Origin of the sequence: Actinoplanes sp. GCM10030250 (assembly GCF_042666575.1) — a bacterium.
GTDB lineage: Bacteria > Actinomycetota > Actinomycetes > Mycobacteriales > Micromonosporaceae > Actinoplanes.
In genome coordinates this window covers 57,672-98,504 of record NZ_JBHTDO010000040.1, presented here as the reverse complement: position 1 = coordinate 98,504, position 40,833 = coordinate 57,672, and the positions used below count along the sequence as shown (strand labels likewise).

The 40,833-nt window shown below is 70.2% G+C and carries 28 protein-coding genes (1 of these 28 cut by a window edge); 14 read left to right on the top strand and 14 right to left on the bottom strand.

Going from position 1 to position 40,833, the window contains the following annotated elements; all coding sequences use genetic code 11:
* Nucleotides 1-163: 163 nt before the first annotated feature.
* On the top strand, nt 164-1,645 hold the full coding sequence (locus ACFQV6_RS36700) for a Dyp-type peroxidase (RefSeq protein WP_378032292.1): 1,482 nt from the start codon (nt 164-166) through the stop codon (nt 1,643-1,645).
* A gap of 6 nt (nt 1,646-1,651) precedes the next feature.
* Here the strand turns inward: ACFQV6_RS36700 and ACFQV6_RS36695 are convergent, their stop codons facing one another.
* Nucleotides 1,652-2,953: an MFS transporter gene (locus ACFQV6_RS36695; protein WP_378032291.1), complete on the bottom strand. Its 1,302-nt coding sequence runs from the start codon at nt 2,951-2,953 to the stop codon at nt 1,652-1,654.
* Nucleotides 2,954-3,147: 194 nt separating this feature from the next.
* Here ACFQV6_RS36695 and ACFQV6_RS36690 point away from each other — a divergent pair, with 194 nt between their 5' ends.
* The 3 genes from ACFQV6_RS36690 (at nt 3,148) to ACFQV6_RS36680 (ending at nt 5,936) form a co-directional block, all read left to right on the top strand.
* Nucleotides 3,148-4,644, top strand: coding sequence for a Dyp-type peroxidase (locus tag ACFQV6_RS36690; protein ID WP_378032290.1), 1,497 nt, complete (start codon nt 3,148-3,150; stop codon nt 4,642-4,644).
* A gap of 65 nt (nt 4,645-4,709) precedes the next feature.
* A complete protein-coding gene (locus tag ACFQV6_RS36685) occupies nt 4,710-5,303 on the top strand; it encodes a hypothetical protein (protein WP_378032289.1) in 594 nt (197 codons plus the stop codon).
* 72 nt (nt 5,304-5,375) lie between these two features.
* Nucleotides 5,376-5,936 (top strand): hypothetical protein, encoded by a 561-nt coding sequence (locus tag ACFQV6_RS36680; RefSeq protein ID WP_378032288.1) that lies wholly within the window; start codon nt 5,376-5,378, stop codon nt 5,934-5,936.
* Nucleotides 5,937-5,997: 61 nt separating this feature from the next.
* Here ACFQV6_RS36680 and ACFQV6_RS36675 read toward each other — a convergent pair whose 3' ends face one another.
* A complete protein-coding gene (locus tag ACFQV6_RS36675; RefSeq protein WP_378032287.1) occupies nt 5,998-10,029 on the bottom strand; it encodes a tetratricopeptide repeat protein in 4,032 nt (1,343 codons plus the stop codon).
* 38 nt (nt 10,030-10,067) lie between these two features.
* Between ACFQV6_RS36675 and ACFQV6_RS36670 the strand changes: the two genes are divergently transcribed.
* Nucleotides 10,068-10,682 carry a hypothetical protein gene (locus ACFQV6_RS36670; RefSeq protein ID WP_378032286.1) on the top strand — a complete coding sequence of 205 codons (615 nt, stop codon included), beginning with the start codon at nt 10,068-10,070 and terminating at the stop codon, nt 10,680-10,682.
* 3 nt (nt 10,683-10,685) lie between these two features.
* On the opposite strand, the gene ACFQV6_RS36665 is transcribed toward ACFQV6_RS36670, so the two are convergent.
* Complete coding sequence (locus ACFQV6_RS36665) at nt 10,686-11,699, bottom strand: zinc-binding dehydrogenase (protein ID WP_378032297.1); 1,014 nt, start codon at nt 11,697-11,699, stop codon at nt 10,686-10,688.
* A 154-nt stretch (nt 11,700-11,853) separates the two neighbouring features.
* On the opposite strand from ACFQV6_RS36665, the gene ACFQV6_RS36660 reads away from it, so the two are divergent.
* Together ACFQV6_RS36660 and ACFQV6_RS36655 are read left to right on the top strand one after the other, a co-directional pair.
* Nucleotides 11,854-12,831 (top strand): alpha/beta hydrolase, encoded by a 978-nt coding sequence (locus tag ACFQV6_RS36660; RefSeq protein WP_378032285.1) that lies wholly within the window; start codon nt 11,854-11,856, stop codon nt 12,829-12,831.
* A 90-nt stretch (nt 12,832-12,921) separates the two neighbouring features.
* Entirely contained in the window at nt 12,922-13,908 is a 987-nt protein-coding gene (locus ACFQV6_RS36655; RefSeq protein WP_378032284.1) for a helix-turn-helix domain-containing protein, read from the top strand.
* Between the two features lie 81 nt (nt 13,909-13,989).
* Here ACFQV6_RS36655 and ACFQV6_RS36650 read toward each other — a convergent pair whose 3' ends face one another.
* The 5 genes from ACFQV6_RS36650 to ACFQV6_RS36630 are packed head-to-tail and all read right to left on the bottom strand — an operon-like array spanning nt 13,990 to nt 20,736.
* Entirely contained in the window at nt 13,990-15,687 is a 1,698-nt protein-coding gene (locus ACFQV6_RS36650) for a hypothetical protein (RefSeq protein WP_378032283.1), read from the bottom strand.
* A 36-nt stretch (nt 15,688-15,723) separates the two neighbouring features.
* Nucleotides 15,724-17,628 (bottom strand): glycoside hydrolase family 127 protein, encoded by a 1,905-nt coding sequence (locus tag ACFQV6_RS36645; protein ID WP_378032282.1) that lies wholly within the window; start codon nt 17,626-17,628, stop codon nt 15,724-15,726.
* 8 nt (nt 17,629-17,636) lie between these two features.
* Entirely contained in the window at nt 17,637-18,455 is an 819-nt protein-coding gene (locus tag ACFQV6_RS36640) for a carbohydrate ABC transporter permease (RefSeq protein ID WP_378032296.1), read from the bottom strand.
* A 38-nt stretch (nt 18,456-18,493) separates the two neighbouring features.
* The gene (locus ACFQV6_RS36635) at nt 18,494-19,483 is read right to left on the bottom strand and encodes a carbohydrate ABC transporter permease (RefSeq protein ID WP_378032281.1); all 990 of its coding nucleotides are present in this window, start codon (nt 19,481-19,483) and stop codon (nt 18,494-18,496) included.
* Between the two features lie 2 nt (nt 19,484-19,485).
* Nucleotides 19,486-20,736, bottom strand: a complete 1,251-nt coding sequence (locus ACFQV6_RS36630; RefSeq protein ID WP_378032280.1) for an extracellular solute-binding protein — start codon at nt 20,734-20,736, stop codon at nt 19,486-19,488.
* Nucleotides 20,737-20,941: 205 nt separating this feature from the next.
* Here ACFQV6_RS36630 and ACFQV6_RS36625 point away from each other — a divergent pair, with 205 nt between their 5' ends.
* Both ACFQV6_RS36625 and ACFQV6_RS36620 read left to right on the top strand, forming a co-directional pair.
* The gene (locus tag ACFQV6_RS36625; protein ID WP_378032279.1) at nt 20,942-21,997 is read left to right on the top strand and encodes a LacI family DNA-binding transcriptional regulator; all 1,056 of its coding nucleotides are present in this window, start codon (nt 20,942-20,944) and stop codon (nt 21,995-21,997) included.
* Between the two features lie 171 nt (nt 21,998-22,168).
* Nucleotides 22,169-25,780 carry a LamG-like jellyroll fold domain-containing protein gene (locus ACFQV6_RS36620; protein WP_378032278.1) on the top strand — a complete coding sequence of 1,204 codons (3,612 nt, stop codon included), beginning with the start codon at nt 22,169-22,171 and terminating at the stop codon, nt 25,778-25,780.
* A gap of 49 nt (nt 25,781-25,829) precedes the next feature.
* Here ACFQV6_RS36620 and ACFQV6_RS36615 read toward each other — a convergent pair whose 3' ends face one another.
* Complete coding sequence (locus ACFQV6_RS36615) at nt 25,830-26,999, bottom strand: hypothetical protein (protein WP_378032277.1); 1,170 nt, start codon at nt 26,997-26,999, stop codon at nt 25,830-25,832.
* Nucleotides 27,000-27,158: 159 nt separating this feature from the next.
* Nucleotides 27,159-28,811 carry a cellulose binding domain-containing protein gene (locus ACFQV6_RS36610; RefSeq protein ID WP_378032276.1) on the bottom strand — a complete coding sequence of 551 codons (1,653 nt, stop codon included), beginning with the start codon at nt 28,809-28,811 and terminating at the stop codon, nt 27,159-27,161.
* Between the two features lie 220 nt (nt 28,812-29,031).
* Here ACFQV6_RS36610 and ACFQV6_RS36605 point away from each other — a divergent pair, with 220 nt between their 5' ends.
* Complete coding sequence (locus ACFQV6_RS36605; protein WP_378032275.1) at nt 29,032-30,039, top strand: S1 family peptidase; 1,008 nt, start codon at nt 29,032-29,034, stop codon at nt 30,037-30,039.
* 142 nt (nt 30,040-30,181) lie between these two features.
* Nucleotides 30,182-32,431 carry a DUF6055 domain-containing protein gene (locus ACFQV6_RS36600; protein ID WP_378032274.1) on the top strand — a complete coding sequence of 750 codons (2,250 nt, stop codon included), beginning with the start codon at nt 30,182-30,184 and terminating at the stop codon, nt 32,429-32,431.
* On the opposite strand, the gene ACFQV6_RS36595 is transcribed toward ACFQV6_RS36600, so the two are convergent.
* Nucleotides 32,428-34,113 carry an aminotransferase class V-fold PLP-dependent enzyme gene (locus ACFQV6_RS36595; protein WP_378032273.1) on the bottom strand — a complete coding sequence of 562 codons (1,686 nt, stop codon included), beginning with the start codon at nt 34,111-34,113 and terminating at the stop codon, nt 32,428-32,430. The two genes, ACFQV6_RS36600 and ACFQV6_RS36595, sit on opposite strands and share 4 nt — an antisense overlap.
* A 238-nt stretch (nt 34,114-34,351) precedes the next feature.
* Between ACFQV6_RS36595 and ACFQV6_RS36590 the strand changes: the two genes are divergently transcribed.
* The 3 genes from ACFQV6_RS36590 to ACFQV6_RS36580 all read left to right on the top strand — a co-directional run bounded on the left by ACFQV6_RS36590 (nt 34,352) and on the right by ACFQV6_RS36580 (nt 37,116).
* Nucleotides 34,352-35,254, top strand: a complete 903-nt coding sequence (locus tag ACFQV6_RS36590; protein WP_378032272.1) for a pentapeptide repeat-containing protein — start codon at nt 34,352-34,354, stop codon at nt 35,252-35,254.
* Nucleotides 35,251-35,985, top strand: coding sequence for a maleylpyruvate isomerase family mycothiol-dependent enzyme (locus ACFQV6_RS36585; RefSeq protein ID WP_378032271.1), 735 nt, complete (start codon nt 35,251-35,253; stop codon nt 35,983-35,985). The genes ACFQV6_RS36590 and ACFQV6_RS36585 overlap by 4 nt, the downstream gene beginning before the upstream one ends.
* Nucleotides 35,986-36,429: 444 nt before the next feature.
* Nucleotides 36,430-37,116, top strand: coding sequence for a lytic polysaccharide monooxygenase (locus ACFQV6_RS36580; protein WP_378032270.1), 687 nt, complete (start codon nt 36,430-36,432; stop codon nt 37,114-37,116).
* A gap of 119 nt (nt 37,117-37,235) precedes the next feature.
* On the opposite strand, the gene ACFQV6_RS36575 is transcribed toward ACFQV6_RS36580, so the two are convergent.
* The 3 genes from ACFQV6_RS36575 to ACFQV6_RS36565 all read right to left on the bottom strand — a co-directional run.
* Nucleotides 37,236-37,769, bottom strand: coding sequence for a DUF3558 family protein (locus tag ACFQV6_RS36575; RefSeq protein ID WP_378032269.1), 534 nt, complete (start codon nt 37,767-37,769; stop codon nt 37,236-37,238).
* 68 nt (nt 37,770-37,837) lie between these two features.
* Complete coding sequence (locus ACFQV6_RS36570; protein WP_378032268.1) at nt 37,838-40,537, bottom strand: BTAD domain-containing putative transcriptional regulator; 2,700 nt, start codon at nt 40,535-40,537, stop codon at nt 37,838-37,840.
* 208 nt (nt 40,538-40,745) lie between these two features.
* A protein-coding gene (locus ACFQV6_RS36565) for a methyl-accepting chemotaxis protein (protein ID WP_378032267.1) crosses the window boundary here: on the bottom strand, nt 40,746-40,833 show its end. It continues 1,628 nt past the right edge of the window; the window shows 88 of its 1,716 coding nt (coding positions 1,629-1,716); the start codon falls outside the window, past its right edge — the gene reads right to left on this strand; its stop codon occupies nt 40,746-40,748.

The following is a 40,833-nucleotide window of genomic DNA, read 5'->3' as shown; positions in this document are numbered from 1 at the left end:
CGGGGTGGGCGGGCGTGGGCTTACGCCGTACCGAAGGAGGAGGGTGAGTGAAAGTCGCAGCCGGACCGACGGATTGGCGACAGGAGGGGTGCCGGGCGGGCGCGGGGCGGGCATCGTCCAGAGGCACCGCCAGCAACGCTGCCGAACGGAGACGTCGAAGAGCATGACCACTGTAGTCGCGTCACCACTTGCCGATCTGGGGCAGATTCAGGGGAACATCCTGCGGGCGTTCCGGGAGGAGCATCAGGCGTTCCTGCCGATTTCGTTCCGCAGCCGGCGCGCCGGAGCCCGGACCTGGCTCGCGGCGGTCGCGGGCCGGGTGGCCGGCACCGATGACGTCACACCGAGTCGCGGCGCCCAGCGTGACGGTGATGTGCGACGCAACGGCGCCGCGCACCGGCACGGCGACGCGGCGCCGAACGGGTCGCGGCGGGCCCTGCTGAACCTGGGACTGACAGCGACCGGGCTGGTCATGCTGCATCCGGAGATCGCCGGTGACCTGGTGGGTCACGCGGCGTTCTGGCAGGGGCCGCTGGGCAACCGGCTCGACGACGAGGGGCGTCTCACGACGGCACCGGCGCTGCTCGGTGACGTCGGCGCGGGCGATCCGGAGCGGTGGGTGGTCGGCGGGCTGGGTACGCCGGTCGACGCGCTGCTGACCGTCGCGGCCGATGACGCGGAGTCGTTGCGCGTGGCCGTCGACAGGGAGGTGCGGGAAGCTGAGCAGGCGGGTCTCGAAGTCCTGCCGGTGCAGTGGGGTGAGGTGCTGCGCGACAGGCAGCAGGGCCACCGGATCGAGCATTTCGGGTTCGCCGACGGGATCTCGCAGCCGGGCATCCGCGGCTTCGCCGACTCGGCGCGGCTCCGGCCGGGTACGCCGATCATCGCCGCCGGTGAGTTCATCCTGGGCTGCGCGGGGGAGCGCCGCCCGCCCACGTGGACGCCGCGGCCGACGCCGGCGCCGTGGATGCGCGGCGGGTCGTTCCAGGTGTTCCGGCGGCTCAAGCAGGACGTGGCCGGCTGGTGGCAGCGCATGGACCGGCTGAGCGAGCAGGGTGGCACGCCCGAGGAGGCGGCGGCCCGCGCGCTGGGCCGGCACCTCGACGGCCGGCCTTTGGCCGAGCTGGACCAGGCGGGGGAGATCAACGCGTTCAGCTTCCGCGGCGATGACGACGGATCGCGTACGCCGAACTTCTCCCACATCCGCAAGGTGAACCCCCGTGAGGACGGGGTGTTCCGCGACCGCGGCCACAAGATGCTCCGCCGCGGCATCACGTTCGGGCCGAGGCTGGAACGCGGCGCTGCGGATGACGGGCGGGAGCGGGGGATGTTCTTCAACGCGTACATGGCGAGTATCGAGGACCAGTTCGAGTTCGTGCAGCGCAGGTGGGCACACGATCCGGGGTTCCCGGCGAGCATGCTGGCGCGGTACGGGCGGGGTGCGCAGCGGGTGGACGGCCTGGACCCGGTCCTCGGCGACGATCCGGAGAGTGCGGGGCGGCGGCTGGGTGCGGCGGTGGTGCGGGGGATTCCGGCGGCGGCGTTCGGTGGGTTCGTGACGACTACCGGGTCGGTGTATGCGTTCGCGCCGTCGCGGGCGGCGCTGCGCAGGCTGGCCGGGGACGATCATCTGGACGGTCGCTGACCGCTCTTACCGGTCTGGCACCTTGTCCCGCTCGGAGGCGTCTCCGGGCGGGGCCACCGATGGCACACGAACCGGGTTTCGCAGCAGCAGAAGGCTTGCCAGACCGGCCAGCATGACCGTGACGTAGAGCAGGTAGTCGGTCGAGCCGGTGGCTGCCGCTGCCGAGGTCAGCAACGGGCCGGCCGCCATGCCGATAGTGAGGGCCAGGCTCGACAGCGCGTTGTAACGCCCGCGCAGCTCGTCGGGCGCCATGCCGTTGATGAGCGTGGGCAGAGCACCGGCGAGTAGCAGTTCACCGAAACCGATCAGGACCGAGGCGACCGTGAGCGCCGCTCGAGTGCTCAGCCCGGCCCCGAAGACCGTCGGAATGCAGATCGCCCAGCCGAGCGCCCACAACGCTGCCGTACAGAGCAGCGCGGAACGCGCGGAGACACGCTCGGCCAGCCGCAGCGCGATCGGTGCTCCGGCGACGACGGCGACGGAGTTCGCGACGCCGGCCCAGCCCAGTGCGGCCGGGTCGTCCGCGGCCAGCGCCATCACCGAGGGAGCGGCACTGTAGACGCCGTAACCGATCGTGGCCAACAGCGCGGCAGCACCGAGGACGCGCAACAGGGTGCCGTCGCCGAGGGCACGCCGGTATCCCCCGCGCTGAACCTCGTCGGAGTCTGACTTTGGTGACAGCTGACGACCGGCAACAAGCGACAACACGATGGCCACCAGACAGGCCAGGGCCAGCGCTGCCCAGAGCAGCGGCAGGACCGCCTTGCCGGTGTCGGTCTCGGGCCGAGCCCGGGAGAAGGCGATTCCGCCCAGCGCGGCACCGACCGCCATCCCCACGTTGAACGTCACGTACTGAAGCGTGTAAACGCGCGACCGGAGTTTCTCCGGAGCCAGAATGGCCAGCCGCGTCGCCAGTGCGGGTAACGAGAACGACCAGCCCAGGCCGCCGACCATCACTCCGGCCACCGCAGAGGCCAGACCTGGGCCGTACGCCAGGGCCAGCCCGCCGGCCGCCACCATGACCAGACCGGCGGACATGACGAATCGCCCGCCGCGCCGGTCGATCAACGGTCCCGCGACGGCGTTGCCCACGATGGTTGTCAGAGGACCGAGCGCCCAAATCCCGGTCGCCACCGTCAGCGATATGCCGCGCACCTCGTGCAGCATCACCACGGCGTACGGCTGGGTCAGCCCGACACCCAGCGCGGTGATCAACTCACCCGTCAGCAGCAACCACACCGCAACGGGGAAGCGGGACGGTTTGGTCGTCTCTTCGGTGCTGTCCAGTTCGGTGGTCAGAACCCACACCCCACGGTCCGGGGATCCGCCGGTCGGTCCTCTGGCAGTGAACCGGTACGGATTCCATTCAGGATCGCCGATCGTATTGTGCGGCGTCGTCCGGGTTCAACCCCCGCGCAATGATCCGACCGAAGACTTCCACGGGCACACCGGTCTTTGTATGGTCCTCTTCGGACAGAACGTGGGTTCCTCAGGGAGGGTTCGTGGCGGACGGCCGGCGCAATCTCATCGGGCAGGTTGACGACCTCGATGGCGCGCTGGCGGATCCGCAGCAGATCCAGGGCAACATTCTGCAGCCCTTCGACGGCTGTCACCAGGCGTTCCTCTTCCTGTCCTTCGGCGGCAGGCGCACCGAGGCCCGAGTGTGGCTCGGTGAGGCGGCTACCCGGATCGACTGCACCGGCGACGTCACGGCCGCCCGGGACGGCACCCGGATCCCCGCCGGACGATGCCTGATGAGCGTCAGCCTCACCGCCACCGGCCTGATCACGATGCATCCCGAGGTTTCCGCCGACCTGGCGCGCTTCGAGGCGTTCCGGAAAGGCCCGCTGGGCAATCGGCTCGACGACAGCGGCCGGATCACGAGCACGCCGGCGCTGATGGGCGATGTCGGCAACAGCGATCCGACGTCGTGGCTGATCGGTGGCCCCCGCCGCCCACCGGTTGACGCGATGCTGATTATCGCTGCCGACGACGACGAGTCGCTCCATGAGCGGGTGCGCCAGGAACAGCTGTGGGCGACCGGCGCGGGCCTGCAAATCATGCCTATCGCCGGAATGGACGGCGCGGGACCGCTCGTGCAGTACGGCAGCGTCGTGAGGAACGCCGCGGGCAACCCCATCGAGCACTTCGGGTTCGTGGAGGGAATCTCGAATCCTGCCGTGCGGGGCGCCGACGGCGCCGCGGCCGGTTCACCGGCCATCGGGATCGGCGAGTTCGTGCTGGGCTTCGAGGGGGAGCGGCGGCCGCTGAGCCTCGGACATCGGCCGACTCCGGCGCCGTGGATGCGAGGGGGCTCGTTCCACGTGTTCCGCAGGCTGCGACAGGACGTGGCGGGCTGGTGGGACAAGATGGAGAAGCTCAGCGACGCGGACAGCACGGCCGAGGACATCGCCGCCAAGGCTGTCGGGCGCAGCCCCGACGGCGCACCGCTGGCGAAGGATGCCAACCCGGACGACCTCAACGACTTCACCTACGACGGTGACGAGCACGGCATCCACACGCCGCTGTATGCCCACATCCGCAAGATGAACCCGCGGCGCAACGACATGTTCCGCGAGCGTAGCCACAAACTCCTCCGGCGCGGGATTCCCTTCGGCCCGCCGATGGACCGGAGCAACCCCGACAACCACGACCGGGGCATGTTGTTCAACGCCTACATGGCCAGCATCGAGGACCAGTTCGAGTTCCTGCAGCGATGCTGGGCCAACGACCCCGAGTTCCCGTCCAGCACCATCGCCAAGTTCGACACGGACTCCGGCGCGGCAGCCGGCCGGGTCGACGGGATGGACCCGGTGATCGGATACAGCGCCGACGCGGCGCACCGGCGCCACGGCGCGGCCGTCCGGGGCGTGCCACCCCTGGCGTTCGGCGGTTTCGTCACCACCACCGGCTCGGTGTACGCGTTCGCACCGTCACGCGTCGCACTGTGCCTGCTGGCCAGTGACCTGCCGCTCGACGCTTTGAGATCCGTGTACTAGCCGGCGGTCTCGCTCCTCGGGCCGCCGCCTCTGATCGACGATAGGAGACCGAGATGGGCCAACCCGTGAGCGACGCGGTTTTCGAGTTGCACGGAGCGTGTGTTCATTCGTTGCGATTCTCGTTCGCGGCGCCGGTCGATTACCCCTATGCACCCGCCGAGGTGGCGGTTGACGGTCCGCCACCGGCGTTGTTCCGGCGGGTGCAGGCGGTGTCGCCGCCGCCCACCCGTGTGGGTGCGCCGTGGCAGAGCGGGATGACGCTGGACGGGAAGCCGTTCGATCCGTCCGGGCCTCTCGACCGGCTCGCCGAAGTCGAGAACACGGAGGGCACCGGGAACCTCGACACTCCTGAGCCGGAGACTGTTGTCCTGGACTGGATGTTCGACGTTCCGCGCGACGAGCAGCACCCGGTGAGCATTCCCGGTCACGACCAGGGCCGCTATCTGTTGTCGGTGCCCTATTGGAATCCTGCTGAGGTGGCCGGTCGCGCGGTGACCAAAACGGTCGACTATTTTGCCACCCATCGGGTCGACTGGAACGGGACACCCCAATCCGACTGGGTCGCCGTCAGTTTCGACGATTTCGCTCCCAAGGACCGTGACAGCGCCGATGTTCTGATCCCGCTCGGCGCCTGCGATGACCATTGCCCCAGCTCTTGACGATTGGAGTCCGAAGTGGGTGTTCCCCTGAGTGATGCGGTGTTCGAGTTGCATGGCGCGTGTGTTCATTCGTTGCGTTTCTCGTTCGCGGCGCCGGTCGACTATCCCTATGCGCCGGCCCAGGTGGCGGTTGACGACCCGCCGCCGGCGTTGTTCCGCCGGGTTCAAGCCGTCTCGCCGCCCCCCACACGCAAGGGTGCGCCGTGGCAGAGCGGGATGACCTTGGATGGCAAGCCGTTCGATCCGGCCGGTCCGCTCGACCGGCTCGCCGAGGTCCAGAACACCGAGGGCGCCGGAAACCTCGACACCCCCGCGCCGGACACCGTCGTCCTGGACTGGATGTTCGACGTTCCGCGCGACGAACAACACGAAGTGAGCATCCCCGGGCACGACGGGGACCGTTACCTTCTGTCGGTGCCGTACTGGAATCCCGCTACGGTGGCCGGCCGCGCGGTGACCAAGACCGTCGACTATTTCGCCACTCACCGTGTCGACTGGAGCCGGACACCCGAATCGGATTGGGTCGCGGTCAGCTTCGACGACTTCTTCCCCAAGGACCGGGACAGCGCCGACGTCCTCGTCCCCCTCGGCGGCTGCGACGAGCACTGCCCTGAACTCGTATCACGCGGTTAGTAGAACGGGTCTCGTCGTGGGGCTCACAGCAGGAACCGAGCACCACGACGAGGCTCCGGAGCTATATCCGTTCGAGCAGTTCTTCGAGGGTCGGGCCGTTCTCCTCGGCGATCCACTCGGGTAGTTCCGGCAGCGGCGGCCCGGGTGGCAGCATCACACCGGTGAGCCGCCGGTAGGCGTGCCGGTATTCAACGATCGGCGCCCGTTCATACAGCGTGCGGTATATGGCGGCGGCACTTGTGCGAGCGTCCTCGTCGCGGGGGTCAACCCGCCGGACGGCGTCCAGCAGCGCCGCCACCTCGTGCGGCTCGTTCCACTCGACGGTTGCCTCGCGCAGCAGCTTCGTGGCGCTGGTCACATCCACCCGGCCGGATGCCACGGCCAGGCGGACCGACAGCGCGTACGCGCTGACCCGCACGTTGCGCTCGTCGTGCTCCTCGGCGATACGCAGCGCCCCGGCATTCAACCGCTCGGCCGACTCAAGATTGTCCTGTCCGAAATGCAGGCGTGCCAGCCGGTGCAGCCAGTCGCAGAGTTGGTACGGTGCGTTCAGCCCGCGGGCGAGGTCGATCGCCCGCTCAAGCAGCGGTTGAGCGTCATCGGAACGGCCCTCCGTGGCGGCGATGGTGCCCAGGTTGGCGACCTGGTCTGCGACGCTCAGCCAGTCGCCGAGTTCGACGCTCACCCGCAAGGTGTGCAGGGCGCAGATCCGCGCTCGCTCGAACTCGCCCTGGTCACGGTAGATCTCGCTGAGGTTGCCGATGACGATGGTGGCGGTCTGCCGGGCGCCGATCTCCCGTGCCACTTCCAGCGCATGCCGGTAGGAGGCGATCGCCTGAACGTGGTCGGCGCCGCGTAGTGAGGCCCATCCAAGATTGCAGGCCGCGTTGAGCATGCGCTGTCGGTCGCCGGCTTGCTCAGCGGACTTCAACGCACGGCGCAGGTGTTCGAGCGCTGACTCGAGATGGCCGGTGTTCACGTACACGAGGCCGGTGTGTTCCAGCGCGGCGCTCATCGCGGCGGAGTCGCCAGCGGTGGAGGCCATGGCGAGATGCCGGCGCGCCATGTCGAGGGCCTCGGCGTAGGCACCCTGCCGATAGAGGGCGAAGGTCATCCGGTCCAAGGTTCGGGACTGTCCGGTTGCGTCGCCGAGGTGTTCGAACCCGGACAGGGCGCGCCGGAGCCAGGTGACCGACTCGGCGTCGGAGTGCGTGTACATAAGCAGGTCGCCGAATTGACGCTGAGCTGCGGCGAGGGTTTCTCGCCGTCCAGTTGTCTCCGCCAATCGCATGGCTTGCAGGTAATGGTCCTCGGCCTCGGTCCATTGCCCGGTGAGCTGGTGGATGGTGCCGATCTCAATGTGCAGTTCGGCTCGTTCCGCCTCGGGCAGCAGCGGCAGCAGCAACCCGTAGTAGTAGGTCGCCGCCTCATTGGCGTACATCTCCTTGGCGCGATCACCGGCCGCGCGGAACCAGGAGCGCTGCTTGTCGGTCCGTTCGGTACGCGCGTAGTGATGGGCCAGCACGTCGACATACTGGGTGAGCCGGTCGGGATAGGTCTCCTCGATGAGCTGGCCGACGCGCTCGTGCAGCGAGGCCCGGGTGTCGTAGGTGATGCTTTGGTACGCCGCCTCCTGCGTGACCGGGTGCTTGAACTCGAATTCCGGCTCGGTTTCACTGATCACCCGGGGCGTGAGGCCCAGCGCGTGGAGACGTCCGAGGTGGTCCGAGACCTGCGCAGTCGTCCCGGCGGCCGGATAGACAGAGGTGATCCAGGGCGGTTGGAACCGGCGGCCGATCACACTGGCCACCTTGATGGTCGCCTTCTCGTCGTCGGTCAGCTGATCGATACGGGCCATGACCAAGCGCTGCAGGTTGTCCGGCACCTGCACGCCGGCCAATGCGCGAGCATCTGCCGGGTCGACGCCGCGGCCATGCAGATAGCTGACCAGCTCCTCGATGTAGAACGCGTTGCCTCCGGCCTGGTCCCAAATCTGCTGGAGCAACTCCGGTGCCACGTCGGTGTCACGCCCGTATCTCTCGCGCAGCCGCAGGGCGGCGAGCTGGTCGGCCTCGGCCCGAGTTATCTGGTCAAGCCGCAGGTCGGCGATATGCGCTGGCCCGGCCAACTTCTCCGGCATCGGTTCCCGCGAGGTCGCCACCACCAGCACCGGCAGCTCCGCGATGTGGTGAAGCAGGTGTTCGAGCAGGGCTTGCGAGGCCGGGTCGATCCAGTGGCAATCCTCCAGAAGTAGCATCAGCGGCCCGTCGGTGGCCCGGTCACGCAGACAGGCCAGGAGAACGGAGCGGAGGAGTTCCTCCCGGCCGACGGGTTCCAGCTGGGCGGTGAACTCGTTGTCTGGCATCGGCAGGTTGATCAGGGCGGCCAGCAGCGGAGCGCGCTGTCCGGAGCCGTCATAACGGGCGATCCGCGCGGTCAATGCTGCCCGCTGTTCAGGGATCGGCAGGTTGGGATCGATCTCCAAGAGGTCACGCCAGATCGAGCGCCAGACCAGGTAGCTGGCGCTGGTACCGTGCGAGCGGCAACCGCCGCCATATTCGGCGAAGCCCAGCGAGCGGGTGATCCGGCAGGTTTCGGTGGCAAGTCGGGTCTTGCCGATACCGGCCTCACCGTGCAGCCAGACCATATGTCCCTGGCCAGCCCTCACCTGTCGGCCTAGAGCATCGAGCAGGTCCAGCTCCCCAGCGCGGCCGACAAGCGGTCCGTGCGCCGGGCCCGGCAGCGACGGCGGTGGGGCGGCATCCCGCGCTTCGCGGAGGATCCATACGGGTACGGGTTCCGCCTTGCCCTTGGCAGTGACCGCAGCCGGCCGCGCGTCCTGGATGAGGTCTCGGACCCGTTCGTGGGTGGCCCGATCGATTAGCAGGTGCCCGTCCGGCGCGGCCTGCATCAGGCGGGCCGCCAAGTTGACGGCGTCACCCACGACCGCGTACTCACGGCGGATGTCCGAGCCCACCTCACCGCAGTAGACGTGTCCGGTCGTGACGCCGCCCCGATACGGCCCGCCGGGCAGCCCCAGCAGTTCCAGGCAGCAGCGCAGCGCGCGTTCCTCGTCGTCCTCATGACTGACGGGGGTGCCGAATACTGCGACCAGTACGGTGCCCTTGTCATCCGCCATCAAATGTCGAAGGTGCCCACCGTACCGATCGATGACTGCGACGCCGGCCCGCAGATAGAGCTGGAGCGTTCTGACGGTTTGTAGATCGTCGACCGACAGGTCGGGCAGCCGGACGAAGGCGGTGGTCACCTTGCGGTGCTCGTTGACCAGCTCATGCCGCCCGGACCGGAGCCTGGCGCGGATAGCGGGGTGCAGGAACGGCGTCAGCAGCCCTTCTAAATCAGCGATCGGTGTCTCGGAGGTGGCGGCTGCCGGAGCCGGCTCAGCGTCAGCCGGGTCGGCGATCGCCTGCAACTCCTCGTCGACAACAATCTCGCCCCGTTCGGCGCGGTGCAGTGCCGCGACCGATCGGTCCAGCGCGGGTCCCGCGACCAGGTGCTGCAGCCGGATTTCTGGGTCGCCGAGGACCATGACTCGCAGCGAGCCGGAGGCCAGGCCGACCCGGATGGCCAAAGACCGCTGACCATCGGGAGTGGGCACCGGAGAGACCGAAGCGGTCGCCTCCCGGATGAGTTCAGCGCAGCGGATCGCCCGGCGTGCCACGGCGGAGCTGGACCCGGGTGTGTACCGGAACATGCCGACCAGTGCGTCACCGGCAAAGTCCACCACGCTGCCGCCCGCGCTGATGATCGCCTCCGCCGTCACTGCGAACCAGCGGTTGATTACCGACGTCAGCCGTTCGGTGCCGTAGTTCCCGGACCCGGCCAGGCTTTCGGCCATCGCTGTGAAGCCTGCGACGTCCGCGAAGAGCAGCACCGCGTCGACCCGCTCCGTCAGCGGCAGATTGCTGACACTTTCGGTCGTCCGAAGAAGATCGATGGCATGCTCGGGCAAGTACGACCGCCAGGTCGCGGCAAGTTCGTCGGCGATCTGTGACGCGGGACGGGTGAAGTCATCGGTCACGCCTGATGTGGCCACCCTCCGGGTCTTGGCGTCCGAATCAACCATTGTCATCCATAAATGGGAAAATCGGCCAGGGGGATTTCAGCGTCATGGGTCTACCAGTCAGCGACGCCGCCTTCGAACTCGTTGGCGCCTGCGTCCACGCTCTGCGGTTCGCCGTCGGAACCCCTCTCGACTATCCGTATGCCGCGGCCTCCATCGCCACGACCAATCCGCCCCCGGCCCTGTACCGGCGAGTGCTGGTCGCATCACCGCCGCCGAGCCGCGAAGGTAAGCCCTGGCACACCGGCCTGACCGTGAAGGAACAACCGTTCCAGCCGGACACTCATGCCGACCAGCTCGCCGAGGTGAGGCTCGAAGAGGGGATCGCCTCACTCGACCTGCCGGATCCGCAAGGGATCGTACTCGACCGATGGTTCAGCGTTCCCCGTCAGCAGGGCACGATGTCCTTCCCCGGGTCGGATTTCGGGCGGTGTCTGCTCTCCGTTCAGTATTGGAGCCCCGCCGAGCCCGGCGTCGAGAGCGTTACCAAGCAGGTCGACTACTACGGGACATACCGGATGGAGTTCGACCCCCCGCTCACCGAGGACTGGATCGCCGTCAGCATCGACAACTTCTGGCCGCCCGAGCGTGACAGCGCCGACCTGCTCATCCCCCTCTGCGAGAGCGACTGCGACGCCGACTGCCCGCCCCGCGAATCATAGAACTCACCGCCGCGGGTCGACCAGGATCTTCGGGCCGGGTCCGGCGCCGGCCGGGCGCCGGCCGGCCAGCACGCCCGCGACGTCGTCGAGGCCGACGGTTGCCGCGACCAGGGGCTGTGGGTCGACAGAGCCTTCGGCGTACGACCGGACGACTTCCTCCAGCCCGGAGGAGGCCCCCAGGATGCCGACGGCGGTCACGTCCTTGAGCACGATGTCGCGGGTGTCGACGGTGCTCGGCGTCCCGGACAGCCCGATGTAGACCACCCGCCGCCCAGGCTCGACGAGGTCGACGGCGAGGCCGGGCATCTCGGCGCCGTTCGTGGCGTCGACGACCGCGTCCCACGGCAGGTCGGGCAGGCTGTCGCGGGTCCACATGTTCGCGAAGCCCAGATCACGGGTGAACCGGGCGAACACCGGGTGCCGGCCGAGCAGGTGCACGTCGAGGCCGCGCGCCCGGCCGATCATGGCGGTGAGCAGGCCGATCGTGCCGGTACCGAGGACCAGCAGCCGTTCGCCGGGCTCCAGCGCGGCGGCGGTGACGCTGCGCTGGGCGTTGCCGCCGGGTTCGACCAGGGCGCCGAGGCCGGCGTCGACGGTGTCCGGCAGGGCGTGCAGGTACGCGGCCGGGAACGCCAGCTGTTCGGCGAGCGCTCCGGGCAGGCCGTCGGCGATGCCCAGCTCCCGCATCTCGGCGCAGACGTGGTGCCGGCCGCCCAGGCAGCGCCGGCAGTGACCGCAGGCGATCATCGTGTCCCCGGTGACCCGCCGGCCCGCCCAGCCCGGGTCGACGCCGGGCCCGCATCCGCTCACCACGCCCGACCACTCGTGACCGGGCCGCAGCGGGTACGACGAGCGGCCCGAGTGCAGGTAGCTCATCTCCCCGGTGAACAGCTCGACGTCGGTGCCGCACACCCCGGCCCGCTCCACGTCGACGATCACCTGGCCGGGCGCCGCGACGGGGGCCGGCACCTCGCGAACCTCGGCCTGACCGGGACCGGTGAAGATCAGCGCACGCATCACGATTCGGATCGTAGAGTGAATACCCGCCGGTGAGGGCGGTAGCCGGCAGGCATCCGCCAAGCGGCGGGAAGTAACCGCCATCTGGCGGGACGCTGGGGATCGTGGGAGGCACAGACTCTAGAAATCTCCCGGAAACAATTGGAGGCTTCTCGTGACGACCCTCGTTCCGCCCCCTCCGCCCTTCGACGCCGAGCTCGCCGCGGCGCTCGACGTCATCGGCGGGCAGATGCCGCCCGCCCTGACCACCGACATGATCCAGCCGATGCGCGACGGCTCGATGCTGGCCGACCTGACCGACGAGGACCTGGCCCGCGACGGCGCCTTCACCGTCGCCCGGCGCCTGGTGCCCGGGCCGGCCGGTGACCCCGACATCGAACTGCTGATCCTGACGCCGTCCGGTGCGGAGACCGGCCTGCCCGGGATCTATCACACGCACGGCGGCGGCATGGTGCTCGGCAACAACCGGACCGGCGTCGACGCCCTGCAGGACTGGGCGCTGGAGGTGCCGGCTGTCATCGTCTCCGTCGAGTACCGCCTCGCCCCCGAACACCCGCACCCCGCCCCGGTCGAGGACTGCTACGCCGGCCTGCTCTGGACCGCGGAGCACGCCGCTGAACTGGGCATCGACCCGCAGCGCCTGGTGATCGCCGGAGCCAGCGCGGGCGGTGGCCTGGCCGCCGGTGTGGCCCTGCTGGCCCGGGACCGCGGCGGCCCCGAGCTGGCCGGCCAGATGCTGCTCTGCCCGATGATCGACGACCGGAACGACACCCCCTCGGCGGTGCAGATGGCCGGCCGGGGCGTCTGGGACCGGACCGCCAACGACACCGGCTGGACCGCCCTGCTCGGCGCCGGGCGCGGCGGCCCGGACGTGTCGCCCTACGCCGCTCCGGCCCGCGCCTCCGACCTGTCCGGGCTGCCGCCGGCGTTCATCGACGTGGGCTCGGCCGAGACCTTCCGCGACGAGGACGTCGCCTACGCGTCGCGGATCTGGCAGGCCGGCGGCCGCGCCGAACTGCACGTCTGGCCGGGCGGCTTCCACGGCTTCGACATGCTCGCACCCCAGGCGGCCGTCTCCCAGGACGCCCGCGCCGCCCGGGTCCGCTGGCTGCGCCGCCTCCTCAGCGCCTGACCGATCGCCGTGAGCAGCAGCGGCGTCCGCGGGCGAGAACAATGAGCGGCGGCGGGGGACGATGGCCGTAGGGCGGGGGACGATGGCGGAGTGAGAGACCTCGCCGCCAGGCTGGCCGCGCTCGACCCCGACGCCGGGGCCGCACTGAGCGTCATCGCCTACTTCGACCGGCTCGCCGAGGGCCGCGCCGGCCTGCAGGCGATCGTCCGGGGCGCCGCCGTGCTCGCCGGCTGCCCGGCCCGGCTGTCCGACGACGGCCGTCGCATCCACCTGCGGGTTCAGCCCGACGGCACGGATGCGGCGGCCGGCGCACCGGACCCGTCGTGGATGTCCGCCGAGGTCGCCGGCGGCGCCGTACTCTGGCTGGAGCGCACCGGCCCGCCCGGCCCGGTCGAGGCGATGATCCTGGAACGGGCCTGCGGTGCGGCCCGCGCGGTGCTGGAACGGACCCGGGGGCGTGCGCCGCTCGCGGATCCGGCCTCGGTCGAGCTGACCCTCGACGCCGCAGCACCGGAACAGGCCCGCGTTCAGGCGGCGGGCCGTCTGGGTTTCAAGACCACCGATCGGGTACGCGTAAAAGCCCTCGCCTCCGGACATGCGCAACTGATCCGCGAGGACGACGACCTCCCCGCCACGGGCGAGCGCGCCGGCGTCGGCCCGTCCGGGCCCGTGACTGCCCTGCCCGCCTCCTACGCCGCGGCCCGCACCGCCCTGCGCTTCACCGCCGAGGGCACCGAGCAGGACCCCGGCCCCCGCGTCGTCCACGCCGCCGACCTGGGCGGTCTCGCCCTGCTCGCCGACCTGATCGGCCCCGCCACCGAACCGGTCCCCGACGTGCGCGCCCTCTCACAGGTCGCCGCCGTCACACCGTGGGCCCTGGCCACCCTCGACGCCGTAGCCGAGTCCGCCAGCCTCCGCGCCGCCGCGGCCGCCCTCCGCCTCCACCACTCCACCCTGCAGGACCGGCTCACCCACACCATCCCGCTGCTCGGCTGGGACGTCCGCGAACCCCGCGGCCGCCTCCGCCTCCAGCTCGCCCTCGCCCTGCGCCGCCTCCACCACAACCCCCCGAGTTAACCGGAACGCGGCTGGCGCTCAGGGGTGCCTCGGAGCGAGAAAAGCACCCCTGAGAGCCAGCCGGGGGTTACTGGACGAGGGTCAGGACAGGTGGATGTAGTCGAGCTCGGCGTAACCGGTGCCGGCTGTCAGATTGGGTGCGCCCTTGGCCAGGCGGATCATGTTCCAGCCGGCCCGCAGCGTGACCGTGCTGCTCGCCGTGGAGCCGAAGACACCCCACGCGGCGGTCGGCGGGTAGCTCACCGTCTGCCACGCGCTGCCGTTGTACGCCAGCCCGTGCGTCGCCGTCGCCCCGGTGCCGTTCGCGTACCCGATGCTCATCGTGTAGCTGCGAGCGGCGGGAACGTTGACCAGGAAGTCGACGAACGACTGGTTGCGGGAGTTCGCCGAGCCGTCGATCTGGCCGACGTACCCGCCGCTGGAGGCGGAACCCGCGGAGAACCGGTTGGCGTTGACCACTGTGGCGTTCTCCGCCTCGTACCGCTGCTGCCAGGTCGCCGCACCCGAGGACGGCGTGACGAGCAGCTGGTACGAGTCCAGCGCGCTCATGTTGCTCACCGGCACGCTGATGCTGCCGCCGGACACGGTGTAGGTGGCCGACGAGACGGCGATCGGTGCGCTCTGGTTCGTGGTGCGCCCGGTGGTGCCGCTGCGCGCGAGCGTCACCCGGACCTGCGAGCCGAGGGCGCCGAGCCCGTTGACCCGTACCGTGTTGTTGCCGCTGTCACCGCCGAAGACCACGTTGACGAAGCGGCGGGTCGGGTCGTAGGAGGCGACACCCTCGAGCCAGGAGCCGGGAACGGTCTGCACGATGTTGCCGGCCATGTCGCCGTACCACTTGTAGGGCCAGTAGGACGAGGTCGGCGCGTTGTTGTGGAGCAGGCCGTTGAGCGTTCCGGCCTCGTACCAGTAGGCGCGTTCCGCGCTGCGGATGCCGTGCCGCTCGAAGACGGCCATGTAGTGCACGGCGACGCTGGGGATGTCGACCTGGGACGGCGACGCGTACTCGTTGATCGAGATGGGCCGCGCTGTGATGCCCAGCGACCGTTCGACCGCCCGGTAGTCGTTGACGTGCGCCTGGACGTTCAGATAGCTGTCGTTGTCCAGCTCGTGCCAGACGATCACGTCCGGCAGGGTGCCGGTGTCGCGGGCGTTGGTGAGGAAGCTGACCATCCAGTCGTGGTTGTAGATCGCGTGGCTGGGACCGACGATCGGCGTGACCGTGTCCAGCGTACGGATGAGCCGGTGTGTCCTGGTCCACCCGGCGTTGAACGACCCGGCCGCGGCGGTGTTCCACGTCCAGTCCGGTTCGTTCCACAGCTCGTACCCGTCGACGTTGGTGGTGCCGGTGGCGTTGAGCCGGGCCGTCACCATGGTGCGCACCTTCGACTCCCAGTCCGCCCAGCTCACCCAGCGGTACGGGAAGTTCGGGTAGATGTCCGGCAGCCGCCAGAACTGCTGGGCGCCGCCGCTGGTGACCTTGCCGGCCGCCAGCAGGCCGTCGCAGCACGGTGTGGTGGCGCCGTTGCCGAGTTGCTGCACGCCGGGCGGCGGCTGGGTCAGGTGGTTGAGCCGCAGCGGGTACATCTGCTCCAGCGGCGGCTTCGAGCCGGTGTCGACGGCGTAGAGGCCGCCGGACGCGACGTGCGTGACCGGGCGGACCACCGTGCCGACGTTGACGGTCAGGGTGTTGCCGGCCGCCTGTGCGGGGCTGGGGACGAACAGCCCGGCGGTGGCCAGCAGCAGGCAGAGGGATGCTGCCTTTCTTCGGATTCGCATTCTGCACCTCGGTGGGGGTGAGGGGATGGAGGACGGTTACGCCCCCTGTGTGGCCAGCGGTATCCAGACCCGCATGGGGCCGGGAGCCCGGTTGGCCCACAGGAAGTAGGGGATGGCGGTGACGACAGCCGCCGACGGCCGCGGCTCGGTGGTGCGCGGGAGGTCGCGGTAGAGCGGCTCACCGCCGGCGGGCCGCACCCGGACCGGGACCCGCAGCGTCACGGGGGCGAGCCCGGCGCTGTGGTGTGCGACCGCGACGGCCGGGTCCGGAGCCAGTTCGAGGTCCTCCAGAACGAGAGCGGGCAGGTCGGCGTGTTCGAGGCAGTAGACGAGCGGGCCCCGGGCCAGGGCGGCGGTGCCGCGGACCGCGTCGACCCTCGGGTGCGCGGTGACCAGGCGGGCCGGCATGGCGAAGGTCAGGCTCACCCGGTCGCCGGTGTGCCAGGTGCGGTGCAGGCGCAGGTAGCCGCCGGTGATCTGGCCGCGGGCCGGTGCGGGGGTGCCGTTGACGGTCAGGCGTACGTCGTCGCACCAGGCCGGCACCCGCAGGGACAGCGTCCACGGCGTGGCGGGGGAGCCGGTGACGGTGACCGTGACCTCCTCGTCCCACGGGTAGCTGGTCTCGACCCGCACGCCGCGGCCGCCGATGCTGACCGTGCCGGTGCTGTAGAGATGCAACTGCAGGCCGTCCGGCCCGCCGGTGGCGAGGTAGGCGTGCAGCGACGCCATCAGCCGGGCCAGGTTCGGCGGGCAGCAGGCGCACGAGTACCAGGTGAGCCGCTGCGACGGGGCGTCCTCGTGGGACCCGTCGTGGCCGGTACGCAACTGCAGCGGGTTGGAGTAGAAGAACGCGGTGCCGTCCGCGGCGGTGCTGCCCGCGATGCCGTTGTAGAGCACCCGTTCCATCTCGTCGGCGAAGCGCGCCTCACCGGTGGCCAGCAGCAGCCGCCACGCCAGCTGGAAGTTGCCGATCGCGGCACAGGTCTCCGCGTACGCGCGGTCCGGCGGCAGCTCGTACGGGTCGCCGTAAGCCTCGTCCCGGTGCCGTGAACCCTGCCCGCCGGTCAGATAGGTACGGCTCTCCAGCGCCGAGTCCCACAACCGCACCGCCGTCTCCAGCAACGGGCGGTCGCCGGTCTCGACTGCCACGTCCACCGCGCCCGCGAGCAGGTAGACCTGCCGCACGACGTGGCCGGTGACCTCGGCGGTGTCCCGCAGCGGCTCGTGATCCTGGAAGTAGCGCGGCCCGAACCGGCCCTCGCCCAGGACACCGTGCCCGCGGTTCTCGACGAACCGCGCGGCCAGGTCCAGGTACGGCCGGTGCCCGGTGACCCGGTACAACTCGACCAGCGCGGTCTCGACCTCCGGGTGACCGTCGGTTTCACCCGATTGCCCGTACCGTTGCACCAGAAGATCGGCGAAACGGCGCGCGACCGACACGACCTGCTGGGCCGGTGTGGAATCCGGCGCGGAGCGCGCCGCCGCGACCGCCGCCTGGATCAGATGGCCCGCGGTGTACATCTCATGGCTGAAGTGCAGCTCGGCCCACTGCCGGTCACGGTTCGCCGGGTCCTGGTAGTAGGTGTCGAGGTAGCCGTCCGGGTCCTGGGCCTTCTCCAGCAGCGCGGCCACCTCGTCGGCGAAAGCGCCCGCCGAACCGGACCAGAACGCCGCCTCCAACGTCTTGTGAACGTCGGTGTCGGCGAACCAGAAGCCGGCGAACTCCTCGTCCGCGTCACCGGTCAGCCTGCGCAGGTTCGTCAGGTTGCCGTGCACGCGGAGCTGGTCGACGCAGTGCGGCAGCGTGGACTCGGTGTTGCGCTGCTGCCAGCCGCCGAGCAGGCCGTCCGCATCGAGCAGCACCGCATCCGCCGGAAGCGGCCGGAGCACGCCCAGCGCGTCCGATGTGGGCACGACGGGGCCGTGAGAAACGAAGCTCATGTGTTTCCTCAGTCCTTGACAGCGCCGGCGGTGACGCCGGCAGCCACGTAACGCTGGGCCAGGATGAGCAGCAGCGTCGCGGGGATGGAGGCGATCACGGCAGTCGCCATGATCGCGTTCCACTGCTGGTTGTTGTTGCCGATGTAGTGGTAGATGCCGAGCGTGATGGGCTGGTGGTCGCCGCCGCCGTCGAGCGTGGTGGCGAAGACGAAGTCGGACCACGCCCAGAGGAAGGCGAACAGACTCACCGTGACGACCGCGTTGCGGCTGACCGGCAGGATCACCGAGAGGAACGTGCGCCACTTCGACGCTCCGTCGATGAGCGCCGCGTTGATCAGTTCGTCCGGGATGCCGGACATGAACGCCGTGAAGATCAGGACACCGAACGGGACCGCGATCGTCGAGTCGGCCAGGATCAGCCCCGGGATCGTGTTGAGGACACCGGCGCGCAGGTAGATGGCGTAGAAGCCCATCGCCATGATCACGCCGGGGATCATCTGGGCGATCAGCAGCACGAAGCTGAGCACGCCGCCGCCCTTCGGGCGCAGCTTGGCCAGCGCATAACCGGCCGGCGCGGCGATGATCAAGGTGAGTGCGACGGTGCCGAGCCCGACGATCAAGCTCGTTCCGAGGTACGGGAGCTGCTGGTCGAGCACCGCCCGATAGCCCTCGAGCGTCCCGTTCCACGGGAAGAGGTGCGGCGGGTCGGCGCGCATGTCGGTGTCCTTGGTGAAGGACACGTTGATCATCCAGTAGATCGGGAACAGCATGATCGCCGTGAAGATCAGCCCGACCCCGGTCTTGGCATGCTGTCTCCTCGGGCTCATGCGCTTCGCCGTCTGGCTCGGGCGTTCTGTCTCCTGGCTCATGCGTTCTGTCTCCTCTGGATCCGGATGTACAGAAGGCCGAAGATCAGCGCCATGATGATCAGTAGGTTGCCGACGGCGGCGCCCGGGCCGAATTCGGGCAGCAGGTTGCCGAAGCTGAGCCGGTAGGACCAGGTGGCGAAGGTGGTCGACGCGTCGGCCGGGCCGCCCTTCGTCATGATCCAGATGATGTCGAAGACCTTGAGCGTGTAGACCAGGCCGAGCAGCAGCGTGATCGCCGAGACCGGTCTGAGCAGCGGAAACGTGACTCGCCAGAAGCGCTGCCAGCTGGTCGCGCCGTCGATGGCGGCGGCCTCGTGCACCTCTTGCGGTATGGCTTGCAGCCCGCTGTAGAGCACCACCAGGTTGAACGGGATGCCGATCCAGATGTTCGCGATGATCACGCTGGTCAAGGCCCATTGCGGTGACGTCAGCCAGTTGACCGGGTCAATGTTGACGCCGTCAATGTTGACGGCCTGGGTTGACGTGTTGACGAGTTGAATTGCCGCATTGACGATGCCGGAATCACTGTTGAGCATCCAGGCCCAGGTTGACGCGCTCACGATCAAGGGCAGCAGCCACGGTACGAGGAAAAGCGCTCTCAACGTCGCGGACAGCCGGAAGTGCTGCGCGAAGAACACGGCGAGCGCGAGCCCGATGGCGAACTGGAACGCGATCGACACGAACGTGAAGATCAGGGTGTGCAGCAGGGCCGGCCCGAAGGTGGCGTCGGCGAACACCTCCCGGTAGTTGTCCAGTCCGCTGAACGGGGCGTTGCCCTGCACGAACGAGCGCACCGTGTAGTGGCGCAGGCTCAGGTCCAGGTTGCGGTAGAGCGGGTAGGCGTAGAAGGCGATCAGGTAGATCACTACCGGGGCCAGGAACGCCCAGGCCGCCCAGTTGCCGCCTTTTCTGCTTCTTGATCGAGGCCGTTCCTCCGCCCGCGGCTGAACCGGGGCGGAGGAGCGGGTCGTCACGTCGTGAGCCATGGTCACTTGATGGCCGCGGACGCAGTCTGCTGGGCGGTGGCCAGGGCTTCCTGCGGTGAGGCTGAGCCGCTGAGTGCCGACTGGAAGGCGGTCCACATCGGCTGGGAGATCTTCGGGTACTTGGTGCCGAGGTCGTCACTGGTGCGGCCCTTGGCGGCCTTGACCGCCTCGACCCAGACGGTCAGCTCCTTGTTCTCGGCGGCCTGTTTCTGCTGCACGGCGTCGGTCGCCGCGATGTAGGACAGCGTCGTGTCCGTGGTGTACGCGTTGTCGGCGCTGGTCAGGCAGGCGATCAGCTTCTCGGTGGTGGCGTACCGGGCGGTCTCGGTCTGCACCGGGGCGGTCACGAACTCGCCGCCGGTCGGTGCGGGCGCGGTGCCGCCGGCCTGCGACGGGATCGGGATGATGCCGTACTCGAAGCCGGTCTTCTTGGCGTTCGCCAGCTGCCAGGTGCCGTTCTCGCTGAACGCGAAGTCGCCGGCGGCGAACTCCTGCCAGCTGGTCGTCTGGGTGTTGTTGAGCACCGAGTTCGGCGCGTAGCCCTTCTTCAGCCAGTCGTTCCAGAGGGTCAGCGCGGCGACGCCCTGCGCGGAGTCGAGCTGGGTGAGGTTCGCGCCGGAGCCCCAGAACCACGGCAGGAACTGGAAGCTGCCCTCCTCGGTGCCGATCGCGGAGAAGGTGATGCCCTTCTTGCCGGAGCTTTTCACCTTCTCCAGGGCCGTGGTCAGCCCGGCCCAGTCCTTGATGGACGCCGGGTCGACCCCCGCCTTGTCGAGGATGGTTTTGTTGTAATACAGGGCGAGCGTGTTGGCGCCGATCGGGATGCCGAACGTCTTGCCGCCGGTCTGACCGGCCGCCAGGAGGTTCGGCGAGACCGCCGAGGTGTCGACCTTGACCTCGTCGGCGGTCGTCAGGACGCCGGCTTCGGCGAGCGTCGAGACGACCGGGTTGTCGACGATCAGCACGTCCGGCGAGTTGCCCTGCTGGGCGGCGAGCAGCGCCTTGTTCGTCAGGTCGGTGGTGTCGTATCCGGTGCGCTTGACCGTGACCCCGGAGTCGGTGCCGCAGGTGGTCAGCAGCTTCACCCAGTCCGAGCTGTCGTCGAACTGGGGGTACGGGTCCCAGATCGTGTAGTCGCCGCCGGCCGCCGCATCACCGGTGCCGGAGCTGGAATCGGAGGAGGAGGAACAGCCGGCCACCAGGCAGGCGGTGAGCGTGATGGCCGCCGCGGCGCGCAGGCGCGAACGGTTCATATCGGTTCTCCTTGCAACGGTGGATCGCAGAGTCGGAAGCAGCGTGAATCGCAGAGTCGGAAGCAACGGTGGATCGCAGAGTCGGAAGCAGCGTGAATCGCAGAGTCGGAAGCAACGTGGATCGCTGAGTCGGAAGCAACGTGGATCGCAGAGCCGGAACGTTTCGGAAATCGATTGCCTAGAAGCTAGGTAGCGTCTTGCTGGCATGTCAAGACGAAGTTACGATCGGCCGCTAGGAAACTTGGAGGAAACGCTGAGCACCAGAGAACGCGCGGTCACGATCAGCCAGGTGGCGGCGCTCGCGGGGGTCTCCACCGGTACGGCGTCCAAGGCGCTGAACGGGCGGGGAGCGCTGCGACCAGAGACCCGCCTGCGCGTCCAGCAAGCCGCTGAGCAGCTCGGATTTGTTGCCAACGCGGCGGCGCGCAGCCTGCAGACCGGCCGCACCTACACGGTCGGCATGATCACTACGGACAGCATCGGCCGGTTCAGCATCCCGCTGCTGATCGGCGCCGAGGACGCGCTGGGCGCCGGGCAGATGTCGGTCTTCCTCTGCGACGCCCGCGACGATCCGATCCGGGAGCAGTATTACCTGCGTACGCTGCTCAGCCGTAACGTCGACGGCATCGTGGTGACCGGCCGCCGCACCCAGGCCCGGGCGCCGATCGGCGTCGGCCTGCCGGTCCCGGTGGTGTACGCGTTCATCAGCTCCGCCGACCCCCGGGACTGCTCGGTCGTGCCCGACGAGGCCGACGGCGCCCGACGCGCCATCCAGCACCTGCTGGCCATCGGCAGGCGCCGGATCGCCCACGTGACCGGACCGGAACACCATCACTCGGCCACGGTACGGGCCGCCGGAGCAGCGCAAACGCTCGCCGCCGAAGGTTTGCGGCCGGCGGCGCCGACGCTCTACGGTGAGTGGAGCGAGGCATGGGGGCGGCAGGCGGCCGGGATCCTGCTCTCGACCGGGGCCGACGTCGACGCGGTGTTCTGCGGCAGCGATCAGATCGCGCGCGGGATGGCGGAGGCGCTGCGGGACGCCGGTAAGCAGATACCGCGGGACGTGGCGCTTGTCGGCTTCGACAACTGGGACGTCATGGTCGAAGGGTCGCGGCCGTCGCTGACCAGCATCGACATGGATCTGGAGGGCATCGGGCGCACGGCGGCGGAGGTGCTGCTGGCGGCGATCAACGGGGATCCGGTGCAGGGGCAGCGGGCGCGCCCGTGCCGGCTGGTGCCGCGCGCGTCGACGGCTGTCTAGGAGAACGACGCAAGGCAAACGTTTTCCTGAGGACTCATTGACGAGTGTGGTTTTCCTTCGTAACCTGCTCGAAACGGTGCGCTCCCGTCCTTGCGCACATCCCAGGCACTCTTCTCCCCGCCTGGGGCCCGCCATCTTTTGTTAACGCTCACATCGCGTTGAGAGGCGTCCATGAGTTCCTGGAAACCCCTGACAGCCGCCGTCGCCGGCCTGCTGATCGCGACATATCCCGCCGTCCCGTCGCTCGCCGCGGCCGGACAAACGGCCGGACAAACGGCCGGACAGGCGGCCGGACAAACGGCCGGAGCAGCGGCCGACGTGCCCACTCCCGTCGTCGCCTACGAATTCGACGCCGACGACCTGACCAGCGGCGTTGTCACCGACACCTCCGGCAACGGGCTGAACGGCAGCCTCGTCAACGGCGCCACCGCCACCCTCGTCGACGGTGCGGGCGGCGGCCACGCCATCCAGCTGCCCGGCGGGGCGCCCACCTCGAACGGCGCCTACGTCACCATCCCGCGGGCGGTGCTCGAGGGCCGTACCGACCTGACCGTGTCGACCCGGGTCCGGTGGGACGGGACGACCGCGCCGTGGCAGTGGATCTACGCGCTCGGCAAGGACACCAGCAAATACCTCTTCAGTACGCCGTACAACGGGGACGGACGGCTGCGCACCGCCGTCACGGTCAACGGCGGCGGCGCGGAGGCCCAGGTCACCGGCGCGGCGCCGCTACCGGCCAACGCGTGGAAGACCCTCACCGTCACGCTCGGCGGCGGGCGGATCACCACCTACCTCGACGGGGCGGCGGTCTCCTCGGCCGCGACCACGATCACCGCCGGGCAGCTGCTCGACGCGAGCACCGCCCAGGCCGGGTATATCGGCCGCTCCTTCTACCAGGACCCGCTCTTCGACGGCGCCGTCGACGACTTCCGCGCCTACGGCACAGCGCTCACCGCCGAGCAGGTCGCCGAAGCCTACGGAGCCACCCCGCCCTCGGTCACCGGGCTGAGCGACACCAGCTTCGACGTGCGAACCACCATCGGCAAGGCGCCGGCGCTACCGGCGAGCGTGCGAGGGACCTACACCGACGGGTACGACCGTGACGTCCCCATCACCTGGGAAGCGATCGACCCCTCCCGGTACGCCCAGCGCGGCACCTTCACCGTCGCCGGGACAGCCGCCGGCCGGGCGGTGACCGCGAGCGTCACCGTGATCCGCGAGGGCGAGCTCACCATCAACCTCGCCACGACCACCGGCGCCTTCCACGGCGGAGCCTCCGGAACCCTCTACGGCCTCTACGGCGACGGCGTACCCACCAACAACCTGATCGAGGGCATGCACCTGCGCACCGTCTCGACCAAGGCGCAGGACGGGCCCCAGCACCCCGGCGCCGACGCCCTCGAAGTGGTCAAGCCGCTGGCCGACAGCACCGGCGGCGACGTCTACATCTACATGACCGACATCCACCGCGGCTTCCCCTACCAGTGGCCGGGCAGCACTCCGGAGGAGAAGCTCGACACCTTCAAGGACAAGATCGCCAAACAGGTGGATCAGGTACGCACACTGGCCCCCGAATATCAGGACAACATCGTCTTCGTGCCGTTCAACGAGCCCGAGGGCAACATGTTCGGCACCGGCGAGTGGAGCTACAACGGGGTCAGCTGGCTCAGCGACCCGGACGACTACTTCCAGGCCTGGGACGACGTCTACGCCCTCATCAAGGGGAAGATCCCCGGCGCGCGTATCGCCGGCCCCAACACCAGCATCCTGTTCTCGCAGGTCAAGGGATTCCTCGAGCACGCCCGCGACGCCGGCACCGTGCCCGACGTGATCACCTGGCACGAGCTGAGCCACCCCGAGGCGGTCCGCGACAGCGTCGCGACCTATCGGGAGTGGGAGACCGAGGTGCTGCCCGGCAAGCATCTGCCGATCAACATCAACGAGTACGCCTTCAACTACCACACCTCGGTACCCGGCCAGATGATCCAGTGGATCTCGGCGATCGAGGAGTCCAAGGTCGACGCCGACATCGCGTACTGGAACATCGACGGGAACCTGTCGGACTCGGCGGTGCAGGCCAACCGGGGCAACGGGCAGTGGTGGCTCTACAACGCCTACGGCAGCATGACCGGCGACACCGTGCGGGTGACACCGCCGTACCCGGGCCAGAACTACACGCTGCAGGGCGTCGCCAGCCTCGACAAGGGCAAGAAGCAGGCCCGCGCGATCTTCGGCGGTGCCACGAGCGCCGGGTACATCCGGTTCACCAACGTGCCGAAGTACTTCGGCAAGAGGGTGCACGCCTGGATCCGGGAGATCCCGTGGACCGGTCAGGTCGGCGACTCGGCCCCGCCGCGCCTGCTCGCCGAGAAGGACCTCACGGTTCACGGCGGCGAGGTGGCTGTCGAGCTCGACCAGTTGAAGGAGGCTTCCGCGTACGAAATAGTGTTGAGCCCCGCGGGGGAGAGTGACCGGACCGCTGCCTCGCCCACCACCTGGCAGGGATCCTTCGAGGCGGAGGACGCGACCTGGACCGGCGGCGGTTACAGCCGCAACGGCCCGGAGGGTTCGCCCTCGGACGTCTCGAAGTTCTACACCTCCGGCGGCTTCAACGTCGGCGGCCTGCGGACCGGCAGCGACGGCGTCCTCGACTTCACCGTGAACGTGCCGCGGGACGGCACCTACGACCTGAGCGTCTTCGCCAACTCGCTGAACACCTACGACCTGGTGCAGGAACAGGGGCCGACGAACGTGTTCCTGCGTGTCGACGGTGCCGCCGAGCAGGAGATCTTCCTGCCGCTCGGGTACAAGTGGGTGGTCTGGGACCACGCGGACACCACGGTGCGGCTCAGCGCGGGAGAGCACACGATCTCGCTGGCCGCCCGCAGCCTGGACGGCTCGAAGGTGACCAAGGGCGACGCGATCGTCGACCGGATCACCCTGGAGCTGCCGAATCCGGCGGCGCAGACCGTGGTCTACGAGGCGGAGCTGGCGTCGCTCGACCGGGCACAGCCCGTCTACCAGGGCCGGAAGACGTCCGGGGCCGGGGCTGTCGCGCTCGGTCGCGGCGGGTCGGCGACGTTCTGGGTCTACTCCCGTGCGGACGCCGCCGCTGTGCTCGACCTCGGGGTCACCTCCGGGCCGGTGCGGATGACGGTCAACGGGATCGGTGTGGCGGGGCATCGTGCGGCGGTGTCGCTGTCCGGCGGGGTCAACAAGGTGGTGGTCAGCGGTAAGGGCGTTCTCGACCGGCTGACCGTGCGGTCCAGTGCCGCGGCGCTGCCGTCGACGGCCTACGAGGCGGAGGCGGCGCAGGTGGCCGGCACCGCGTCGGTGACGGCGAAATCGCTGGCCAGTGGGGGAGCGGCGGTCACCGGGGTCGGTGGTGTGCCGGGGAACGCGAACACGCTGACGTTCACCGTTCGTGCGGACAAGCCGGGAACGTACGCGCTGCGGGTGCGGTACTCGAACCCGGAGCAGGCGGTGGCCACCCACTACAACCCGGACCCGCTGGCACGGCACGCCGACATCTCGATCAACGGTGCGGCGGGGCGGCGGGTGCTGTTCCCGCACAGCTTCCACGACAACAACTTCTGGGAGCTGACTGTCCCGGTCACGTTGAAGCGCGGGCCGAACACGGTTGCGTTCTCGTCGGAGGAACTGCCGAACTTCGACGGCACCACGTACGCGTCACAGACCTGGCCGGACGTGCTGCTGCGGTCCCGGTTCGCGCCGGTGATCGACAAGGTGACGGTTGCGCCGTACAGCGGGCCTGTTCGCTGATTCTGGTTCAAGGGCCGGTACCCCCCGCGGGTGCCGGCCCTTTCCGTTCTCAGTCCTCGGTGACTTCCAGGGAGCCCAGTCCGGCGGCCGCGTCGATGTCGAGACCGGGGCGGTCGCCGAGGTCGCCGGACCGCACCGTCTCGCCCTTGCCGACGCCGCCGCTCTCGTCGCCGTAGAGGACGACGTTGCCGGCGCCGTTGCTGACCTCGACCCGCACCGGGACCTCGCGGGCTGTCTCGATGCGCCACCTGTTGACGCCGCCCGTCATCCGGATCGGCAGCGTGGTCGCCAGCCGGCCGACCGAGACGTTGATCCGCTCGGCGCCGCCGTCCAGATCGATCCGGTTCACCGTGCCGGTGCCCATGTCGATGTCGGCGAGCCGGGCACCCGCGTTCATCTGCACGTGCCAGACGACATCCTCGTTGAGCAGCACGTTCAGCCGGCCCGAGCCGGATCCGTCGTTGTCCGTGTCGACCCGCAGCACGCCGTTGCCGAACCTGGTGTCCACGTCGAGCCCGGAGTCCGCCGGGGTGCTGACCTGGAACGCCTCGCCGTCCAGCTCCGCCGTGCGCACCGAGAGCTCGGTGACGCCGTCGGCCAGCTCGAAACGGGCCCGCTCCGGGAGCCTCGGGCGGGGCGGGACGGTAGTCGTGGTGGGGCTTGGTGACGGTTTCGGGGAGGGGCTCGCCGGGGTGGGAGAAGGGGCGGTGGCGGTGGGCTCGGGGGGTGCCTCGCTCGCCGGGATCTGCGGTGTCTGCGGCAGGGCGGCGTTCTGCCCGGTGCCAGGCCGCCGGGTGTCCGGTTCGGAGTTTGCCCGGATGAGGAGGATCGTGCCGCCGGCGATCAGCAACGCGACGATGCCGGCGAGGATCGCGGATCGCCGCAGCCGGGGTTCGGCCGGTTCGGTCGCTGGTTCGGATCCGTTCCTACGAGGGCGGGGAAGGGTCGGGTTCGCGGAGCTGGGCAGCAGGATCTGCCATGCGGGCGGCTGATCGGTTTCGGCCTGGCCGGTGCGGCGCCGGTGCGGGGCGTCGGGCCAGTAGTCAGCGATGTTCGGAAGCTTGACGCCGTCGACCTGCTGGTCGGCCTCTTCGTCCGCGGGTTCCGCGGTGCCGGAGACATAGCCGCCGATGCGCAGTGATGGAGGACGATCTCGGTCGTCTCCGGATAGTTGATCGTCCGAGCCAGCCCGCTCCACGTGCGTCTCCTCGCGGCGCATCGATGATTCCCCGTGGATGGTACGGCTACGCACGGTACCCGGTTCGATCCCTCGCCAACCCAAAGTGACGAACCCACGATCGCGTGTCGTCATCCCGGTGAGGTTGCGTCCGATAAGTCCTCAACGTCAATGTGTGCGCGTGGTGACCCTGAGGGCTGGTCAGGTGGCGGTGCAGGTGGGGGTGGGCAGGGTGCTGGGGCCGGTGGCCTGGAAGCCGAACTCGGCGGAGCCGGCGGCGGCGAGGCGGCCGTTGTAGGCGACGTTGGTGAACTGGACGGCGCCGGTGGTGGCGGAGCGGTCGGCGTTCCAGGCGTTGGTGATGGTGGCGCCGGCCGGGAGGGTCAGGGCCACGTTCCAGCCGTTGATGGCGGTCGAGCCCGCGGTGACCCGGACCGTGCCCACGAACCCGCCGGTCCAGGCGTTGACGGAGACGGATGCGGTGCAAGTCGCACCGGCCGGGAGCGACGGGGACGGCGACGGAGAGGAGGGCGACGGCGAGGGGGACGACGGGGACGGCGAAGGGGAGGAGGGGGAAGGGGACGGGGAGGAGGGGCCGGCGCCCAGGACCGGGGTCTGCCAGTCGCGCCATTCGGCGAGGTTGCCGGCGGCCCGGCTGGAGATGCGCATGGTGCCGGGGTCGTTGCCGGTGCGGAGCAGGTACTTGCGGATGTGCTGCTGGAGTGGGGTGGTCCACTCCGGGCGTACCGCGCAGTGGCTCCCGTTCTGGATGTCCGACCAGTAGGTGATGTTGGCGCCCGCACCCAGGGCCTGATAGACCTCGGCGCCGCCCAGGGCGGCCACGCTCGCCGAGCGCGGGCCCAGGTTGGCGATGTGCGGGTTGTCCATGATGAACAGGCCGCGCGGGGCGATCATCGCGACGACCGAGTGGGTGTCGACGGGCAGGCGGGCGGGGCTGCCGGTGAAGGAGCCGAAGGCGTCACCGAGCCAGGGCTGTTCACCGTAGGCGCTGCTCAGACTCTGGGCGCCCTCGCCGGGAATGCCGCGATAGATGGGTACGCCGGCGCTGCCCGACTCGATCGGCATCGTCAGGGCGATCCGCTGGTCGAAGGCGCCGACGGCGAAGGCGCCCTTGCCGAAGCGGGAGCAGCCGGTGACCCCGGTGGCGTCGGCTCGCAGGATCGAGCCGCCGGACTGTTCGAGGACGTCGATGATCCGGCTGACGCCCCAGGACCAGGCGGCGAGCAGGCCGGTCGTGCTGGTGTTGCCGTAGATGCTGTAGAACGCGCCCTGCTTGTTGGTGCGCGGCGTGCCCTCGCGGCCCACCGAGTACGGGTCGTAGTTGATCACCGCGGCGCCGGCCGACCGGATCGTGGCGGTGTCGGCGCCGAAACCGCCGAGGACGACGACGGCCGGGAACGGGCCGGTGCCGCTGGGCAGGCTGACCGAGGCCGAGAAGCTTGAACTGCGGCCCTGGTGCGACACGTTCACCGTGATGGTGCTGCTGGTCACGGTGCCGGAGACGGTCTGCGGTCTCGGCGGCTTCTCGCCGTAGACGAACTTCTCGGAGAGCTTCTTGATCTCGTTGCGGCGGCAGGTCCAGTCGCCGGTGGTGGTGATCCGGGTGCCGTCCAGCCTGCGGAACGGGTCGGGCAGCTTGGCGTTGGTGGGCAGGGCGCCGGCGTCGGGCAGAGCGGGGGCGGGACAGGTGGCGCCCTCGTCCTCCACTGGTGCTGCGGCGGCGGCGGGCAGCGAGGTGGAGGAGGCGGCGGCGCGGGGGACAGAGGCGGCCACACCGCCGGCGACGAGGGCCGCGGCGGCGAGGGTGATGACCGTGGAGCGGACGGTGATCACTGGAACTCTCCTTCCGGGAGAGGTGGGGAACAGCGATCGAACGGGATTCAGCCTGCGATGTGACATCGGTAAGTGTCAATGAGTTTTGGAAGTTTCGCACTGATGGATGCGAATTCCCTCGGTGAGGGCTGATGGTGGCTCCCGAAAGTTTCGGCAGCAGATGATCCCGCCGAATTTGCAACCATCTGGCCTGGCTGGTCGTCAAGGGGTGGTGAGGGTCATGGGTGTTGCCGCCGTCTTCTACGCTGCACGACCGGTGGGCGCGAAATGGAAGATCGTTACGGCGGCGGCCGCTCTCTCGGTGGGAGCGGTTCTCGCCGGCGTGCCCGCGCACGCCATCGCCAACGGTGATCGGGTGCCGGACGGGCGCTACCCGTTCGCGGTGAAGATCACCGAGCTGGGCATCCCCACCGCGGACGGCGGGACCCGGGACAGTTCGTGCTCCGGCGGGCTGATCTCGCCGCGCTGGATCATCACCGCCGCACACTGTTTCCGCGACGAGGACGGCAACCGGGTGTCGCGGACGGTGGCGGAGAAGACCACCGCGACGGTCGGGCGGGCCGATCTGACGGGCAAGGCCGGTGTCACCGCGAAGGTGGTGGAGGTGCGCCAGCACGGCCGGGCCGACGTCGCCCTGGCCCGGCTGGACCGGGCGATCACCGGGATCACGCCGCTGCGGCTGAACCGGAGGAAGCCGGCGGCCGGGCTGCCGGCGAGGCTTGTCGGGTACGGGTTCACCAGCAAGGGCGCGTCGCGTACGCCGGACCGGCTGCGCACCGGCAGGTTCGAGGTCACGTCGGTGAGCAAGACCGAGATGGGGCTGTCCGGGGTCGCGCCGAAGCAGAACACCAGCCCGTGCGAGCGGGACTCCGGCGGGCCCTACTTCACCGAGGTGAAGGGTGCGGCGGTCGTGGTCGGTGTGGTCAGCCGGGGCCCGGACTGCCCGCACACCGGCCCGGACATCGCCACCCGGGTGGACGCCATCGCGCCGTGGATCCTCTCCGTGATCAAGTCGGACCTGGCGAAGGCTCAGCCGGCCGTCAAGCCCGGGTCGGGGCCGAGGTCGCCGGCCGTACCGTCAAAGGGGTCTGATCCGCCACCGGCTGCCGCGCCCGCGTCGGAGAGGCCGCCGCTGACCTGGCTCGCGATCCCGATCGTGCTGGCCGGCGCCATCGGCCTGATCGCGATCCGGGGAGGTCGCCGCCGCGGCATCCACCGTCGGCGGTGACTTGCCGAAAACGTTTTCGTGAGCGAGAGTGACCCGGACATAGAGGCCTGGCTATCGGCTGACCTTCCCCCATTGGTCGCCGGGGCCCGGTATCCCCACCGTGATCCGCGGATCGCGGCCTCATCGATCGGATGGCTTCGCCATGCTCAAATCCCCTTGGCGATCACGGCGGCTGTTGCTCGTCGTCGCGGTCGTGCTGACCATGCTCGGCGGCGTTTCCCTGATACCGCAGGTGATGACGAGCGCGTCGGCCGCCGCCAAGACCGTCTACATCCCCGCCCGCTGGACGCAGACCGGCGAGGTGCCGTGGGCCGCCGACCGCAGCCGGGAGTCGGCCAACTTCATCCTGCTCTGGGGTGAGAAGTCGGGCACGAACCCCACGTCGGCGCCGTCGCCCTACACCTTCGACCCGAACAGCATCATCACGCAGCTGGAGAACCTCTACAGCTTCTACGTGAACACGATGCAGTTCACGCCGGAGACCGGGCTGCTCGCCGAACACAAGATCATCGTGATCGTCACGAACACCTGGAACCGCACCGAGCTGAACGCCTGGGCGACCGGCGGCTCGGTGGACAACCGGGTCGGTGTCATCAATGTCGCGCCGGGTGCGGCCCTGCCCGGCTCATGGGGCCTGGCGCACGAACTCGCCCACGTCTTCCAGAACTACACGTTCCTCGGCCGCTCCGGAGCCGGGTTCACCGCCGCCTGGTCGGGCACCTTCTGGGAGGCCAGCGCCGAGTTCATGGCGATGCAGGCGCTGCCCACCACCGCGGCCGGTGACCTGACCCGGTGGATGCGCTCGGAGAACCTGTACTACAGCTCCAGCCGGCACCACTACGGCGCCTGGATGCTGGCGCAGTACATCAAGGACCGCGACGGCCTGGCGATGTTCAACCGGATCTGGAACGAGGCCCGCAACACCGAGCACCCGCTGGAGACCTACCGCCGGATCACCGGGATCACCCAGGCCGAACTCAACCGGCGGGTCGGCGAGTACGCGACCCGTACGGTCACCTACGACTTCGGCAACCGCTCGACGCTGATGCCGTTCATCAACAACGTGTACGGCGCGGGTTTCCTCAACGCCTACAACGGCGGCAACGTCGAGGCCGTCGACCAGAGCCAGAGCCACTACCGGATCAACGCCCGGGTCGCGCCCTCCGACTACGGCTTCAACAAGATCAAGCTGGTGCCGTCGAGCAGCGGTGCGCTCGTGCGGCTGCGGCTGAAGGGGCACGCCGAGACCGGCGCCTCCGGGTGGACGTTCGGCCTGGTCGCGGTCCGCAGCGGTACGCCCCGCTACTCCACCCTGCAGACCGGCACCGACGGCCAGGTCGACTTCCAGCTCCAGTCCGGTGAGAACGAGGTCTGGCTCGTCGTCACCGGTACGCCGAACGCCGTACCGCACTACGCCTTCCTCGACGGCTACACCAAGGCGCGCCGCTTCCCGTACGAGTTCCGGGTCTCCGGTGCGGCGCCGTCCGGCTTCGAACCCGGCTACGTCAAGCCGGCCGCGACCAACGGCGGGCGCTGGCACTCCAACGGCGGCGGCTGGGTCGCCGGGAACGCCAGCGTGGCCTCGACCGCGTACGTCGGCCCGAAGGCGGCCGTGATGGCCGGCACGGTGACCGGCAACGCCCGCATCGAAGGGCTGGGCTGGGTCAACGGCGGCACCGTCGGCGGCAACGCCGTGGTCAAGGACAACGCGCTCATCCAGGGCGGCGCCAACCTCTCCGGCAACATCGTGGTCGGCGGCGACGCGGAGATCGCGTTCGCCTGTAGTTCCGGTACGTACCTGATGTTCAACCCGGACCGCCGCTGCGACGGCGCCGGCGGCGAGAGCGACATCAACCCGTCGTTCTCCGCCTTCCCCAGCGCCGACCTGGCGATCAGCGGGAACCCGGCCACGCCCACGCCGACCACGCCGGCTCCCTCGCCGTCCACGTCGACACCGCCGGCCGGTGGCACCAACCTGGCCCGTACCGCGACCGCCTCGGCGTCCTACACCTCGTCGTGGGAGTCGATCGCGGCGATCAACGACGGGCTCGAACCGGGCTCCTCGAACGACACGGTGAACCCGCGGTGGGGCACCTGGCCGAACAGCGGCGAGCAGTGGGCCGAGCTGACCTGGCCGAGCGCGGTGGCGCTCAGCCAGGCGCAGGTCTACCTGTTCGACGACAACGGCGGTGTTCGTGCACCCTCGTCCTGGAAGCTGCAGTACTGGACGGGTAGCGCCTACGCCGACGTGCCCGCGGCGAGTGGCTATCCGGTCGCCGCCAACGCCTACAACACGGTCACGTTCACCGGGGTGAACACGACCCGGCTGCGTGTCGTGATGCAGTCCAGCGGCACCAGCTCGGTCGGCCTCCTGGAGGTCAAGGCCTTCTAGGAGGACATAGGAGGGCGCCGCGCCCCGGCGCCCTCCCCCTCCAGGCACACGTCCGGCAGCAGGAACCAGCGCAGCTTCTCGAAGGCGGCCGGCAGCTCCAGCCGCACCCCGTCGACCGGTTCCGGCCGCCCGGACAGGATCTCGCGGGCCTCGGCCAGATAGCCGGGGAACGCGTCCTCGCCGGCGGTGGCCGTGGCGGCGGCGGGCATCGTCACGGTGCCGTCGGCGTCCAGGCGCAGGTCGGCGAGCCGCACCCGCGGGGGAGTGTGCCGGACGTGCGCCCACCGGGCGGTCCGCGGATCGAACCGGTAGTCCGGCAGGAGCCGCGAGCCGTACCGGGCGATCAGAGCGACCGCCTCGATCAGGTAGCCGGCGGTGGCGTCCGAGATGAAATAGTTCAGGTTCAGCCGCGTCCAGCCCGGCTTGATGCCCTCCCAGCCGTCCATGATCTCGCCGCGGAACTCCCGCGAGTGCGCCTCGTCGATGCCGAGCAGCCGATGACCGTACGGGCCGGCGCACGAGCATCCGCTGCGCGCCTGGATGCCGAACAGGTCGTTGAGCAGCGCCGCCACGAAGTTGTGGTGCAGGTAGCGGTCACCGGCGCGGACCTGGAACGACACGATCGACAGCCGGTGCGCGCCGAGGTCGCCGAGGATCTCGATGCCGTCCTCGGCGGTCCAGCGTTCCCGCGCACGCTGCCAGAGGATTTCCTCGCGCGCGCCGATCAGGCCGGTGCCGACGGTGTCCTTCACGGCGAACACCAGGCCCGCGCGGATCGACTCGACGATCGCCGGGGTGCCGCCCTCCTCCCGCGCCACCGGATCGTCCAGGTAGCGGTGACCGGCCGGGTCCACGTAGGCCACGGTGCCGCCGCCCGGGACCACCGGCACCCGGTTGGTCATCAGCCGCCGGTCGACGACAAGCACACCGGGGGTCTGCGGGCCACCGGCGAACTTGTGCGGCGAGAGAAAGACGGCGTCCTTGTCCGCCATCGAGATCGGCACGTAGGGCCCGGCGGCCGCGTAGTCCCAGACGGACAGGGCGCCGTGCTCGCGCAGCACCCGGGAGACAGCCGCCGTGTCGGTCAGGATGCCGGTGACGTTCGAGGCCGCGGAGAAACTGCCGATACGCAAAGGCCTTTTCTCGTACGCGAGAAGCGCTCGCCGCAGCGCGCCGAGGTCCACGTGGCCGGTGTGGTCGGAGTCGATCTCCACCACGTCGGCGATCGACTCCCGCCACGGCAGTTCGTTGGAGTGGTGCTCGTAGGGACCGACGAAGATCACCGGACGGTCTTCGGGAGGAATGTGAGCGCTCAGCCCGTACCCCTCATCAAGATTTTCCGGAAGACGCAGGCCGAGGATGCCGACCAGCTTGGCCACCGCGGCCGTCGCCCCCGACCCGCAGAAGAGCACCACGTGCTCGGGCCCGGCACCCACGCCGCGATGGATGATCGACCGGGCCTCCTCCCGCAGCGCGCCGGTCTGCGCGCCCGTCGCCGAAGCCTCGGTGTGGGTGTTCGCGTATCGGGTCAGGACGTGCTCGCGGATGAACTCCTCGACGAAGTCGAGCGCCTGGCCCGACGCGGTGTAGTCGGCGTAGGTGATCCGCCGGGGCCCGAACGGCCCGTCCAGCACCTGCCCCGCGCCGGCCAGCCCGTCCTGGATCCGCTCCAGCATCCCCATCGTTGCGTCCTCCCCGCCTGCGGGCCCGGCGCGGCGCTTGTGGCGCTCCCCGGCTCCGGTGGGCCTTCACCGTGCCCGACCGCCGCAAGTGGCGCCATCGGCGGTTCAGTCCACCCGGCCGGCGGCTCAGAGGTGACCCGCCCGGCCGTTCCGGGTGCCTGGCCGTTTCGGGTGCCCGGCCGACTTGGCAGCCTTCAGCGGTTCCGGCGGTGGCCCCGAGGGGCAAGAATGGTGGACCGTGGCTCGCCGGGATGTGGTCGCTCGCTGGTGCACCGCGGAGGGGGCCGCGAAGGCCGGCGAGATCCTCCGGCGGCTGGCGGGAGGTGACACCGTGCTGGACCTCGGGTGGGGGGTGGTGGACGGCCTGGCCGATCTCCGAGGGCTGCCGGGAGGTGGCCTGTTCACCGGCGGTGCGGAGATCACCGGAGCCGACCTGAGCCACGCCTCGCTGTTCGCGAGCCACCTGGCCGGCGTCCACTGGCGGCGGTGCCGCCTCGACGGGGCCGACCTGTCGAACACCTCCCTCACCGGCGGATCCCTCACCGAGTGCACGCTGCGCCGCGCCGACCTGCGCGACCTGTCGATCGACGGCGCCACCTGGACCGCGGCCGACCTGACCGGCGCGAAGGCGAGGCACTTGACCGCGCAGCGCACCACCTTCACGCACACGACGTTCCCGGCGATCACCAGAGTCGCCTTCACCCGGTGCTCCTTCGACGACTGCCGTTTCATCGGTGCCCTGAACGATGTGGAGTTCCTCGGCAGGGCACACGACGGCGACCCGGCGCCCGCGGTCCTGCGGAAGGTGACCTTCTCCCGCGGCTTTCGCTACGCCGCGTTCGACAGCATGGAGTTCGACGGCGTCACCTTCCCCGGCGGCGACGCGCTGATCGTCGTCCCGTACGGATTCCGCGCCGTCGCCGACCTGGCCGGAACCCTTTCGCTGCACCGCACCGACGGCGTCGGCAAAGCGTTCCGCCGATTCCTGTCCGGCGAGACCGTCCAGCGGCCCGGCCTCACGGCGACAGCCGGGTGGGCGATCGCCCGCCGTGACCTCGGCGACGACGAACTGGCCGCCTTCGCCGCCGGCACGCTGGCGCGGGCGGAAGCGCAACTACGAGATGAGGGTGTGATCCCGTGAGCCTGGACGTCATCGACGATCTCGAGGCAGAGCAGGAGCAGTTGGACGCGGTGCTGAGCCGTCTCACGCCGGAGGACTGGCTTCTCGCCTCCGCGGCCGACGGCTGGACGGTGGCCGACGTGGTTCTGCACCTGGCCCAGACCGAGGAGGCCGTGCCGGTCACCGTGCGAGGCGATCCGCCGCCCGTGGACTGGCGCCGGTACGGCGGCACCGTCGACGACGCGATGGCCGCCATGGTCCGGGCCCAGCCGGCCCCGCCCGCCGAGATCCTCCAGCGGTGGCGGGCCGCCCGGGTGGCGTCGGTCAAGGCGCTGCGAGCCGCGGATCCGCAGAAGCCGGTCCAGTGGGTCACCTCGGCGCTGAAGCCGCGCACGCTTGCCACCACCCGGCTGGCCGAGCACTGGGCGCACGCGCTGGACATCACCGCCCCGCTGGGCGTCGCCTGGCCCGACACCATGCGGCTGCGGCACATCGCGTGGTTGGGCCACAGCACCCTTCGGTACGCCTTCCAGCTCGCCGGCCTGCCCGCCGCACCGGTGTTCTGCGACCTGACCGCACCGGACGGGTCGTCGTGGCGCTTCGGCGACCCGTCGGCCGAGTCGGCGATCGCCGGTCCGGCCGGCGCCTTCTGCCGGGTCGGCGCGCAACGGCTGGCCCCTTCGGACGCGGGGCTGCTGACCAGTGGCCCGCACGCGGCCGACGCCCTGCGCCTGCTGCGCAACTACGCCTAGCCCCTCTGGGCGCCAGCTGGGGCGGCCGGCTGGGCGTGAGTGGGGTGTTTTCGGGTGTTAGGCCCCTCTGGGCGCCAGCTGGGGCGGGCGGCTGGGCGTGAGTGGGGTGTTTTCGGCTGTTAGGCCCCTCTGGGCGCCAGCTGGGCCGGGCGGCTGGGCGTGAACGGGGTGTTTTCGGGTGTTAGGCCCCTCTGGGCGCCAGCTGGGGCGGCCGGCTGGGCGTGAGCGGGGTGTTTTCGGCTGTTAGGCCCCTCTGGGCGCCAGCTGGGCCGGGCGGCTGGGCGTGAGCGGGGTGTGGGCGGCGAGGGCTGGGCCCGGGTTGTATGCATTGACAGACTTCGATGGCTTTGGGAGGCTTCTGGTGGGGCAGACGCCGGAGCCGACGGCAGGTGGACCACCGCCGTGCGTCATTTCGACTTTCATCGAATGATTGCTGGAGGCGCCATGCTCACCCCGAGACGAGTTCTCACCGTGCTGATCGCAGCCGTACTGCTGCTGGTCACCGCACCCGCCGGCGCGGCCAACGCCCACGGTTCGACGATCGACCCGGCGTCGCGCAACTACGGCTGCTGGAAGCGCTGGGGCAACGACTTCCAGAACCCCACGATGGCCACCACCGACCCGATGTGCTGGCAGGCCTGGCAGGCCGACACCACGGCGATGTGGAACTGGAACGGCCTCTACCGGGAGAACGTGCAGGGCAACCACCAGGCCGCCGTCCCCAACGGCACCCTGTGCAGCGCCGGGAACACCGGCGGGACCCGTTACTCGGCACTGGACACGCCGGGGAACTGGGTCGCGACCCGCATCCCGAACGCCGCCGCGTTCACCGTCGTGGCCCATGACCAGGCCCGGCACGGCGCGAAGTACTTCCGGGTCTACGTGAGCCGGCAGGGCTTCAACCCGGTCACGCAACGCCTGTCCTGGAGCGATCTGACCCTGCTCAAGGACACCGGCCCGATCGCGCCGGGCGTGGGGGAGACCACCACCGACCCGGTGCTCGGCGGTGTGTCGGTGAAGATCCCGGTGAGCGCGCCGGGCCTCACCGGCCGGCACATCGTGTACACGGTCTGGGAGGCGGGCCACGCCGACCAGGTCTACTACTGGTGCGCCGACGTCACCTTCGGATGAGATCGACCGGCCGGGCGGTGTGAAGCCGCCCGGCCGGGTCCGATCGGCCGCGGGTCAGATGCGCGGGTCAGGTGCGCGGGTCAGGTGCGCGGGTCAGGTGCGCGGGTCAGATGCGCGGGTCAGATGCGCGGGATCACGACCTTGGCGACCTGCTTGGCGTCGGTCAGGTTCTGCGAGTCCGAGCCGCCGCGCGAGTAGACGTCGATCTGCACGGTGCCGTAGAGCACATAGAGGTGGCCGGAGTGCGCGTAGGCGTCCTGGCCGACACCATCCACCCATTCGGCCTCGTCGATCGTCACGTCGAAGTCGGCGGGCGTGGTGCGGCTCAGGAAGACCGCGAGCTGGCCGCCCGACTGCTGCCACTGGCAGTACCGGGTGGCCTCACCGGCCTCGGCACCGTCCTCGTCGATCTGGGTGATCTCCCGGCCGGTGAGGTCCACGACCTCGGACTTGGAGAGCAGGGTGCACGGGTCCGGCAGATCACCGGAGTCCTTCACGGAGACGGAGCCTTCCTCAGGGGAGGCGGTAGGAGAGGAGGCCGACGGCGCGGCGGGGGTCGGCAGGCTGCCGGCGGCGGCGGACTCCAGAACCCCGCATCCACCGGTGAAGGCGACGGCGACGAGAGCGGCAAGGGCGACGAGGCGGAGCTTCACCGGTGTTCTCCTAACGGTGGGTGACTGTGCGGTAAGCATCAGTGACGCCGCCAAAGAAACCCCAAAGGTCAGCGGGAAAGCAGCCCGGCCACCGCCCGTTCGAGGGACAACTCGTTCGCCTCCCGGTAGGCGAGGGCCACTTCGGCCGTACCCAATCGGGTTCTCGCCTCGTCCTCCGCCAGCTCCCGGTCGGCGATCTCGTCGGGGGTGAAGCTCGGCGCGCCCAGCGCTGACCGTTCCCGCTCAGCCATCGCGAGCAGCCGCAGCCCGCCCGCGGCGTCGCCGCCGAGGATGTCCAGCTGGGCCAGCCCTTCGACGGCATCCAGCTGACCTTCGGCGATGCCGAGTTCGGTGTAGATGGTCAGCGCCTCGCGCATCGCCGCGCGGGCCGGGGTGGGGCGGCCGCGGCGCCGGTCGGTGGTGGAGAGATTGGTCAGCGCGGCCGCCTCACCGCGCCGGTCGCCGAGTGCCCGGAAGCCGGCCAGGGCCCGGGTGAAGAGCCGCTCCGCCTCGTCGAGGTGACCCATGCAGCGCAGCGTGCCGGCGGTGTTGTTGGAGGCGGCCGCGATCATCCGGGTGTCCGATTCCTCCTCGGCGGCCTTCAACGCCTCGTGACCGAACTGCAGCGACGCCGTGTAGTCCTGCTGCGCCTGCGCGGTGATCAGCAGGTTGTTCAGCGCCGCGATCTCACCGGTGCGGTCGCCGATCTCGCGGAATTCGTCGAGGCCCTGCTCGCCCAGCCGGCGCGCGTCGGCCAGGTCGCCGGAGTTGCGGGCCAGGGCGGCGGCCGCGCGCAGGGCCCGGGCGCGCAGTGCGGACGGTTGCGGCGGTGTCGCGGCCAGCGCGCGGGCCAGCCAGGAGCGGCCCTCGGCCATCCGGCCGGCCACCCACCAGTACCACCACATGGCGGTCGCGATCGTCAGGCCGCGCTCCGGGTCACCCTCGCGCAGCGACCAGTCCAGCGCGGCCACGATCGTGTCGTGATCGGCGGTGACACCGGCCAGCCAGGCGGTGTGCGCCGGGCCGTCCATCGGCGGCGGCTCGGCGAGGCGCCGCTCCAGAAGAGAGACGAGCCTGGTGTACGCGGGAAAACGCTCGTCCGCACCGATGCGCTCCCTGGCGTACTCGCGGATGGTCTCGATCAGCCGGTAGCGGCCGTCGCGCCACTCGACCATCGACCGGTCGACCAGCTGGGTCAGCGGGCCGAGAGGATCCGTTCCGGTCACCTCGGCGGCGGTGGCCAGGTCGAAGGCGCCCGCGAGGACACCGAGTTGCCGCAGCGCCGCCTGTTGCGGCTCGTCGAGCAGCTCGTAACCCCAGTCGATGGCGGCCCGCATGGTCTGGTGCCGCGGCACCGGCGACGAGCCGGTGAGCAGGTCGAGCCGCCTGTCGAGGCGCGACATGATCTCGGCGAGCGGCAGCGCGCGGAGCCGGGCGGCGGCTAGCTCGATGGCGAGCGGCAAGCCGTCGAGGCGGCGGCAGAGCTCGGCGGCCACCTCCTGCTCGGCGGCGCTCAGGGCGGTGCCGCCGCGAGCGGCGGCGACCCGGTCGGCGAGCAGCCGGACCGCGTCCGAGTGCGGGCCGGTGGTGCCCGGCTCCGGGGTGGCGAGCCCGCCGAGCGTGAGGATCACCTCGCCGCTGAGGCCGAGCTGCTCCCGGCTCGTCGCCACCAGCCGCAGGCCCGGGCAGGTTCTCAGCAGCTCGCCGGCGAGCTCCGCGACCGGCGCCCGGACGTGCTCGCAGTTGTCCAGCACGACCAGCACCCGGCCGGTGAGCCGCCGGGTGATCGTGTCGCCCAGCGGCACTCCGGGTTCCTCGCGGACGCCGATCGCCGCGGCCAGCCGGACGCCGAGCGGGCCGTCGCGGTGCTCGGCGAGCTCGACGACGTGCACCGCGTCGTGGTCGGCGGCCATCTCGCGGGCCAGTTCGAGGCTGAGCCGGGTCTTGCCGGCACCACCCGGCCCGGCGATCGTGAGCAGCCGGGCCGTGCCGAGCAGGCCGATCGCCCGGTCCAGTTCGGCGCGGCGGCCGATGAAGCGGTTGCGCTGCGCCGGTACGCCGGGCGGCGGCTGGTCGAGGGCCGGATCCTGCCGGCGTACGGCGGCGGCGAGCGCCTCGAGTTCCCGGCCGGGCCGGGCACCCAGGCCGTCCAGGGCCGCGGACGCCCTGTCGTACGCGCCGAGTGCCTCCCCGGCCCGCCCGGACCGGTACAGCGCCAGCATCAGCAGCCGGACCAGGGCCTCGGCGGTGGGTTGCCCGGCGACCCAGCCGGCCAGCTCGGTCGCCGCGGGAACGTGCCGCCCCTCGGTGAGGGCCTGCTGCGCCCACTCCTGCCGGGCGGCCAGCCGCAGCTCGCTCAACCGGGCCGCGTCGGCCGCCACCGACGGTCCCGCGCTGACCCCCTCGTACGCCTCACCGCGCCACAGGCCGAGCGATCGGGTCCGCTCGAACTCGGCGGCGTCGAGGGTGGCCCCGGTCAGATCGAGCTGGTAACCGCCCGGTGCGGTGCGCATCCGCTCGCCGGCCACCTTGCGCAGGGCCGAGACGTGCATCTGCAGTGTCGCCGTGGCGGTGGAGGGTGCCCCGTCCGGCCACAGCTCGGCCAGCAGCCGTTCGGCGGTGACCGGGCGCCCGCGGGCCGCGAGGAGCACCGCCAGCAGTGCCCGCGGTTTCGGTGCCAGGGAGATCTCGCCGTCGCCGGTGCTCATCCGCACCGGTCCCAGTACCTCGAACCGCACCCGCACCTCCGCCGTGACCGTGCGGATCATGCTACGCACCGGGGTTTCCCGCACCCGCACCCCCGCCACGGCTGTGCAGGTCATGCTACGTGCCGGGACGCCCTCACCCGGTGGCCGTCACACGACCGGGGCGCCGGGACCGGGTGGCCGTCACACGACCGGGGCCTCCGGGACCCGGCAGCCGTCACACGACCGGGGCCGCTGGGCCCCGGTGGCCGTCACACGATCGGAGTGGCGATCAGAATCGGTCGAACTTGGACTCCAGGTCGGCGGGTGCGGTGGTGGCGCCGCTCATCGCGGGTGCCTGGTTCTCGTTGTAGGCGCCG

Bases quoted from the DNA above. Each gene is read 5' to 3' on its own strand.
- ACFQV6_RS36600 (WP_378032274.1), top strand. From the start codon at position 30,182: ATGCTCAAATCCCCTTGGCGATCACGGCGGCTGTTGCTCGTCGTCGCG.
- ACFQV6_RS36615 (WP_378032277.1), bottom strand. From the start codon at position 26,999: ATGCGCCGCGAGGAGACGCACGTGGAGCGGGCTGGCTCGGACGATCAA.
- ACFQV6_RS36635 (WP_378032281.1), bottom strand. From the start codon at position 19,483: ATGGCTCACGACGTGACGACCCGCTCCTCCGCCCCGGTTCAGCCGCGG.
- ACFQV6_RS36650 (WP_378032283.1), bottom strand. From the start codon at position 15,687: ATGCGAATCCGAAGAAAGGCAGCATCCCTCTGCCTGCTGCTGGCCACC.
- ACFQV6_RS36670 (WP_378032286.1), top strand. From the start codon at position 10,068: ATGGGTCTACCAGTCAGCGACGCCGCCTTCGAACTCGTTGGCGCCTGC.
- ACFQV6_RS36630 (WP_378032280.1), bottom strand. From the start codon at position 20,736: ATGAACCGTTCGCGCCTGCGCGCCGCGGCGGCCATCACGCTCACCGCC.
- ACFQV6_RS36625 (WP_378032279.1), top strand. From the start codon at position 20,942: ATGTCAAGACGAAGTTACGATCGGCCGCTAGGAAACTTGGAGGAAACG.
- ACFQV6_RS36620 (WP_378032278.1), top strand. From the start codon at position 22,169: ATGAGTTCCTGGAAACCCCTGACAGCCGCCGTCGCCGGCCTGCTGATC.
- ACFQV6_RS36570 (WP_378032268.1), bottom strand. From the start codon at position 40,537: ATGATCCGCACGGTCACGGCGGAGGTGCGGGTGCGGTTCGAGGTACTG.
- ACFQV6_RS36700 (WP_378032292.1), top strand. From the start codon at position 164: ATGACCACTGTAGTCGCGTCACCACTTGCCGATCTGGGGCAGATTCAG.
- ACFQV6_RS36665 (WP_378032297.1), bottom strand. From the start codon at position 11,699: ATGCGTGCGCTGATCTTCACCGGTCCCGGTCAGGCCGAGGTTCGCGAG.
- ACFQV6_RS36675 (WP_378032287.1), bottom strand. From the start codon at position 10,029: ATGACAATGGTTGATTCGGACGCCAAGACCCGGAGGGTGGCCACATCA.
- ACFQV6_RS36645 (WP_378032282.1), bottom strand. From the start codon at position 17,628: ATGAGCTTCGTTTCTCACGGCCCCGTCGTGCCCACATCGGACGCGCTG.
- ACFQV6_RS36595 (WP_378032273.1), bottom strand. From the start codon at position 34,113: ATGGGGATGCTGGAGCGGATCCAGGACGGGCTGGCCGGCGCGGGGCAG.
- ACFQV6_RS36605 (WP_378032275.1), top strand. From the start codon at position 29,032: ATGGGTGTTGCCGCCGTCTTCTACGCTGCACGACCGGTGGGCGCGAAA.
- ACFQV6_RS36580 (WP_378032270.1), top strand. From the start codon at position 36,430: ATGCTCACCCCGAGACGAGTTCTCACCGTGCTGATCGCAGCCGTACTG.
- ACFQV6_RS36640 (WP_378032296.1), bottom strand. From the start codon at position 18,455: ATGAGCCCGAGGAGACAGCATGCCAAGACCGGGGTCGGGCTGATCTTC.